At 65.2% G+C, this 56,431-nt stretch carries 54 protein-coding genes (2 of these 54 cut by a window edge); 15 read left to right on the top strand and 39 right to left on the bottom strand.

Features of this window, described 5'->3' with window-relative positions:
* From QA642_RS37350 to glpD, 7 genes are all read right to left on the bottom strand, one after another.
* Positions 1-1,647 carry the 5' portion of an ABC transporter substrate-binding protein gene (locus QA642_RS37350; RefSeq protein ID WP_283087060.1) on the bottom strand. The gene continues 96 nt to the left of window position 1, outside the view, so the window shows 1,647 of its 1,743 coding nt (coding positions 1-1,647); its start codon is at positions 1,645-1,647; the stop codon falls past the left edge of the window.
* A gap of 129 nt (positions 1,648-1,776) precedes the next feature.
* On the bottom strand, positions 1,777-2,106 hold the full coding sequence (locus tag QA642_RS37355) for a DUF2160 domain-containing protein (RefSeq protein WP_283081368.1): 330 nt from the start codon (positions 2,104-2,106) through the stop codon (positions 1,777-1,779).
* A gap of 10 nt (positions 2,107-2,116) precedes the next feature.
* Entirely contained in the window at positions 2,117-2,923 is an 807-nt protein-coding gene (locus tag QA642_RS37360) for a carbohydrate ABC transporter permease (RefSeq protein WP_027564313.1), read from the bottom strand.
* Positions 2,923-3,897, bottom strand: coding sequence for a sugar ABC transporter permease (locus tag QA642_RS37365; RefSeq protein ID WP_283081369.1), 975 nt, complete (start codon positions 3,895-3,897; stop codon positions 2,923-2,925). The genes QA642_RS37360 and QA642_RS37365 overlap by 1 nt, the downstream gene beginning before the upstream one ends.
* Positions 3,897-4,982 (bottom strand): ABC transporter ATP-binding protein, encoded by a 1,086-nt coding sequence (locus QA642_RS37370; RefSeq protein WP_283081370.1) that lies wholly within the window; start codon positions 4,980-4,982, stop codon positions 3,897-3,899. Before QA642_RS37370 ends, QA642_RS37365 begins: the two co-directional genes overlap by 1 nt.
* 12 nt (positions 4,983-4,994) lie before the next feature.
* Positions 4,995-6,071 (bottom strand): ABC transporter ATP-binding protein, encoded by a 1,077-nt coding sequence (locus tag QA642_RS37375; RefSeq protein WP_283081371.1) that lies wholly within the window; start codon positions 6,069-6,071, stop codon positions 4,995-4,997.
* Positions 6,068-7,618, bottom strand: a complete 1,551-nt coding sequence (glpD, locus tag QA642_RS37380) for a glycerol-3-phosphate dehydrogenase (RefSeq protein WP_283081372.1) — start codon at positions 7,616-7,618, stop codon at positions 6,068-6,070. The genes QA642_RS37375 and glpD overlap by 4 nt, the downstream gene beginning before the upstream one ends.
* A 232-nt stretch (positions 7,619-7,850) precedes the next feature.
* Here glpD and QA642_RS37385 point away from each other — a divergent pair, with 232 nt between their 5' ends.
* The gene (locus tag QA642_RS37385; protein ID WP_283081373.1) at positions 7,851-8,135 is read left to right on the top strand and encodes a type II toxin-antitoxin system Phd/YefM family antitoxin; all 285 of its coding nucleotides are present in this window, start codon (positions 7,851-7,853) and stop codon (positions 8,133-8,135) included.
* A complete protein-coding gene (locus QA642_RS37390; protein ID WP_283081374.1) occupies positions 8,132-8,554 on the top strand; it encodes a type II toxin-antitoxin system VapC family toxin in 423 nt (140 codons plus the stop codon). The genes QA642_RS37385 and QA642_RS37390 overlap by 4 nt, the downstream gene beginning before the upstream one ends.
* Positions 8,555-8,558: 4 nt before the next feature.
* On the opposite strand, the gene QA642_RS37395 is transcribed toward QA642_RS37390, so the two are convergent.
* The gene (locus tag QA642_RS37395; protein ID WP_235539959.1) at positions 8,559-9,404 is read right to left on the bottom strand and encodes a DeoR/GlpR family DNA-binding transcription regulator; all 846 of its coding nucleotides are present in this window, start codon (positions 9,402-9,404) and stop codon (positions 8,559-8,561) included.
* Between the two features lie 88 nt (positions 9,405-9,492).
* Positions 9,493-10,179 carry an HAD-IA family hydrolase gene (locus tag QA642_RS37400; protein ID WP_283081375.1) on the bottom strand — a complete coding sequence of 229 codons (687 nt, stop codon included), beginning with the start codon at positions 10,177-10,179 and terminating at the stop codon, positions 9,493-9,495.
* Positions 10,180-10,333: 154 nt separating this feature from the next.
* Between QA642_RS37400 and QA642_RS37405 the strand changes: the two genes are divergently transcribed.
* Complete coding sequence (locus QA642_RS37405) at positions 10,334-10,786, top strand: nuclear transport factor 2 family protein (protein WP_283081376.1); 453 nt, start codon at positions 10,334-10,336, stop codon at positions 10,784-10,786.
* Positions 10,787-11,011: 225 nt separating this feature from the next.
* Here QA642_RS37405 and QA642_RS37410 read toward each other — a convergent pair whose 3' ends face one another.
* From QA642_RS37410 to QA642_RS37455, 10 genes are all read right to left on the bottom strand, one after another.
* Positions 11,012-11,203 carry a hypothetical protein gene (locus QA642_RS37410; protein ID WP_195799755.1) on the bottom strand — a complete coding sequence of 64 codons (192 nt, stop codon included), beginning with the start codon at positions 11,201-11,203 and terminating at the stop codon, positions 11,012-11,014.
* Positions 11,204-11,393: 190 nt separating this feature from the next.
* Positions 11,394-11,804, bottom strand: coding sequence for an acyl-CoA thioesterase (locus tag QA642_RS37415; protein WP_283081377.1), 411 nt, complete (start codon positions 11,802-11,804; stop codon positions 11,394-11,396).
* Positions 11,805-11,811: 7 nt separating this feature from the next.
* On the bottom strand, positions 11,812-13,908 hold the full coding sequence (locus QA642_RS37420; RefSeq protein ID WP_283081378.1) for a 3-hydroxyacyl-CoA dehydrogenase NAD-binding domain-containing protein: 2,097 nt from the start codon (positions 13,906-13,908) through the stop codon (positions 11,812-11,814).
* Between the two features lie 2 nt (positions 13,909-13,910).
* The gene (locus QA642_RS37425; protein WP_283081379.1) at positions 13,911-15,194 is read right to left on the bottom strand and encodes an acetyl-CoA C-acetyltransferase; all 1,284 of its coding nucleotides are present in this window, start codon (positions 15,192-15,194) and stop codon (positions 13,911-13,913) included.
* On the bottom strand, positions 15,194-17,461 hold the full coding sequence (locus QA642_RS37430) for an acyl-CoA dehydrogenase (RefSeq protein ID WP_283081380.1): 2,268 nt from the start codon (positions 17,459-17,461) through the stop codon (positions 15,194-15,196). The genes QA642_RS37425 and QA642_RS37430 overlap by 1 nt, the downstream gene beginning before the upstream one ends.
* 300 nt (positions 17,462-17,761) lie before the next feature.
* The gene (locus QA642_RS37435) at positions 17,762-18,385 is read right to left on the bottom strand and encodes a flavin reductase family protein (RefSeq protein ID WP_283081381.1); all 624 of its coding nucleotides are present in this window, start codon (positions 18,383-18,385) and stop codon (positions 17,762-17,764) included.
* A gap of 172 nt (positions 18,386-18,557) precedes the next feature.
* On the bottom strand, positions 18,558-19,157 hold the full coding sequence (locus QA642_RS37440; RefSeq protein ID WP_283081382.1) for a TetR family transcriptional regulator: 600 nt from the start codon (positions 19,155-19,157) through the stop codon (positions 18,558-18,560).
* A 35-nt stretch (positions 19,158-19,192) separates the two neighbouring features.
* Positions 19,193-22,330 (bottom strand): efflux RND transporter permease subunit, encoded by a 3,138-nt coding sequence (locus tag QA642_RS37445; RefSeq protein ID WP_283081383.1) that lies wholly within the window; start codon positions 22,328-22,330, stop codon positions 19,193-19,195.
* Between the two features lie 220 nt (positions 22,331-22,550).
* Positions 22,551-23,657: an efflux RND transporter periplasmic adaptor subunit gene (locus QA642_RS37450; protein ID WP_283081384.1), complete on the bottom strand. Its 1,107-nt coding sequence runs from the start codon at positions 23,655-23,657 to the stop codon at positions 22,551-22,553.
* A 236-nt stretch (positions 23,658-23,893) separates the two neighbouring features.
* Positions 23,894-25,225 (bottom strand): MFS transporter, encoded by a 1,332-nt coding sequence (locus tag QA642_RS37455; protein WP_283081385.1) that lies wholly within the window; start codon positions 25,223-25,225, stop codon positions 23,894-23,896.
* 169 nt (positions 25,226-25,394) lie between these two features.
* Between QA642_RS37455 and QA642_RS37460 the strand changes: the two genes are divergently transcribed.
* A complete protein-coding gene (locus QA642_RS37460) occupies positions 25,395-25,874 on the top strand; it encodes a DUF2809 domain-containing protein (protein WP_283087061.1) in 480 nt (159 codons plus the stop codon).
* A 37-nt stretch (positions 25,875-25,911) separates the two neighbouring features.
* Here the strand turns inward: QA642_RS37460 and QA642_RS37465 are convergent, their stop codons facing one another.
* The 3 genes from QA642_RS37465 to QA642_RS37475 all read right to left on the bottom strand — a co-directional run bounded on the left by QA642_RS37465 (position 25,912) and on the right by QA642_RS37475 (position 27,803).
* Positions 25,912-27,078 (bottom strand): crosslink repair DNA glycosylase YcaQ family protein, encoded by a 1,167-nt coding sequence (locus QA642_RS37465; protein ID WP_283081386.1) that lies wholly within the window; start codon positions 27,076-27,078, stop codon positions 25,912-25,914.
* A gap of 103 nt (positions 27,079-27,181) precedes the next feature.
* Positions 27,182-27,436: a hypothetical protein gene (locus tag QA642_RS37470; RefSeq protein WP_283081387.1), complete on the bottom strand. Its 255-nt coding sequence runs from the start codon at positions 27,434-27,436 to the stop codon at positions 27,182-27,184.
* A gap of 121 nt (positions 27,437-27,557) precedes the next feature.
* Complete coding sequence (locus QA642_RS37475; RefSeq protein ID WP_283081388.1) at positions 27,558-27,803, bottom strand: hypothetical protein; 246 nt, start codon at positions 27,801-27,803, stop codon at positions 27,558-27,560.
* Between the two features lie 540 nt (positions 27,804-28,343).
* On the opposite strand from QA642_RS37475, the gene QA642_RS37480 reads away from it, so the two are divergent.
* Complete coding sequence (locus QA642_RS37480; RefSeq protein WP_283081389.1) at positions 28,344-28,985, top strand: OmpA family protein; 642 nt, start codon at positions 28,344-28,346, stop codon at positions 28,983-28,985.
* A gap of 53 nt (positions 28,986-29,038) precedes the next feature.
* Here the strand turns inward: QA642_RS37480 and QA642_RS37485 are convergent, their stop codons facing one another.
* On the bottom strand, positions 29,039-30,469 hold the full coding sequence (locus QA642_RS37485) for a phospholipid carrier-dependent glycosyltransferase (protein WP_283081390.1): 1,431 nt from the start codon (positions 30,467-30,469) through the stop codon (positions 29,039-29,041).
* A gap of 51 nt (positions 30,470-30,520) precedes the next feature.
* On the opposite strand from QA642_RS37485, the gene QA642_RS37490 reads away from it, so the two are divergent.
* Entirely contained in the window at positions 30,521-31,222 is a 702-nt protein-coding gene (locus QA642_RS37490; protein ID WP_283081391.1) for a FecR family protein, read from the top strand.
* Between the two features lie 2 nt (positions 31,223-31,224).
* Complete coding sequence (locus QA642_RS37495) at positions 31,225-32,385, top strand: hypothetical protein (protein ID WP_283087062.1); 1,161 nt, start codon at positions 31,225-31,227, stop codon at positions 32,383-32,385.
* A 131-nt stretch (positions 32,386-32,516) separates the two neighbouring features.
* Here the strand turns inward: QA642_RS37495 and QA642_RS37500 are convergent, their stop codons facing one another.
* From QA642_RS37500 to QA642_RS37510, 3 genes are all read right to left on the bottom strand, one after another.
* Positions 32,517-33,005 carry a VOC family protein gene (locus QA642_RS37500; protein WP_283081392.1) on the bottom strand — a complete coding sequence of 163 codons (489 nt, stop codon included), beginning with the start codon at positions 33,003-33,005 and terminating at the stop codon, positions 32,517-32,519.
* Between the two features lie 43 nt (positions 33,006-33,048).
* Positions 33,049-33,477 carry a VOC family protein gene (locus QA642_RS37505; protein ID WP_283081393.1) on the bottom strand — a complete coding sequence of 143 codons (429 nt, stop codon included), beginning with the start codon at positions 33,475-33,477 and terminating at the stop codon, positions 33,049-33,051.
* Between the two features lie 121 nt (positions 33,478-33,598).
* On the bottom strand, positions 33,599-34,111 hold the full coding sequence (locus tag QA642_RS37510; protein ID WP_283081394.1) for a cupin domain-containing protein: 513 nt from the start codon (positions 34,109-34,111) through the stop codon (positions 33,599-33,601).
* A gap of 127 nt (positions 34,112-34,238) precedes the next feature.
* Here QA642_RS37510 and QA642_RS37515 point away from each other — a divergent pair, with 127 nt between their 5' ends.
* On the top strand, positions 34,239-34,457 hold the full coding sequence (locus QA642_RS37515; protein WP_283081395.1) for a CsbD family protein: 219 nt from the start codon (positions 34,239-34,241) through the stop codon (positions 34,455-34,457).
* Positions 34,458-34,627: 170 nt separating this feature from the next.
* Here QA642_RS37515 and QA642_RS37520 read toward each other — a convergent pair whose 3' ends face one another.
* The 5 genes from QA642_RS37520 to ggt form a co-directional block, all read right to left on the bottom strand.
* Complete coding sequence (locus tag QA642_RS37520; RefSeq protein WP_235539987.1) at positions 34,628-35,092, bottom strand: FKBP-type peptidyl-prolyl cis-trans isomerase; 465 nt, start codon at positions 35,090-35,092, stop codon at positions 34,628-34,630.
* A 61-nt stretch (positions 35,093-35,153) separates the two neighbouring features.
* Positions 35,154-37,445, bottom strand: coding sequence for a xanthine dehydrogenase family protein molybdopterin-binding subunit (locus QA642_RS37525; protein ID WP_283081396.1), 2,292 nt, complete (start codon positions 37,443-37,445; stop codon positions 35,154-35,156).
* A 2-nt stretch (positions 37,446-37,447) separates the two neighbouring features.
* Positions 37,448-38,464, bottom strand: a complete 1,017-nt coding sequence (locus QA642_RS37530; protein WP_283081397.1) for a xanthine dehydrogenase family protein subunit M — start codon at positions 38,462-38,464, stop codon at positions 37,448-37,450.
* 4 nt (positions 38,465-38,468) lie between these two features.
* Positions 38,469-39,083, bottom strand: coding sequence for a (2Fe-2S)-binding protein (locus QA642_RS37535; RefSeq protein WP_283081398.1), 615 nt, complete (start codon positions 39,081-39,083; stop codon positions 38,469-38,471).
* 165 nt (positions 39,084-39,248) lie between these two features.
* Complete coding sequence (ggt, locus tag QA642_RS37540) at positions 39,249-40,835, bottom strand: gamma-glutamyltransferase (protein ID WP_283081399.1); 1,587 nt, start codon at positions 40,833-40,835, stop codon at positions 39,249-39,251.
* Between the two features lie 197 nt (positions 40,836-41,032).
* On the opposite strand from ggt, the gene QA642_RS37545 reads away from it, so the two are divergent.
* Entirely contained in the window at positions 41,033-41,800 is a 768-nt protein-coding gene (locus QA642_RS37545) for a rhodanese-related sulfurtransferase (protein ID WP_283081400.1), read from the top strand.
* Positions 41,790-42,008 (top strand): SlyX family protein, encoded by a 219-nt coding sequence (locus tag QA642_RS37550; RefSeq protein ID WP_283081401.1) that lies wholly within the window; start codon positions 41,790-41,792, stop codon positions 42,006-42,008. Before QA642_RS37545 ends, QA642_RS37550 begins: the two co-directional genes overlap by 11 nt.
* A 6-nt stretch (positions 42,009-42,014) precedes the next feature.
* Here the strand turns inward: QA642_RS37550 and QA642_RS37555 are convergent, their stop codons facing one another.
* Positions 42,015-43,916, bottom strand: a complete 1,902-nt coding sequence (locus QA642_RS37555; RefSeq protein WP_283081402.1) for a diguanylate cyclase — start codon at positions 43,914-43,916, stop codon at positions 42,015-42,017.
* A 173-nt stretch (positions 43,917-44,089) separates the two neighbouring features.
* Complete coding sequence (locus tag QA642_RS37560) at positions 44,090-44,305, bottom strand: hypothetical protein (RefSeq protein WP_283081403.1); 216 nt, start codon at positions 44,303-44,305, stop codon at positions 44,090-44,092.
* A 106-nt stretch (positions 44,306-44,411) separates the two neighbouring features.
* Between QA642_RS37560 and hemE the strand changes: the two genes are divergently transcribed.
* On the top strand, positions 44,412-45,446 hold the full coding sequence (hemE, locus tag QA642_RS37565; RefSeq protein ID WP_283081404.1) for a uroporphyrinogen decarboxylase: 1,035 nt from the start codon (positions 44,412-44,414) through the stop codon (positions 45,444-45,446).
* A 277-nt stretch (positions 45,447-45,723) separates the two neighbouring features.
* Here the strand turns inward: hemE and hemC are convergent, their stop codons facing one another.
* Positions 45,724-46,704 carry a hydroxymethylbilane synthase gene (gene hemC / locus QA642_RS37570; protein WP_283081405.1) on the bottom strand — a complete coding sequence of 327 codons (981 nt, stop codon included), beginning with the start codon at positions 46,702-46,704 and terminating at the stop codon, positions 45,724-45,726.
* 111 nt (positions 46,705-46,815) lie between these two features.
* Positions 46,816-47,406: a TetR/AcrR family transcriptional regulator gene (locus QA642_RS37575; protein WP_283081406.1), complete on the bottom strand. Its 591-nt coding sequence runs from the start codon at positions 47,404-47,406 to the stop codon at positions 46,816-46,818.
* Between the two features lie 351 nt (positions 47,407-47,757).
* Between QA642_RS37575 and QA642_RS37580 the strand changes: the two genes are divergently transcribed.
* The 3 genes from QA642_RS37580 (at position 47,758) to QA642_RS37590 (ending at position 50,608) form a co-directional block, all read left to right on the top strand.
* Positions 47,758-48,123 carry a nuclear transport factor 2 family protein gene (locus QA642_RS37580; protein ID WP_283081407.1) on the top strand — a complete coding sequence of 122 codons (366 nt, stop codon included), beginning with the start codon at positions 47,758-47,760 and terminating at the stop codon, positions 48,121-48,123.
* Positions 48,124-48,217: 94 nt separating this feature from the next.
* Positions 48,218-48,367: a hypothetical protein gene (locus QA642_RS37585; protein ID WP_283081408.1), complete on the top strand. Its 150-nt coding sequence runs from the start codon at positions 48,218-48,220 to the stop codon at positions 48,365-48,367.
* 279 nt (positions 48,368-48,646) lie between these two features.
* Positions 48,647-50,608, top strand: coding sequence for an EAL domain-containing protein (locus QA642_RS37590; protein ID WP_283081409.1), 1,962 nt, complete (start codon positions 48,647-48,649; stop codon positions 50,606-50,608).
* Positions 50,609-50,789: 181 nt separating this feature from the next.
* Here the strand turns inward: QA642_RS37590 and QA642_RS37595 are convergent, their stop codons facing one another.
* The 4 genes from QA642_RS37595 to pgm all read right to left on the bottom strand — a co-directional run bounded on the left by QA642_RS37595 (position 50,790) and on the right by pgm (position 55,530).
* Positions 50,790-51,770 carry a PDR/VanB family oxidoreductase gene (locus QA642_RS37595; RefSeq protein WP_283081410.1) on the bottom strand — a complete coding sequence of 327 codons (981 nt, stop codon included), beginning with the start codon at positions 51,768-51,770 and terminating at the stop codon, positions 50,790-50,792.
* An 11-nt stretch (positions 51,771-51,781) separates the two neighbouring features.
* Positions 51,782-52,543 carry a GntR family transcriptional regulator gene (locus QA642_RS37600; RefSeq protein ID WP_283081411.1) on the bottom strand — a complete coding sequence of 254 codons (762 nt, stop codon included), beginning with the start codon at positions 52,541-52,543 and terminating at the stop codon, positions 51,782-51,784.
* A gap of 5 nt (positions 52,544-52,548) precedes the next feature.
* Positions 52,549-53,598 (bottom strand): aromatic ring-hydroxylating dioxygenase subunit alpha, encoded by a 1,050-nt coding sequence (locus QA642_RS37605; RefSeq protein WP_283081412.1) that lies wholly within the window; start codon positions 53,596-53,598, stop codon positions 52,549-52,551.
* Between the two features lie 285 nt (positions 53,599-53,883).
* Entirely contained in the window at positions 53,884-55,530 is a 1,647-nt protein-coding gene (gene pgm, locus QA642_RS37610) for a phosphoglucomutase (alpha-D-glucose-1,6-bisphosphate-dependent) (RefSeq protein ID WP_283081413.1), read from the bottom strand.
* A 240-nt stretch (positions 55,531-55,770) separates the two neighbouring features.
* On the opposite strand from pgm, the gene QA642_RS37615 reads away from it, so the two are divergent.
* A protein-coding gene (locus tag QA642_RS37615) for an alpha/beta hydrolase (RefSeq protein WP_283081414.1) crosses the window boundary here: on the top strand, positions 55,771-56,431 show its 5' portion. 458 nt of this gene lie beyond the right edge of the window; only the first 661 of its 1,119 coding nucleotides appear in the window; the start codon lies at positions 55,771-55,773; its stop codon lies beyond the right edge, outside the window.

Here is a 56,431-nt window from a genome sequence, read left to right on the forward strand (position 1 = left end):
CTTGCGCTGCGGAGCAATCGTGCCGTCCTTCTGGGCCTTGGCGAACCAGTACTCGGCCGACTCCTTCTTGTGCAGCTTCGGGCCGCAGGCGCCCTGCACGCCGGACTTCTCCAGGCGCTCCATCACGGAGTCCTGGGCCGCCGCGAGTGCATCCATGGCCTGCTGCGGCGTCTTCGTACCGGACGACGCATCGCCGATATTCTGCCACCAGAGCTGCGCGAGCTTCGGATAGTCAGGCACGTTGTTGCCGGTCGGGGTCCACTGCACGCGTGCGGGCGAACGGTAGAACTCGATCAGGCCGCCGAGCTTCGGCGCACGCTCGGTGAACGACTTGTCCCAGATGTCGGATTCACGGATGAAGGTGAGACCGACATGGCTCTTCTTCAGCGACACCGTCTTCGAGACGATGAACTGCAGGTAGAGCCAGGCCGCCTTGCGGCGGTCAGCCGGAGTCGACTTCAACAGCGTGAGCGAGCCGGCGTCCTGGTAGCCGAGCTTCATGCCTTCCTTCCAGTACGAGCCGTGCGGCGACGGAGCCATACGCCATTTCGGCGTACCGTCCGCGTTCATCACGGCGATGCCGGGCTTCACCATGTCGGCGGTGAAGGCGGTGTACCAGAACATCTGCTGGGCGATGTTGCCCTGCGCCGGCACCGGACCCGACTCGGAGAAGGTCATGCCCTGCGCCTGCGGCGGGGCATACTTCTTCATCCACTCGAGGTACTTGGTGATCGAGTAGACCGCAGCCGGACCGTTGGTGTCGCCGCCGCGCTCGACCGACGAGCCGACCGGACGGCAGCCTTCCATGCGGATGCCCCATTCGTCGACCGGCAGGCCGTTCGGGATGCCCTTGTCACCGTTACCGGCCATCGACAGCCAGGCGTCGGTGAAACGCCAGCCGAGCGAGGGATCCTTCTTGCCATAGTCCATATGGCCGTAGACCTTGACGCCGTTGATCTCCTTGATGTCGTTCGTGAAGAACTCGGCGATGTCCTCATAGGCCGACCAGTTCACGGGAACGCCGAGCTCGTAGCCGTACTTGGCCTTGAACTTCGCCTTGTAGTCGGGGTTGGTGAACCAGTCGTAGCGGAACCAATAGAGGTTGGCGAACTGCTGGTCGGGCAGCTGATAGAGCTTGCCGTCCGGCGCGGTCCCGAACGACTTGCCGATGAAGTCGTTGACGTCGAGCATCGGGTCGGTGACGTCCTTGCCCTCGCCGGTCATGTAGTCCGACAGCGCGATGGTCTGGCCGTAGCGGAAATGCGTGCCGATCAAGTCGGAGTCGTTGATCCAGCCGTCATAGACGTTCTTGCCCGACTGCATCTGGGTCTGCAGCTTCTCGACAACGTCACCTTCTTGAATGATGTCGTGCTTGAGCTTGATGCCGGTGAGCTCGGAGAACGCCTTGGCGAGCGTCTGCGATTCGTATTCGTGGGTGGTGATGGTCTCGGAGACGACGTTGATCTCCATGCCCTTGAACGGTTCGGCCGCCTTCGCGAACCACTCCAGCTCCTTCTTCTGGTCTTCCTTCGACAGCGTCGAGGGCTGGAATTCCGCGATCCACTTCTGGATCGCGGCATCGTCGGCGGCGCGCACCGGCGCCGAGACGGCGAACGACACCGCGACGATCGCGGCGGCGCTGGACATGGTCAGAAAGCTGCTCTTGGTCAATGGACCTTTCCTTCTCCTAAACTGTCGCATGTTGTTCCTCCGTTGCAGCGACAAACTTTTATACAGACCCGGTTGCCCCCGGATCTGGCCGTCCCTTCGCGAGCGTCAGACCGTGCGGAAAATGAGCACGGCCGTGGCCAGCGAAATTCCACTTGCGAGCCAGAGGCTCGAAATCTCAAAGCCATCCTCGCCGATCGGCAGCGTCGCGATCGCGTCGGTGCCGACGAGGCCGATCCACAAGAGGTGGATGACGGCCGCCGATATCAGCGAGATGAACAGGCGATCGCCGCGCGTGGTCGGGATGCGCAGCACGCCGACGCGCTCGGCTTCGGGATAGACCGCGGCAAGGCAAGTCATGACCGCGAGCGTGCAGGCGAGTGCGGCGAAGAAGATCGCCGTCGGCAGCGTCCAGGCCATCCATGCGATGGATTCCATTGATGCCTCCTCAGACGCGGCCGAGCGCGAAACCGCTCGCGATGTAATTGCGGACAAACCAGATCACGAGCGCGCCCGGAATGATGGTGAGCACGCCGGCAGCCGCAAGCAAGCCCCAGTCCATGCCGGCGGCCGACACGGTGCGCGTCATGATCGCGGCGATCGGCTTTGCGTGCACCGAGGTCAGCGTGCGCGCGAGCAGCAGCTCGACCCAGGAGAACATGAAGCAGAAGAAGGCGGCGACGCCGATGCCGCTCGCGATCAGCGGCACCAGGATCTTGATGAAGAAGCGCGGGAAGGAATAGCCGTCGAGGAAGGCGGTCTCGTCGATCTCGCGCGGCACGCCGGAGACGAAGCCTTCGAGAATCCACACCGCGAGCGGAACGTTGAAGATGCAGTGCGCGAGCGCCACCGCCCAGGGCGTATCGAACAGGCCGATCGCCGAATAGAGGTTGAAGAACGGCAGCGCATAGACCGCCGCCGGCGCCATGCGATTGGACAGCAGCCAGAAGAACAGATGCTTGTCGCCGAGGAAGCGGTAGCGCGAGAAGGCGTAGGCCGCCGGCAGCGCCACCGAGATCGAGATGATGGTGTTGAGGACGACGTATTCCAGCGAATTGATGTAGCCGGAATACCAGCTCTCATCGGTGAAGATGCGCTTGTAGTGCTGCAAGGTCGGCGTGTGCGGCCACAGCGTCATCGTCGAGACGATCTCGCTGTTGGTCTTGAAGCTCATGTTGATGAGCCAGTAGATCGGCAGCAGCAGGAAGACCAGGAACAGCCCCATGATGAGGCGGCGGCCGGGGATCGAATGCATCAGGCCACTCCTTCCTTTGGCTTGAGCGCAGGCACGGGCTTGAGCGCGGCCGAAGGCTTGGGCTCCAGCGCCGGTTCACTCTCCGCCTGGACCTTTCGTTCGACGCCGGCATTGGTCATGACGGTGTAGAAGATCCAGCACACGATCAGGATGATCAGATTGTAGACCAGCGAGAGCGCGGCGGCCTTGCCGAGGTCGAACTGGCCGAGCGCGATCTTGACCAGCTCGATCGACACGAAGGTGGTGGAGTTGCCGGGCCCGCCGCCGGTGACGACGAAGGGCTCGGTGTAGATCATGAAGCTGTCCATGAAGCGCAGCAGCACAGCGATCAGCAGCACGCGGTTCATCTTCGGCAGCTGGATCGCCCTGAACACGGCCCAGCGCGAGGCGCCATCGATCTGCGCCGCCTGGTAATAGGCATCCGGGATCGACTTCAGACCGGCATAGCAGAGCAGCGCAACGAGGCTGGTCCAGTGCCACACGTCCATCACGATGACAGTGATCCAGGCGTCGACGGCGTTGGACACGTAGTTGTAGTCGATGCCCATCGCATTGAGCGAATAGCCCATCAGTCCGATGTCGGGCCGGCCAAAGATCTGCCAGATCGTGCCGACCACGTTCCACGGAATCAGCAGAGGCAGCGCGAGAATGATGAGGCAGGCCGCGACGGTCCAGCCCTGGCGCGGCATCGACAGCGCGACGACGATGCCGAGCGGCACCTCGATCGCGAGGATCACCATCGAGAAGAACAGGTTTCGCCCGAGGGAAGCGAGAAAGCGGCCGCCGAGATCGGTCGAAGGATCGAGCAGCTCCTTGAACCAGCCGACACCGTTCCAGAAGAACTGGTTGTTGCCGAAGGTATCCTGCATCGAATAGTTCACCACCGTCATCAGCGGCAGCACCGCCGAGAACGCGACCACCAGGAACACCGGCAGCACCAGGAACCAGGCTTTTTGGTTGACGGTCTTGTCCATCAGGCGGCTCCCTCCACCAGAAGGCTGTCGGCATAGACGTGGACATGCGACGGATCGAACTTCAGCCCGGCCGTGCCGTCGGATGACGTGAAGCCCGCCGGCGCGCGCGCCGCGAGCTTGGCGTCGCCAACACGCACGCGCGCAAAGCGGATGCGGCCGAGATCGTCGATGCGTTCGATCTTCGCACCGAGCAGCCCGGGCGCGGGCGCCACGGCCTCGACGAATTCAGGCCGAACGCCGATCTCGATCTTGGCGCCTGCCGGAAGATTGTCGTAAGCGCGGTTGAGCGCGATGACATGGCCGTCGACCCTGGCCTCGCGCCCCCTCACCTCCGCCGGCAGGATGTTCATGCCGGGCGAGCCGATGAAGTAACCGACGAAGGTGTGCGCCGGCTTGTCGAACAGCTCGGCCGGCGTGCCGCTCTGCACCACGCGGCCGTCATGCATGACGACGACGGTGTCGGCGAAGGTCAGCGCCTCGGTCTGGTCGTGGGTAACGTAGATCATCGTGAGGTCGAGCTCGCGATGCAGCGCCTTCAGCTTGGAACGAAGCTGCCATTTCAGCTCGGGGTCGATCACCGTCAGCGGCTCGTCGAACAGCACGGCAGCGACATCGGAACGGACCAGGCCGCGGCCGAGCGAGATCTTCTGCTTGGCATCGGCGGTGAGGCGCGTGGCCTTCCGGTTCAGATAGGGCTCGAGGTCGAGCAGGCGGCCGATCTCGGCGACGCGCTTGTCGATCTCGGCCTTGGGCACGCCGCGGTTCTTCAGCGGAAACGCCAGGTTCTCCCCGACGGTCATGGTGTCGTAGATCACCGGAAACTGGAACACCTGGGCGATGTTGCGCTTCTGCGTCGACAGCGGCGTGATGTCCTTGCCGTCGAACAGGATTTTCCCGCGCGAGGGCGTGATGATGCCGGAGATGACGTTGAGCAGCGTGGTCTTGCCGCAGCCGCTCGGGCCGAGCAGCGCATAGGCGCCGCCCTGCCGCCAGGTCATGGTGACCGGCTTCAGCGCAAAGCTTTCCTGCGGCGCATCATTGCCGCCGTAGGAATGGGCGAGATCGACGAGGTCAATGCGAGCCATGGCGCATCTCCCTCACGAGCTCGGCGCCGCGACCAGACGGTCGGCGGCATCGAACACAAAGACATCATTCGGATCAAGCACCGCATCGATGGTCTGGCCGGGCTCGAACTCATGCACGCCGTGCAGCACCGCCACCCAGTTCGATCCGTCGCGGGTCAGATGCACGAAACTCTCCGAACCGGTGATCTCGGTCACCGTGACAGTGGCATGGAAGGCATGGCGGTCGGCCTCGCCATTGGCAAGCCCGAGCTGATGCGCGCGGAAGCCGACGCGATAGGCGCCGTCGGCCAGCGAGGAATAGAGGCCCGAGGCCGGCGAGGCCGTGCCGCCGGCATATTGCACGGAGCCGTTCCTCTTCTCGATGGCGACGAGATTGAGCGGCGGATCGGAGAAGACCTGCGCGACGCGCAAGGTCTGCGGCCGGCGGTAGACATTGGCGGTCTCGCCCATCTGCAGCGCCTGGCCTTCCCACATGCACACCGTGTTGCCGCCGAGCAGCAGCGCCTCGGTCGGCTCGGTGGTGGCATAGACGAAGATCGCGCCCGAGGCCTCGAAGATGCGCGGCAGCTCGGCGCGCAGCTCCTCGCGCAGCTTGTAGTCGAGATTGGCGAGCGGCTCGTCGAGCAGCACGAGATCGGCGCCCTTGACCAGAGCCCGCGCGATCGCGGTGCGCTGCTGCTGGCCGCCGGAGAGCTGGAGCGGCGTGCGCTTGAGGAACGGCTCGAGCCGCAGCAGCTTTGCCGCCTCCGCCACGCGCTTCTCGATCTCATCGCGCGGCTTGCCCTGCACGCGCAAGGGCGAGGCGATGTTCTCGTAGACCGTCAGCGAGGGGTAGTTGATGAACTGCTGATAGACCATCGCGACGGAACGTTGGCGCACGTCGGCGCCGGTGACGTCCTTGCCGCCAACCAGCACCTTGCCCGTCGTCGGCTTGTCGAGGCCGGCGAGCAGCCGCATGATCGAGGTTTTGCCCGACAGTGTCGGCCCGAGCAGCACGTTGAGCGTGCCGCTCTCGAGCGTCAGCGAGACGTCGCGGATGTGCGCGATGCCGTCGACGGTCCTGGTCACGTGATCGAGTGTCACGCTCATGAGCGTCCTCCTGCTTCCAGCAGTGGACTTTGCTGCACAGCGTGGGTCCTGATCCAGTCGTCAAGCGCGGCGATCTCGTCGGCACTTAGTCGCAGGCCGAGCTTGGAACGGCGCCAGACGATGTCCTCGGCGGTGACCGCCCATTCATTGGCCATGAGATAGCGCACCTCGCGCTCGGTCAGTGTCGCACCGAAGGCCTGGCCGAGATCGGCGGCCGATTTGGCATCGCCGAGCAACTTGATTGCCCTGGTGCCGTAGGCGCGCGCAAGGCGGCGTGCGTGCTCATGGCTGAGGAAGGGATAGCCGCGCTGAAGCTCGGCGACCAGGCCGTCGACATCGGACACATCCATGTCGCCACCGGGCAGCGGCCATTTGCCGGTCCAGCCCTCGCGCGCTTTCGCACTGCGAAGATAGGGCGCGAGCCGCTCCAGCGCCTCTTCGGCGAGGCGGCGATAGGTGGTGATCTTGCCGCCATAGATCGACAGCAGCGGCACACCGCCGGGGGTGTCGAGCTCGAACACGTAATCGCGCGTCGCGGCCTTGGCCTCGTTGGCGCCGTCGTCATAGAGCGGCCGCACACCGGAATAGGTCCAGACCACGTCCTCGGGCTTGACGGGTTTCGCCAGATACTCGCTCGCCGCCGCGCAGAGATACTGAATCTCCTCCGGCGTCGCCTTCACCTTGGCGGGGTCGCCGTCATAGTCCCGGTCCGTCGTGCCTATCAGCGTAAAATCGTCCTGATAGGGAATCACGAAGATGATGCGGCCGTCGGCGTTCTGGAACATGTAGGCGCGGTCGTGATCGTAGAGCTTCTTGACCACGATATGCGAACCCTGCACCAGGCGCACCTTGGCTTTGGCATTGACGCCGGCGCCGCGGCCGAGAACGTCCTCGACCCAGGGACCGCCAGCATTGACCAGGGCCTTCGCCCGAATCGACGAGCGCACGCCGGTCAGCGTGTTGACCATGCTGACGGTCCAGATGCCGTCGGACTGGTGGATCTCGGTGGCGCGGGTGCGGGTGCGGATCTCGGCCCCCTTGTCGGCGGCATCGCGCGCGTTGAGCACGACGAGGCGGGCGTCATCGACGAAGCAGTCGGAATATTCGAATGCGCGGCTGTAGCGGTTCGGGATCAGCGGCTTGCCGACCTCGTCACGCCTGAGATCGACCGAGCGGGTCGCCGGCAGCAGGTGGCGGCCGCCGATGTGGTCATAGAGGAAGAGGCCGAGGCGCAGCAGCCAAGCCGGACGCAGGCCGGCGTGATGCGGCAAAACGAAACGCAAGGGGCGGATGATGTGAGGCGCGATGCCCCAGAGGATTTCGCGCTCGATCAGCGCCTCGCGGACCAGCCGAAACTCGTAATATTCGAGATAGCGCAGGCCGCCATGCACCAGCTTGGTCGACCAGGACGACGTCCCACTCGCCAGATCGTTCATTTCGCATAGGAAAACCGTGTTGCCGCGGCCCACCGCGTCGCGCGCGATGCCGCAGCCGTTAACACCGCCTCCAATGATGGCGAGGTCGAAAATACGCTCCAACAGACGCATCCCCCGGCGACGCTCGTTCCTTCGAGCGGCTACTTTCGTTTTTGATTAGATCACACCGAAAAACGAAAGCAAGATGAAAGAGAGGCGAAAGGAAGTGAAAGAGGAACTTTTTTAGTGGGCAGATGGACGCGCAAATAAGCAGCACGGACGACAATTGAAGGAGCTGCAGCTCACTTGATATAGGAGGCCTCCAGAAATATAGTCACATTAGTCATAATGGTTTTCAACTCGCATGGCTGACCATAACACTGCGCCCGACACGCCTCCGATCAATGACACCTGGACCCTTGCGAATGCCAAGGCACGGCTGTCCGAACTGGTAGACCGCGCCCAAACGGGCCCGCAGGTCATCACCCGTCACGGCAAGCCGAATGCCGTAGTCGTTTCCGCCCAGGAATGGGCGCGCAAGACAGCACGCAAGGGCACTCTGGCCGAATTCCTGCTGGCCTCGCCGCTGCGTGGCGCCGACCTTGAACTCGATCGCGTGCACGACACGCCACGCGACGAAATGCCGTGAACCTGCTGCTCGACACCAACGTGCTGTCGGAGGTTCGGCGGCCTGCGCCTTCGCTGAAAGTCCTGGCGTGGCTCGATACGATCGACGAGGACCGTGCGTTCATCAGCGTCGCATCAATCGCTGAGCTTCGCCGCGGCATCGCATTGCTGAAGGACGGCCGCCGGCGCACAGCGTTAGCCGCCTGGCTTGCCCACGACCTGCCGGCGCGGTTTGCCGAGCGAGTCCTGCCGATCGATCACGCCGTGGCGGATCGCTGGGGCGACCTGATGGCGGAGAGCCGCAGAACAGGAGTTGCGCTGTCTGTCATGGACGGCTTCTTTGCGGCGACCGCGCTTGCGAACAGCCTCACGCTCGTCACGCGCAACGTGAAGGATTTCGCGGCCTTGGGCGTCCCGCTGCTCAATCCGTGGGACGCCTAATACGCTATCTCAACCGCACCACCGGCGCGGCTTCGGGCGCCGCGTCCTGCGCATCGGCCTGGGTGTCGTCGATATCCGCCCCCTTCGGCATCGCTTCCACCACCTCGATGCCCTTGCTGTGGCAGATGGTGGCGAGGCGCTCGGGGAGCTCCTGGTCGGTGACAAAGGTCTGGATCTGGGTGATGTGGGCGATGCGCACCGGCGCGCTGCGACGCAGCTTTGTCGAATCGGCGACCAGCATGACGCTGCGGGCGTTGGCGATGATGGCCTGCGCCACCTGCACCTCGCGATAATCGAAGTCGAGCAGCGCGCCCTCCTCGTCGATCGCGGATGCGCCGATGATGGCGTAGTCGACCTTGAACTGGCCGATCAGCTGCGTCGCGGTCGAGCCAACCACGGCGCCGTCGGCGCGCCGCACCGTACCGCCGGCCACCACCACCTCGATGCGGGGATGGCGGTAGAGCAGCATGGCGACGTTGAGATTGTTGGTGATGACGAGCAGGTCCTCGTGCGAGGTCAGCGCGCTCGCGACCTCCTCCGTGGTGGTGCCGATATTGATGAACAGCGAGCAGCCGTTCGGGATCAGCGATGCGGCCGCGGCGCCGATGGCCTTCTTCTCATCGGCGGCGACGAAGCGGCGCGCCTCATAGGCGAGGTTTTCCACGCCGGAGGCGATGATGGCGCCGCCGTGGATGCGGGTCAGCGATCTCCGTTCGCAGAGATCGTTGAGATCCTTGCGGATGGTCTGCGCCGAGACCTCGAACTTGCGCGCGAGCTCTTCGACCATGACACGGCCGGAAGCGCGCGCGATGTTGAGGATCTCGGCTTGGCGGTGGGTCAGTCCGGTCACGGCAACGGCCTCAAATCAGGAGGATGCATGGTGCGGCGGTTCGCGGCTTCGGTCAATGCGCGCGCCGATCACGGTTAACGGATGGCCCTCACCACGCCATCGCGGCGGCAAGACGCGCAAGCAGCTGCGGATCGTCGAAGGCACTGGCGGAGGCGACCGCGCCTGATGCAACCAGGTCAGCATGGCTGAGGCTGGTGCGGATGCCGATGGTCGGAATGCCGGCCGCTGTGGCGGATTGCACGCCGGTGCGGGAGTCCTCGAATGCGATCGAAGCCTCCGGCCTCGCCCCGACGAAACGCAGACCTTCCTGATAGGGCAGCGGATGCGGCTTGCCATGCGGCAGCTCGGCGCCGATCACGAGCGCCTTGAAGCGGTGCGTGATGCCGAGGCCTGACAGCAGCAGCTCGGCGTTGAGACGCGGCGCGTTGGTCACGGCGACCATGGGAATGCCAGCGCCATCCGCACGGTCGAGGAGCGCCATCAGGCCCGGCAGCGGCGCGATCTGCCCGGCCACCAGCCTGCGGAAGACCTCCTCCTTCTCATCGAGGATCAAGGCGCGCCGCTCCGGCGCTTCGTGGGGCAGAAAGCGCTCGCCAATTGCGACATTGGCGAAGCCTTGCAGCTCCCTGGAGAAGCGCGCGTGGTCGAAGACATGGCCATGCGGACCGAGCACCTGGTTGAAGGCCTTCAAGTGCAACGGGTCGGTGTCGGCGAGCGTGCCGTCGATGTCGAACAGCAACGCCTTGCCCATCGTACCCTGTCTGGCCTCGATCATTTCCGTACTTTCCAAAATGCGCGACGCATCGATGCGTGAGACGTATCAATACGACCTCGATCGCGCAATGACGCATCCACATGACGACAATGCGGCACTCGACAAAGTCGCGCGCGGCTGCAACACTCCATGCAAGATCAAAAAGGAGGAAACGATGACGATCAACCGACGCGATCTGGCTCTCTCGACTCTCGCCGTCTCCGCGCTTGCGCTCACATCACCGGCGCTCGCCGCATCGGCGGACGAGGAAGCCGTGGCGAAGAAGGTCGAGGCCTTCCGCCTCGCCCAGATCGCGGCCGACCCGAAGGCGCTTGGCGCGCTGTGCTGGGATGATCTCAGCTACAGCCATTCCAACGGCAAGGTCGAGGACAAGGCGACCTTCATCGCCAACGCCACCGACGGCAAATCGAAATTCCTGTCGATCGAATACAAGGACCCCACCATCAAGGTGGTTGGCCCCGCCGCGATCGTCCGCTTTCACTGGCTGGGCGAGCAGGAGATGGCGGCCGATGGGAAAAAAGTGTCGACCAACCTTCACATCCTGATGAACTGGCAGAAGCAGGGCGACGAGTGGAAGCTCTTGTCGCGGGCTGCAACGAAGTTGTGATGATGGTCTTGCCCTCTCCCCTTGTGGGAGAGGGTGGCTCGCCGCGAAGGCGGCGAGACGGGTGAGGGGTATCTCTCTTCACGAACGATCTTGCGGAGAGATACCCCTCATCCGGCGCTTCGCGCCACCTTCTCCCACAAGGGGAGAAGGAAAAAGGCAGCAGCACCAAGGGCTGCAAAAAATTCCGACCACGCTTCGCGCGCCCCGGAATGACTGGTGCGACGCTTACGCAGCCTCCTTCACATCGCCGTTAACCAGCTTGCGCGCCGCGCGCTCGGCTTCGCGTGCGTTGCGAAAGAGTTGGCCTTCGAGGCGGTTGAATTGGTGGGAGGAGGCGAAGAAGCAGTAGCCTCCCTGGCCGCGGACCACGATACCCGCAGTCTGCGAATTCACTTCGATGATGTAGCTGTCCGGCATGGTCCGTGTAGTCCTCAGTGCGCGCAGACAACGGCATCCAGGCCCAAAGGTTCCTGGGCGTTTGAGGCCGTTTCCACCCCGAATCGACACGCAATTGGGTACGCCGGGACCTCATCCGTTTTATGACTTGTTCTTGGCGAAGCCTTGACGGTTGCTGACGCGACGCCGCGCGGTCATCCGCCGCGCGCGCTTACGTCGCGATCGACGTATCGGTGGAGCGCACCTCCTGAGGTCGGCCATGCTCGTCGATCGAGACATAGGTGAAGTTGCCGTCGGTGACGAGGAACGGATGCTCCTCGCCGCGACGCAGCGCCCACGCTTCGAGATGCACGGTCATCGACGTGCGCCCGACGCGCACGAGATTGGCATAGACCGAGACGAGATCACCGACATAGACGGCTTTGCGAAAATTCATCGCTTCGATCGCGACCGTCACGGTGCGCGACTTCGCGACTTTTGAAGCAAACACGCCGCCGCCGACATCCATCTGGCTGAGCAGCCAGCCGCCGAAGATGTCGCCGTTCGCATTGGTGTCGGCGGGCATCGCTAGCGTGCGGATGCAGAGATCGCCGCGCGGCGCGGTATCGGACTTTTCGCTCATATCGCTCTCACTTGAAACTATCCCAGCCCGGATCGGGCGCGAAGCGTCCGCCGAATCGTTCGGCCAGCGCGCGCAGCGTGGATACAATATTTTCCACGCCGCGCGTGCGCGCATAGTTCAGCGGACCACCGCGGAATGGCGCATAGCCGGTGCCGAAGATCATGGCGCCGTCGACCGTATCAGGGTCATCGACGATGCCTTCGCGAAGCGCCGCGACGCAGACGTTGGACATCGGCAGCACCAGGCGGTCGATCATCTGGTCGGTGACGCGCGGGCCGGTCTCGGGCAGCGGTGCCTTCTCGGCCTTGCCGTTCTTCCAGGTGTAAAAGCCCTTGCCGGTCTTGCGGCCGAGCTCGCCCTTTGCGACCTTCTCGCGCAGCCAGGCCGGCGTTGGCGGCAAGAGGTCGCCGAACTTGGTGCGCAGCATGTCGCCGACATCGAGACAGATGTCGAGGCCGACCTGGTCGGCGAGCTCGATCGGTCCCATCGGCATGCCGAATTGTTCAGCGGCGGCATCGATCAGGCGTTGGTCGATCTTCTCGTCCAGCATCACCATCGCTTCCAGCATGTAGGGCGTCAGTGCCCGGTTGACGAGGAAGCCGGGCGAGCTCTTCACCGGCAGCGGCAGGCGGTCGATCGCGCCGACAAAGGCGAGCGCCTCCTTCAGCACTTGCGCGTCGTTACCGTCATGGCTGACCACTTCGACCAGTTGCAGGCGCGACACTGGATTGAAGAAATGCAGGCCGACCAGCCGCTCCGGCCGGGCCAGCGTCGTTCGCAGATCCTGAAGCGGAATGCTGGACGTGTTGGTCGCCAGGATCGCGCCCGGCTTCATCCTGGGCTCGAGGCCCGCATAGACCTTCTGCTTGAGCTCGAGCTTTTCCGGCACCGCCTCGATGATGAGATCGGCGTTGCGGACGCCCTCGCCGTCCATGTCAGGGATCAGGCGGTCGAGCGCGTCGCGCACCTCGGTGGCTTTTCGGATGATCTTGCCGTAAAGCTCGGCGGCGCGCTTCACCGCCCCCGCGATCGGCTCCGCCTTCATGTCGGCCAGCGAGACGCGCAGCCCCTGCCCCGCACACCAGGCCGCGATATCGCCGCCCATGGCGCCGGCGCCGATGACGTGGACGTGCTTGATGGTGTTGCCGGGGCCGGCCGCTTTCTTCATCTGCTCGCGCAGGAAGAAGACACGGATCAGATTCTGCGCGGTCGGCGTCACCATCAGTTTGGCAAAGGACGCCTGCTCGGCCTTCAGCATCGCGGACTTGCTGCCGCCATGGGTCTCCCAGAGATCGATCAGCGCGTAGGGCGCGGGGTAATGCTCGCGGGACGCGGCCTTCGCCGCCTCCGAGCGCATGCGTTTTGCAAGCAGCCCGCGCACGGGGCCGAAATTGGCCGCGCGTGTCAGCAGGCCCGGACGCGCACGCTTCAGGCGGCCGAACAGCGCGTCCTTCACGGCGCCGCGGACGTGGCGCTCCTGCGTCACGGTGTCAACGAGGCCGAGCGACTTGGCGCGGCGCGCATCGATGGTGCGACCCGTGAGCATCAAGGCCATCGATTGGGTCGGGTTGACCAGCGCGGTAAACCGCGCGGTGCCGCCGAGGCCGGGATGCAGGCCCAGCATCACCTCCGGGAAGCCGAAGCGCGCGCCGTCGATGGCGATGCGCGATTGGCAGGCCAGCGCGACCTCGAGCCCGCCGCCGAGGCAGAAGCCGTGGACGACCGCGACCGTCGGCAGCTTGAGCGCTTCCAGATGATCCACAACGGCATGCGCGGCGCGGATGCGTGTCTCCACCATCTCGGCATCGCTGGCGCCGCGGAATTCGTTGACGTCGGCGCCGGCAATGAAGCCGGACGGTTTTGCCGAGCGGATGACGAGGCCGGCCGGGCGCTCGGTCTCGATCGCCGCGAGCACGGCGTCGAACTCTTCCATCACGTCGGACGAGAGCGTGTTGGCGCTTGTCTCGGCACGGTCGAACAGCAGCCAGGCGACGCCATCGGCATCGCGCGTCAGCTTGAAGTGCTTGTAGCGGCCGTCAGCCGCGGGCTGCGGCCCGAGCTCCAGCACACGGTCGCCGAGCGCGGTCATGATCTTCGAATCCATGGTCACACCGCCTCGATCAACATGGCGCCGCCGAGCCCGCCGCCGATGCATTCGGTGGCGACTCCGCGCCGCGTGCCGAGCCGCTTCATCGCATTGACGAGATGCAGCACGATGCGGTTGCCGGAGGTGCCGACGGGATGGCCGAGCGAGATCGCGCCGCCATCGACATTCAGTCGCTCGCGATCGATCTCGCCGGCGGCGCCGTCGAGGCCGAGGATCTCGCGGCAGAATTTGTCGTCGTTCCAGGCGGCGAGACAGCCAAGGACCTGCGTCGCAAACGCCTCGTTCAGCTCCCAGGTCTCGACGTCCTTGATGGTGAGGTCGTTGCGCTGAAGCAGCGGCGTTGCCGACATCACCGGGCCGAGCCCCATGATGCTGGGGTCGAGCGCGGCCCAATGGCTGTCGACGATCGCGGCCTTCGGCGTCAGTCCATGCTTTGCCACCGCCGCGTCGGAAGCCAGGATCACCCAGGACGCGCCATCGGTGATCTGCGACGAGTTGCCGGCGGTGACCTGTCCCCAGGGACGCTCGAACACCGGCCGGAGTTTTGCCAGCGTCTCGGCGGTGGAGTCGGGGCGCACGCCGTCATCGTGGTCGAAGAACTTGCCGTCGCGGGAGAACGCTGTCTCGACCTCGCCCTGCAAATAGCCTTCGGCCTGCGCGTGGGCGAGCCGGCGATGGCTCTCGGCGGCATAGGCATCCGACTGGGCGCGGGTGATGCCGAAGAGATGGCCGACGACCTCGGCGGTCTGGCCCATGTTCAACTCGGTAATGGGGTCGGTCAGCCCGCGCTCGAGGCCGATGATCGGCTTGAGATAGCGCGGGCGCAGCTTGAACGCGGCGGCGAGCTTGACGGCCACGCCCTTGGCAGTGGCAAGGCCGGCGAACCAGCGCACGCCGGAATTGGGCCAGACCAGCGGCGCGTGGCTCAAGGCTTCAGTGCCGCCCGCCAAAATCATGTCGGCATGGCCCTCGCGGATGTAGCGGTAGGCGGTGTCGATCGACTGCATGCCCGAGCCGCAATTGATCTGCACCGTGAAGGCGACCATGTCCTCGCCCATGCCGAGCCGGAGCGCGGCAACGCGGGCCGGGTTCATCTCGTCGGCGATGACGTTGGCGCAGCCGAGGATGACCTGGTCGAAATCGTCAGGCGAAAACGGCTGGCGCGCCAGCAGCGGCCGTCCGCACTGCACGGCGAGATCGACCGGCGTGAACGGCCCCGGCCCGGAACGTGCTTTCAGAAACGGCGTCCGGCTGCCGTCGACGATGAAAACCGGTCGTGCCATCAGCTCGCCGCCCTCTGTTCACCGAGTTCCTGGAAGAACTGATGCACGTCGCCGGATTTCTTGTAAATCGGCGATAGCGCCTCCGGCGCGAAATCGTCGACCTCGATGACTTTTGTGACGGCTTCGTGAGCGGCCGCGAGCTGCTCGCCTTCGGCCTGCGTGATCACGCCTTTGGCGATGGCGTCCTTCCAGTCACGGATATGCGCGGCGCGCATGCGCTTGGCGATCGCATCGGTGCTCGCGACCAGCTTGAACGCGCGCTCCAGCCGGGCAAAGCCGCTGTCGTCGTCGACATGGGCAAGATCCGGCGTGAGGCGCTCGCGCGCGGCCGACGGCTCCAGCACGATGCCAGCGCATTGGTGCACGACGCGGTCGGACGGACCGAGCACGCGGGCACCGAACGGCTGGACCACGAGCTTGAGGAAGCCGGCAACGAAACGGTTGGGCAGATTGGCGAGAATTTCGGCAAGCCGGTTCTCGATCGTCTTGAAGCCCGTCGCCATGCACCATTCCAGTGCAGCAAAATCCTCCTTCTGCCGACCCTCGTCCTGCCACCGCTTGAGCGCGGCCGAGAGCAGGTAAAGCTCGGAGAGGATATCGCCGAAGCGCGCCGACAGCATCTCCTTGCGCTTGAGCGCGCCGCCGAGCGTCAGCAGCGCCATGTCGGCACAGAGCGCGAACGCTGCGGAGTAGCGCGAGAGCTGGCGATAGAACGGCGTGGCATCGCCCGCATCCGGCGCCATCGCGAAGGCGCCAAAGGTCCAGCTCTGGCCAAAGGCACGGAACAGTGTCCGGAAACTATGGCCGACGTGTTTCCAGATCGCGGTGTCGAACGCGGTGAGCCCGCGTTCGCGATCGGTGTCGGCGAGCGCGTTCATCTCGTCGAGCAGATAGGGATGCGCGCGGATCGCGCCCTGCCCGAACACGATGAGATTGCGGGTAAGGATATTGGCGCCCTCGACGGTGATGCCCACAGGCACGGCACGGTGCAGGTTGCCGATATAGTTCTGCGGGCCGTCGATCACGGCCTTGCCGCCATGGATGTCCATGGCGTCATCGACCGCGGTGCGCATCCGCTCGGTCGCGTGAAGCTTCATGATGCCTGAGATGACGGCGGGATGAACGCCGGCGTTCAGCGCCGCGCAGGTCAGCCGGCGCGCCGCGTCGAGCTGATAGGCGGTGGCGACGATGCGCGCGAGCGGCTCCTCGACGCCCTCGAACTTGGAGATGGAGATGCCGAACTGCTCGCGGATGCGTGCGTAGGCGCCGGTGGTGCGCGCGGCATAGGCTGCGCCCGCAGCAGAGAGCGACGGCAGCGAGATGCCGCGGCCGGCGGCGAGCGCCGTCATCAGCATCTTCCAGCCCTGCCCGAGCCGCTCCTTGCCGCCGATGACATAGTCGAGCGGAATGAAGACGTCGCGGCCGCGGTTCGGACCGTTCTGGAACACCTGCATCGAGGGCAGATGGCGATGGCCTATCTCGACGCCGGGGAGATTGGTCGGGATCAGCGCGACGGTGATGCCGAGCTCCTCCTGCTGGCCCACCAGATGGTCGGGATCGTAGGCCTTGAAGGCGAGGCCGAGGAGTGTCGCCACGGGGCCGAGCGTGATGTAGCGCTTGTGCCAGTTGAGGCGGAGGCCTGTGACCTCGCGACCTTCGAAGTTGCCCTTGCAGATGATGCCGGTGTCGATCATCGAGGCGGCATCTGAGCCGGCCTCAGGGCTGGTGAGGCCGAAGCAGGGAATGTCGCGGCCGTCGGCAAGCCGCGGCAGCCAGCGCTCCTGCTGCTCTTTGGTGCCGAAGCGCATCAGGAGCTCGCCGGGGCCGAGCGAGTTCGGCACCATCACGGTGACGGCAGCCGCGATCGAGCGGGTCGAGATCTTGCGAACGACTTCCGAATGCGCATAAGGCGAGAAGCCGAGCCCTCCAAACTCCTTCGGAATGATCATGCCGAAGAATTTCTCGCGCTTGACGAAATGCCAGACGTCCGGCGGCAGGTCGCGCCATTCCCAGAAGATCTTCCACTCGTCGAGCATGGCGCAGAGCTCGTCGACGGGACCGCTGAGGAAGGCCTTCTCCTCGTCGGTGAGCCGCGCCTGCGGCACCTTCAGGAGCTTGGTCCAGTCGGGATTGCCGGTGAAGAGATCGGCGTCCCACCAGACGTCACCGGCCTCCAGCGCCTCGCGCTCGGTGTCGGACATCGCCGGCAGCACGCCGCGCGCCCAGGAGAAGATCGGCTTTGTGATTTTGTCGCGGCGGAAGCTCATGGCGGACCTCATGGATCGGCGCGGGTGTCGGACATTTTAGCGGAAAGTGGCCGGGGTGCGTGAACACTTCGCCTGCAAAAAGACGCGAATTGACGCGGCCGGGCGGCCGCCCCCGGGGACCATAACGGCCGGGGCGTGGAGGCAGTTCCGGGAGGGGGAAGTGAGATGCCTCCACACCGTCATTCCGGGGCGACGCGCAAGCGTCGAGCCCGGAATCCATAACCACAATCGGGAGTATGGATTCCGGGCTCGCGCCTTACGGCGCGCCCCGGAATGACGGTGGAGAGAGCGGAGGCCGGCCTAATCCGGCCGGACCATCTCGAACATGTTTTCCGGCTTGATCTCGAAATAGTCGCCGCGGCGGCCGGCGCGGACGATGGGGCGGGCCGCGGCGGTCTGGTAGACGCCGTCCTTGATCATGGCCTTGTCGATATGGACGGCGACGACCTCGCCGAGCGTCAGCCAGGCGTCGGCCTCCTTGCCGTCGGCGCCCTTGAGGCGGACGATGTCGGAGACCTTGCACTCGAAGGCGACCGGACTCTCGCCGACGCGCGGCACGTTGACGAGCTTGCCGGGCACGGCGGTCAGGCCCGCGATCTCGAACTCGTCGACCTCAGGGGCGACATGCGCGGCGGTCGCGTTCATGTGCTTGGCGAGATCCATCGTGGCGAGATTCCAGACGAACTCGCCGGTCTGCTGGATGTTCTCGACCGAGTCCTTCCAGTTGGTGGAGGAGAAGCCGATGATCGGCGGCACGTAAGCGAACGCGTTGAAGAAGCTGTAGGGCGCGAGATTAACGTGGCCCTTGGTGTCGCGCGAGGAGATCCAGCCGATGGGCCGCGGCGCGATGATGGCGTTGAAGGGATCGTGCTTGAGGCCGTGGCCCTTGGAAGGCTCGTAGAAGTGCAGGTCTTTGTCGGTCACGCTGGCTTTCCCCTGATCGTCATTGCGAGCGCAGCGAAGCAATCCAGAATCCCTCCGCGGAGACAGTCTGGATTGCTTCGCTGCGCTCGCAATGACGGAATTTGTTGATCCGTCCTTGCCCGCCATCCTCTGCCGGGCGGCAGATCAACTTATAGGGTAAATTCCAGCCCCGTCAGTGGCGGGGGGACAGACCCGCGATGACGAAATCGATCATCTGGTCGATGGTCGGGCCCGGCTTGGTGGCGCACTGGGCGATCATCTGGGGGTGGAAGAAGCGCATCATCGCGGTGCAGGCGCACAGCGAGGCCAGTGGCAGGTCGGGCGCCTCGAACTCGCCGGACGCCACCCCTTGCGCGATCATCTGGCCGATGACACCGGCAATGCACTCCATATGGGCGACGCAGACGTCCCAGTCCTCCTCCATCGCGATCGCGACCATCTCGTGCAGCTTGTTATCGCCGACATAGCGCTCGGTGTTCATGCGGTGGATGGTGGTGAGCAGCTCGCGGAAGCGCGGCAGCACGGGACCGGGACGGGTCACGATCCGCTGCGCCTCGAGCTCGACCTCGCCCATCAGGCCCCGCGCCACCGACTGGTGGATCGCCTTCTTCGATTCGAAGAAGCGATAGACGTTGGCGGGGCTCATCCTGAGCTCCTTGGCGATGTCCCCGACCGTGGTCTTCTGATAGCCGATCTGGCGGAACAGCCGCTCGGCCACCTCGAGGATACGATCCCGGGTGTCGCCTTCGATATGTTCCGCAACCAGTGTCATTTTGTCAGGACTCGTTCGTCAGTACTTCATCTCACTTATTCAGCCGCTTCAGCAAGCGGAATAGCGGGATGGTTATCGCTCCCATGCTGCGATGCGGTAGGCTGTTCGGCCGAACCGGCCTCGTCCAGGCTCTTCCTGAACCACAGGGCATAGAGGCCCGGCAGGTACAGAAGCGTCAGGAAGGTCGCGACGAACAGGCCTCCCATGATCGTGATCGCCATCGGGCCCCAGAAGGCCGAGCGCGACAGCGGGATCATGGCGAGGATGGCGGCGAGCGCCGTCAGCACCACCGGACGGGCGCGGCGGACGGTCGCCTCCACGATCGCCTCGCGGCGGGTCAGGCCGTGGCTGACGTCGGTCTCGATCTGATCCACCAGGATGACCGCATTGCGCATGATCATGCCGGCGAGCGCGATCAGGCCGAGCAGCGCCACGAAGCCGAACGGAGCGTTGGCGACGTTGAGCCCGAGCGAGGCGCCGACGATGCCGAGCGGCGCGGTCAGGAACACCAAGATCAGGCGCGAGAAGCTCTGCAGCTGGATCATCAGCAGCGTCAGCATCACCATGACCATCACGGGGAAGAGGATGAAGATCGAGGCGTTGCCCTTGGCGGATTCCTCGAACGCGCCGCCCGCTTCGATGCGGTAGGCCGGCTCGAGGTGATCCTTGATCGCCTTCAGCTTCGGCGTGATCTGGTTGGTGATGTCGGGCGCCTGCACGCCGTCGACGACGTCGGAGCGCACGGTGATTGCCATGTCGCGGTTGCGCCGCCACATGATCGGCTCCTCGTGGGAGTACTCGATCTTGGCGATCTGCTGCAGCGGCACGGCGACGCCATTGCGCGAGGTGATGGTGAGATCGCCGACACCGCCGAGATCGAGACGTTCGGACGGGATCGCGCGGGCGACCACGCCGACCTTCTCGATGCCGTCGCGCACGGTCGTGACCTGCGAGCCCGAGATCAGCATCGCGAGCGCCTGCGAGACCTCCTGCGGGGTCAGGCCCATGGCACGGGCGCGATCCTGGTCGACGACGAGCTTCAGGTAAGGCGATTGCTCGTTCCAGTCGAGCTGGACGTCCTTGACGCTCTTGTTCTGCCGCATGACGTCGCGGACCTGGTAGGCGATCTCGCGCACCTTGTTGGCGTCCGGGCCGATCACGCGGAACTGGACGGGGAAGCCGACCGGCGGGCCGAAATTGAAGCGATCGACGCGCACACGTGCCTCGGTCAGCATGCCGTCGGCGACAGCGTTCTCGATCTTGGCCTTGACGCGCTCGCGTGCCTCGACGCCCTTGGCGACGATGACGATCTCGGCAAAGGCCTCGTTCGGAAGCTGCGGATTGAGGCCGAGCCAGAAGCGCGGCGAGCCCTGGCCGACATAGGCGGTATAGGTCTCGATGTCCTTGTCGTCCTTCAGCAGCGTCTCGGCCTGCTTCACGGCCTTCTCGGTGACGTTGAAGGCGGTGCCCTCGGGCAGGCGCAGCTGCAGGAACAGCTCGGGCCGCTCCGACAGCGGGAAGAACTGCTGCTGGACATGGCCGAAACCGACGATCGAGGCGACGAAGACGCCGACGGTCGCGACGACCACGGTGATGCGGTGATTGACGCACCATTGCACGATGGCGCGCAGGCCGCGATACATGCGGGTCTCGTAGACCGCGTGCGGGTCGTGATTGTGGTGCGCCTTCATCTCCGGCAGCAGCTTGACGCCGATATAGGGCGTGAAGATCACCGCCACGAACCAGGAGGCGACCAGCGCGATCGCCACGATCCAGAAGATGCTGCCGGCATATTCGCCGACGGCCGAATTGGCAAAGCCGATGGGGAGGAAGCCAGCGGCCGTGACCAGCGTTCCCGTGAGCATCGGAAACGCGGTGGATTCCCAGGCAAAGGACGCCGCGCGCATGCGGTCCCAACCCTGCTCCATCTTCACCACCATCATCTCGACCGCGATGATGGCGTCGTCGACGAGCAGGCCGAGCGCGATGATCAGCGCGCCGAGCGTGATGCGGTGCAGGTCGAGCGACATCGTGTTCATGACGACGAAGACGATGCCGAGCACCAAGGGCACCGACAGCGCGACCACGATGCCGGTGCGCCAGCCGAGTGCCAGGAACGAGACGAACAGCACGATGACGAGCGCCTCCATGAAGGAGTGCACGAACTCGCCGACGGCGTGCTCGACCACCTTGGGCTGGTCGGCAATGAGCTTGACGTCGACGCCCTGCGGCACGGCCTTCATGAACTCGGCGGTCGCCTTCTCGACCTCCTTGCCGAGCTCGAGGATGTTGGCGCCCTTGGCGGTGACGACACCGATGCCGATCGCGGCCTTGCCTTCCTGGCGGACGACGAAGCTCGGCGGATCGACATAGCCATGGGTGACGGTGGCGATGTCGCCGAGACGGAACACGCGGCCGTTGCTCTCGACCGGGGTCTCCGCCACAGCCTTCGCGCCGTCGAGCGCGCCGGTGACGCGCAGCGGTACGCGCTGGGACGAGGTCTCGACCGTGCCGGCTGGGGTCACGTTGTTCTGCTTGGCGAGCGAATCGAACAGCGCCTGCGGCGTGATGCCGAGGGTGGCGAGCTTGGCGTGGCTGAACTCGACGAAGATACGCTCGTCCTGGTTCCCGTAGACGTCGACCTTGGTCACACCAGGCACCTTCAGCAGGCGCTGGCGGAAACCTTCGGAGACCTTCTTGAGCTGGGCATAGTCGGCGCCGTCGCCGGTCAACATGTAGAGGATGGAATCGACGTCGGAGAACTCGTCATTGACGACCGGCCCGAGAATGCCGGACGGCAGCTGACCCTGCACGTCGACCAGTTTCTTGCGCAGCAGATAGAAGAGATAGGGGACGTCCTTCGGCGGCGTGGAGTCACGGAAGGTGACCTGGAGCGCGGTGAAGCCCGGCTTGGAATAGGTCTGCACCTTCTCGAAATAGGGCAGCTCCTGGATCTTCTTCTCGATGGGATCGGCGACCTGGGTCTGCATCTCCTGCGCGGTCGCGCCCGGCCAGAGCACGGAGACGTTGACCACCTTGACCGTGAAGAACGGATCCTCGGCGCGGCCGAGCTTCTGATAGGAGAAGTAGCCGGCGACGCCGAGCACGAGCATCAGGAAGAGGACCAGCGTCGGATGACTGACGGCCCAGGCCGAAAGATTGAAGCGCTTCATCGCTCTCTCCGAAAGACGATCCAGTTGCACAAACGACAGCCGCTCTGTTCAAACCGTCGTCGCGAGGCAGCGAAGCAATCCAGGGGGCTGGGCAGGTTCTGGATCGCTTCGCCGCTTCAGCCCCGGCATTTGCGCTTGCGCCGAAACTCGCCTTGCACGACGTAATTCGCTTCTCGTGTCATTCCGGGTTCACGCTGCGCGTGCCCCGGAATGACAGTAGTTAGAAGGACAGGGACGAGACGACCCGCACCTTCTGGCTCGGATCGAGCTTCTGCACACCGAGCGCGACGATCTTGGCGCCTTCCGGCACACCGCCAGTGATGACGACGTCGTTGCTCTCATAAGACTTCACCGTGACCGGCTGCAGCGTGACCGCGCCGTTGTCGTCGACGACGTAGAACGAGGGCTTGCCGCCTTCGTTGAACAGCGCCGACAGCGGCAGACGCGCGACGCGCTCGGTGGCGGCGTCCGACAGCGTCAGCGTCGCGGTCATGCCGAGCGCGACCTTGTCGTCGGCCTCGGGCAGCGAGAACTTTGCGAGATAGGTGCGCGTGGCGGGATCCGCCGCCGGCGCGATCTCGCGCAGCTTCGCCGTGTATTTCTTGTTCGGCTCGGACCAAAGAGTGACGCTGGCGGCGCCCGATTTGGCACGTCCGACCAGCGTCTCAGGGATCGCGACGACCGCTTCCTTCTCGGCAAAGCGGGCGACACGGATCGAGGCCTGGCCTGCGGCAACCACCTGGCCGGGCTCGATCAGCGTTGCGGTGACGACGCCACGGGCGTCGGCGTTGAGCGTCGCGTAGGAAAGGGAATTCTTGGTCAGCTCGACCGAGCGGACGGCGCGGTCGAGCCGCGCGCGGGCCTCGTCGGCAGATGCACGGCTCGAATCGAGCTGCGCATCCGTGGTCCAGCCCTTGGCCTTCAGATCCTTGGCGCGCTGCTCGGCGGCGGCGGCCTGGGCCAGCACGCCGGTCGCAGCGGTCTGCTCGGCGACGGCCTGCTCGGCCTGGAGCTTCAGATCGACCTCGTCGAGGGTGGCGAGCGGCTGGCCGATCTCGACGGTCTGTCCGACCTCGACCAGGCGTTTTGCAACTTTACCGGCGACGCGGAAGCCGAGGTCGCTCTCGATCCGGGGCCTGATGGTGCCGACGAAGCTCCGCTCCGGCGTCTCGGCGTCATAATGGGCGGTCGCGACCAGGACCGGCCGGGACGGCTCGGCGTTCTCGGCGACGGTGTCATTGCACCCGGCCAGCGAGGCGGCCATCAGGGCCAGCGACACACCCGCCAAAAGCCTGGAATAGCTGGACAAAACCGACCGGACAAACATCGGAGGACACTCCCCTATCTCGAATGAGAGGAATGTCGACTAATCACTGATAAAAGTCAATAATCGTCAGTCATCAGGAAAGCGTGATCGTTAAGAGGTGGTAAGGATTGGGATAAGCCCCGCCGCGGAGGTGCTATCGTAGGGTGGGCAAAGCGAAGCGTGCCCACCGCGCCGGCCACAAGAGATGGTGGGCACGGCGCAGAGCGCGCCTTTGCCTACCCTACGAAGTTATGTCCTCACCGCCCCTGCCCGGCGAACTCGTGCTTGCTCTCGTGGCCCCCGACGAAGACCAGAATGCCGGCAATCAGCGGGAGCACGGCGAGCACCAAGAGGCCGGTCGAGGTCTGCCCCGTCGCTTCCTTGACCCAGCCGATCAGATAGGGGCCACCAAAGCCTGCGAGGTTACCGATCGAGTTGATCAGGGCGATGGCGCCGGCCGCGGCCGTGCCGGAAAGCCAGGCGGTCGGCAGGGTCCAGAACACGCCGAAGACGCAGAACACGCCGATCGCGGCGAAGGTCAGCGCCACCATGGTCAGCGTGGGGTCGGTGAGATAGGAGGAGACCCCGAGCGCGATGGCGATCAGGATCATGGGCGCGCCGACATGCATCACGCGCTCGCGCGTGGCGTCCGAGTGCCGCGCCCACAGGATCATCGCGATCGTGCCGAACAGATAGGGGATCGCGGTCACGAAGCCGGTCTGCGCGTTGGTGAGACCGAACGCCTTGACGATCTGCGGCAGCCAGAACTGCATGCCGTAGAGCGCGCCGACGAAGCCGAAATAGATCAGGCTCAGCGTGATCACCTTGGGCGAGGACAGCGCCTCGCCGAGCGTCAGATGTTTTACGGCCTGCTTGGCCGCGATCTCGGCGTCGAGCTTCGCCTTGAGCCAGGCCTTCTGCTCGGCCGAGAGCCAGTCCGCCTTCTCCGGCCTGTCGGTGAGATAGAACCAGGTGACGATGCCCAGCAGCACGGAAGGAATGCCTTCGAGAATGAACAGCCACTGCCAGCCCTTCAGGCCCATCATGCCGTCGAGGCCGAGCAGCAGGCCTGAGATCGGTGCGCCGATCACGGTCGAGATCGGGACGGCGATGGCGAAGGCGGCGAGGAAGCGCGCGCGGTATTCGGCGGGATACCAGTAGGTCAGATAGAGGATGATGCCGGGGAAGAAGCCGGCTTCGGCAACGCCGAGCAGGAAACGCAGGACGTAGAAGCTGGTGACGCCGCTGACCGTCGCCATCAGCGCCGAGATGATGCCCCAGGTCACCATGATGCGGGCGATCCAGCGGCTGGCGCCGAACTTCTCCAGCGCCAGATTGCTCGGCACCTCGAAGATGAAATAACCGATGAAGAAGATGCCGGCACCCCAGGAGAAGATCAGCGGCGTGAACTTCAGCTCGGCGTTCATGGTCAGCGCGGCGAAGCCGAGATTGACGCGGTCGAGATAGGAGAAGAAGTAGGCCAGCACCAGGAACGGAATCAGGCGCCAGGAGATGGCGCGGATCGTCGAGGTCTCGACTTCGCTCTTGGCAGTGCCGGTGGAACCGGCATAGGTCGTGGTCTGGCTCATGGCTTCCCCCCGGGGTTGTTGCTTTTATGGGCTAAAGCCGTTTCGAATCGAAACGGCTTTAGATTCACGTTTTGACGCGTTTTCTTGACGCGAACCGGTATCCACTTCGCTCGAAAACGCTCTGTTCGCGGTTTTGAGCATCGCCGCGAAAGAGTCAATGGAGCAAGCAATGCACGGGGCGCAGCCAAATCATTCTGCTGCGCTGCGACGGACATCGCTGACCCGGGCCGCCCTCGCGCTGGTTGTGATCGCCTGCGGCCTGTCCCTGCGCTGGTACGGCTTTCCGCTCGGCCTGCCCGCCTTCGTCGTGAAGTACGGCGGGTCGCTGCTCTGGGCGACGATGGTGTTTCTGCTCGTCGGGGTTTTGCTGCCGCGGCTGTCGCGGGCGCAGATCGCGGCGATTGCGGTGGTGATCGCGGTCGTCATCGAGTTCTCCCGGCTGGTGCATACGCCTTGGCTCGACGGATTCCGGATCACCACCGCCGGAGCGCTGCTGCTCGGCCGCATCTTCTCGCTGTGGAATCTGGTGGCTTATGCAATTGGGATTGCGGTCGGCGTCTGGATCGATCGGCTCGCCACGACGCGCGGTCTCGTAGGGTGGGCAAAGCGAAGCGTGCCTACCACAAGCAGATGGTGGGCACGGCGCTAACGCGCCTTTGCCCACCCTACGAGACCGACGCCTGGTCTCACTCCTCCAGCTGAAACCGCTCGAAGCGATCGAGCTCGTCCTCGATCTTCCGCTTGAGCTCCTTGCGCCCCACCGTCTTCTTGCCCTGCCCGACCCAGGTCCATTTCTGCATCAGGAGCTTCTTGGCCTGCCGGTCGGCCTTCAGATCGAGCGCGGCGACGATCTCGTCGCCGACCAGCACGGGCAGGGCGAAATAGCCGAGCTTGCGCTTGGCCTTCGGCACATAGGCTTCGAACAGATGGTTGTAGCCGAAGATCAGATTGGTGCGCTTGCGCTGGATGATCAGGGGATCGAACGGCGAGAGGATGTGGACGAGATCGGGCGATAGCCCCTCGCCACCGTCCTCCAGCACCGAGGGCTGCACCCAATGCTCCTGCTTGCCGGCGCCGTCGATCGCAACGGGGACGAGATCGCCGCGGCGGACGCGCGCGGCGATCAGGCTGGCGACCGCCTTCTTGCGCGGCGCGTCGAGATGGCAGATCGAATCGAGGCTGACGACGCCCTGCGAGCGCAGCGCGCGGTCGAGTAGATACGCCGTGATCTCCTTCGCGGAGGCCGGCTTCGGCAGCTTGTCCCAGCCGAAATGCCGCGTCATCATATCATAGGTCTTGAGCATGCCCAGGCGTGCGCTGATGGTCGCGACACCGGTGTAGAAAGCAAGCTGGAGCGCCCGCTTCGAAGGTTTTCGGCTCTGCCACAAATGCTCCTTCTCGGTGAGCACGTCGTCCTCGATGTCGCGGATCGTGAGCGGGCCGGCGCGCAGCAGCCGCATCACCTTGCGCGTGTCGGCCGGCTTCACCGAGGCGTACCATTTGTGGCCCTCGCGCTTGTGCTCGCGCATCGCCGGCAGGAAAAAGCGGAAGTCGGCGGACGGCACGTAGGAGAGCGCGTGGGTCCAGTATTCGAACACGCTCCTGTCGACGCTCTGGGCCTGGCGCAGATCGGCGCGGCGATAGGACGGAATGCGGCTGAACAGGATGTGGTGGTGGCTGCGCTCGATGACGTTGATGGTGTCGATCTGGACATAGCCGAGATGAGTGACCGCATCCGCCACCGCCTGTGCGCCGTCGCCGAACGGCGCGCGCTCGTCCAGCCGCTGGGCATGCAGCCAGATCTGCCGGGCCTGTGTCGTGGTGAGCGGGAGGGGTTTCGGCGCGCGTGACATTGCAGGGAGCAATGTAGCGGGATTCGCGCCAAGAGAAAGAAGGCAGCGGACAAGGAAAAGCCGCGCTGCCATCTGCTGACAGCGCGGCCAACCGAGGCGCGCCTTACTTCATCGACATCGCCTTCTGCGACTTCATGTAGTGCATGCAGGCGCTCTTCATCTTGCCATTGCTCATGTCCGTGTTGGCCATGGCCATTTCCTTGTTCGCCGCCATCTTCGCCGGCGTGTCGGGGGTGCTGCCCATCATGGCGGCGGTCTTCATCATGTTGTCCGTGGTGCACGCCATCATCGCGGCGGAGGCGGGGGACAGCGAAAGAGCAAACGCGACAAAGGCTGTGGCCGTGAGCAAGGTCTTCATCAAAAAGTCTCCTCGAGCAAAACGAAACCGGCGTCATGCCGGCCTTCGCAATTACGTATTCTCTCGCGCAGACGTTTCGTGGAGAAGACAATTTTCTTGCTGCGGTGCGATGGCAGAGGGCTCAACGGCCCTCCTTCCGCGTCCCGGACCGACCGCCGATGCTGCCTGTGGCGGCATCGGGCTCACAAGACGCCTTGCCGCGCCCTTCCGCCTGGCAACGATAGACGCTGCCGGTGAGACGGTCGACCAGCCACATGTTCTCGTCGGTCGGTGCCTCGAGGCCGACATAGCGGGAGGTCAGCCCCGTGATCAGCGTCGACAGCAGGATCGCCACCGCGATCATCGCCGCGCCGATATAGATGGGCATGGAATTCAGGGAGACGGTCCGATCCGGCGGGCCACTGCGATAGAATTGGGAGTCACGCTGATAGTCAGTTGGCCTCGGCACAGGATGAAACTCGGCTCCCTTCGTATGTGAGTGGCTCTCGAAGGGGTGCTAGGCGCGCATCTGGCCGATTTCTTGTCCGCGGGCGGGCCATGCCGCGACGGCTTTGCGACCATCGATGTCCGCAGGCTTCCGCAAAGCCCGTGGCCACCAGGAACCGGCAGCCGGCCGCAGCCGGCAGGCCTGCCTTCCGCAATGTGAGTTCAATCATACCTGGGCCGCAGCCACTTGAACCGGCGCCCTGGTGAGCGCGACCACCGCCGTTCGCGAGCTCACGCCTGTGCTCCGGAGCGGACGTCAAGCAGGGCGGTTGGCGGTTGCGCCCCAAACCGCCGGGAAATGGGCCAGGGTAACCCCAAAAGCCCCTCTGGCCACCGTGACCAGGATCACATCGGGGTCTTTGAACCTGTCCTAGGCTCTCAGCATCAAATCGCTATCAGGCGTCACACCGAGGATACGACAATGACCCGTTTCGATAAGTTTTTTGCACTGAAGGCGATTACCCTGACGGCCGCGCTGTCGATGACGGCCGGCCTGGCTTTCGCCGGCGACAACACCTTCTCCGCCGACCAGATCGTGAATGCGTTGAAGCCGAAGCCGGCGACCCGCGGCCTGTCCGTCGGGCCGCAAGCCGATCCGACCGCGCAGGCCAAGGAAGCGACATTCCTGAACACGGTGCGCAACCGCTCGACCCGGTCGCTCTCGATGGGCGAGCGCGAGCAGATCGCCGAGTTAGCTGCGACCAAGCCGAAGATCGATCTGGAGATCCAGTTCGACTACAACTCGGCCGACATCGCCAAGACCTCCGTGTCGTCGGTGCAGGCGCTCGGCAAGGCCCTCTCCGACCCGGCGCTAAAGGGATCGACCTTCGTGGTCGCCGGCCATACCGACGCGATCGGCGGCGAAGAGTACAATCTGGGTCTCTCCGAACGTCGCGCCGACACCATCAAGAAGTACCTGGTGCAGAACTACGGCCTCAACGGCACCGATCTCGTCACCGTCGGCTACGGCAAGACCAAGCTGAAGGACACCGCCAACGGCGCCGACCCGATCAACCGCCGCGTCCAGGTCGTGAACATGGACACCAAGACCGCGTCGAAATAGCCGCGGCGACCGATGAGCCGCCTGCCGCATCCACGGCAGGCGGCTTTCTGCTGTCAGATCCAGCTCTGGAACAGCATCAGGCGGTTGAAATTCTGCATCGTCGTGCCGATGAATGCGGCCGAGATCGGCAGCATCACGGCAAAGCCGATGGCGGCGATGCCGACATAGGCCCATAGCAGCCAGCGCGGCAGCCCCTCTCTTCGCAGCACATGGACCAGCGCGAGCGACGCAATGGTTGCGGCCGGCATATAGTAGTAGATGAAGCCGAGCGTGCGGGGCAGCAGCGCCCAGGCGAGCCAGCAGCCAAAATAGAACGCCGCGATCAGGAACGCATCCCAGCGGCGCGCGACGATGAAGTCGCGCAGCACCATTGCGAGTGCGAGCAGCGCCGGCCACAGCACCAGGGGATTGCCGAGGAAGACGATCGCGGAAACGCTATTCTCCGAAGTCTTGTCGAACAGGAACCACACCGGACGCGCCAGCAGCGGCCAGGACGGCCACGCGCTCATATAGGTGTGACCGGCGATGGCGGTCGTGGTGTTGTCGGCAAAAATTCGGCGCTGCGCCTCGAGCAAATCCGATGGCGAGAAGCCGTAAAGCGGAACGAACGCTGCCAGATACGTGATCGCCGGCAAGGCCGCGAAGCAGAGCGCGACGTGAGGCACGCGAAAGTCGGGCCAGAGGTCGGGCCGGTACCAGTCCCCCGGCTTGGCGTCGGCGAACAGCGCGCGCCAGCCCTGCATCAGGCGGATCACCGCGACGATCACGATGCAGACCCCGAGCGGAAACAGGCCGCTCCATTTGCAGGCTGCAGCAAAGCCGAACAGAGCGCCCGCGAGCGCGAACAGCGCATGCGGGCGCTCTCGTCGAAACCCATGCATGAAGGCGGCGATCGCGAGCAGACCGAACCCTAACGCGAAGATGTCGAGCATCGCGATGCGGGCCTGCACGTACAGCATCTGGTTGAACGTCGCGATCAGGGCGGCGGCGATCGCAGGCGCTTGCGCCGAGAACAGCGCAAGCCCGCACAGATAGATCGCGACGATCGCGAGCGCGCCGAACAATGTCGCGAGATAGCGCCAGCCGAACGCGTTGTCGCCGAACGCCGCGATCGAGGCCGCGATCAGCTCCTTGGCCAGCGGCGGGTGCATCGGATTGAGCAGCGGCTGTGACATCGCGGGCGCCAGCATCTGCCGCGCGGCCGGCACGTAATGCACCTCGTCGAAGACGAATTTTTCCGGCGTCGCCAGGCCAATCAGCAGCGCCAGATGCGCGACCAGGAAAATCGCGACAGCAATCACTGCACTCTGCGACAGCTTCGGAACCGCTGACACTTCGATCGGCTGTTGTGAGGATGTCTTGCGTGGCAAATCTGCTTCACCGGGGAGAAAAATCTGGATGACCGTTTTCATTGAACGCATTCCGTCGCAACTGTCACTAAGCATAGCGCAGGTCCCGTGCCGCTTGTGATAATTTCGCCACATCAGAAGCGCGCGCGACCCGGTACGATCAGGGACACATCGATCGGTTGCGAAATGAATTTGCGTTTCTCGTTTTTTCCCACACTGCTGACGGCCGTTCTGTGCGCGGCGTCTGGCGCACAGGCGCAGACGCGCGTCGGCGAAGCCGTCGTGATCCAGAACGAGGTGGTGCGCGTCGCCGCGACCACGACGCCGATCAATGTCGGCGACAGCATGCTGCGCGACGAGACCGTGCGTACCGGCGCCGACAGCGCCGCGCGCTTCGTCATGGCCGACAGCACCAATCTGTCGCTCGGCCCTAGCGCCACGCTCAAGCTCGACCGCACCGTCTTCAACGACGAGCACAGCTATCGCGATGTCGCGATCCGCATGACCACAGGCGCGTTCCGCTTCGTCACCGGCCATTCCGAGAAAACCGCCTACAAGATCACGACGCCGCTCGCGACCATCGGCGTGCGCGGCACCACGCTCGACATCCTGTCGCAACGTGGCCGCTCCGTCGTCGTGCTTCAGCATGGTGCCGCCAGCGTCTGCACGCTGAGCTTCCAATGCGTGCAGCTCACCCAGCCGGGCGACACCGCGATCATCACCTCGACCGGCGGCAAGGTCAGCATCGCCAAGACCAATACGCCGCCATGGACCTTCGCCGCGACCTGCGCCGCCAATGGCGGGCTGTGCGCGGTCAACCAGTATGCCGACGCCTCGCCGACCATCACGCCCGCCGTCCATGACGACGGCATGCTGTGCGGGCGCTGATGATGGCGAGACTTTTCGGGCGCCTCATCCTCGCCGCTGCAATGACCGCTGCTGCTGCGGTCTCGCTTGTCGCATTCAATGCACGGCCGGCAGCTGCCCAGGCAGCTGAGTGCGAATCGGAGTGCGGCGAGCCGAGGCCCTACCCGTCGCCGACCTACTCGCCGTCCCCGACGCCAACACCTACGTCCACGCCGACACCTTCTTCCTCGCCTTCACCGAACCCCTATCCATCGCCCTCGCCAGGCCCATCTCCACTGCCGGGTCCGACCGGCGCGGATTCCAGCGGCAATTCGATCGGCGGGCTCGCAGGCCAGCGCTTCAACCAGATGATCACCAACCGCGTGCTGGGCACGGTGCTGCTCGGCGTCAACGAGCAGGTCAATTGCAGCAATTGCATCAGCGCGTTCGGCTCGGCCGGCTCGTTCTCCGCCGGCATCCACGGCCGCAAGGAGCTCACCAACAACCTGTCGCTTCTCGCCGGCATCGCCTACACGCAATACAACGAGGGCGGTTACAAGATCACCAGCGCGCCGATCGGCGCCTTCGCGCTGCGCTATGACTTCACCGACTGGGGCTCGTCGCGCCCGTTCTTCGACGTCGGCACCATCCTGACGCCGTGGGAGAAGGCGCGCTACACCCGCAGCTACGACACCAGCCTCGGCCCCGTCAGCGTGACGAGCTCGACCAATGCGGCGAACTATGCCGTCTATGGCCGCGCCGGATGGATAAGCCGGGTGTCACCGCGCGACGAGGTCGCTGCCTCCATCGAGGTGTGGCAGCTCTGGCAGCGAGTCTCCGGCTATAGCGACGGCGCAGTCGCGTTCAATCCGTTCGACACCACCATCGCGAGCGGCACCGACCGCACCAGCCTCGTCAAGATCGGCGGCCAGTGGACGCATCTGTTCGGCAGCAACATCGAGACCAACATCAACGGCGGCTGGGTGCAGTCGTTCGCCGGCCATAGCGGCATCGTCGCCACTGTCACCGGCAACGGCACGGTGGTGCCGACGATGGGCAACCAGGGCTGGTTCGAATATGGCGGCCGGCTCGGCTTCCGGGTGCAGAAGGGCTGGATCGTGGACCTGTTCGCGAACGGCACGCTGGGTCCGCAGCCGGTCGGCAACACCATCCATGGCGGCGTGGGGCTGCGGATCAATTACTGAGGCGCCGCGACGAGGGCACGGTTTCGTAGGGTGGGCAAAGCGAAGCGTACCCACCACTCCTCTCAACGGAGACGGATGGTGGGCACGGCGCAAGCGCGCCTTTTGCCCACCCCACGGCACCTGTGCTGACGTCACGCCGCCGACTTGCCCTCGAACGCGCGGCGCAAAGCCTCCACGTCCAGCTTCACCATCTTCATCATGGCCTGCATCGCGCGCGCGGCCGCGGCCTTGTCGGAGCTCGACAGGAATTCGAACATCACCTTCGGCACCACCTGCCAGGCCACGCCCCAGCGGTCCCTTAGCCAGCCGCACTGCTCTTCCCTGCCGCCATGCGCCAGGAACGCATTCCAGACGCTGTCGACCTGAGCCTGGTCGTCGCAATGGATCATCAGCGAGATCGCGTGGGTGTATTCCATCGTCATGCCGCCGTTGAGCGCGACCAGCGGCTGTCCGGCCACCGTGAACTCGACGACCAGCACCGAGCCCGTCTTGCCGGACGGGCCGTCCGAAACGTTATGCTGAACGTGCGTGATCTCCGAATTCGGCACGAGCGAGGTGTAGAACGTCGCGGCTTCCTCGGCGTCACCGTTGAACCACATGCAGGGCACGAGCTTGGACATCGTGAATGCTCCTCTCGAAATTCTCTGAGTTCGCAGGCTTCGATCAGGCGCTCGCCATCTCGGACTGTGCGGCGAAGGCTGTCATGTCGATCCAGTTCACCCCCCACATATGGCCATCCGGATCCTCGAAGCTGCGGCCGTGCATGAAGCTGTACTCGTCCTTCGGGCTGGGATCGGCCACCCCGCCTGCAGCCGCGGCCCTGGCGACGATCTCGTCGACCTCATTCCGGCTGTCGGCGGACAGGCAGAACAGCGCCTGGTTCGAGATCTTCGCATCCGCGATCGGCTTCGGCGTGAACTGGCGGAATTTGTCGTGGGTCGTCAGCATCGCGTAGATGGTCTCGGAAAAGACCATGCAGCTCGCGGTGTCGTCGCTGAATTGCGGGTTCCTGGTCGCGCCGACGGCCTCGTAAAAGGCCGTAGCGCGCTTGAGGTCGGTCACCGGCAGACTGATGAAAATCATCTTGGGCATCGGAAGCTCCTTGGGCGGGGTTCTGCTCAAGGACGGACGGCCCGACGGCCATCCGACATCGCTTCCGGAATTTTTTTGCCGCCGCGTTGGAGGCGACCGCACCGCCCCAGGCGGCCGGTCCTTACTTCTTCTCGTTGGGATCCCGGTGCACCGGGTCGATCCACAGCACGGTCTCGGGCTTCTCGACCGGCTCGATGTCGAGGTTGATCGCGACCGCCTCGCCGTCGCTGCGCACCAGCACGCATTCCAGAACTTCGTCCGGGCTGGCGTTGATCTCCTGGTGCGGCACGTAGGGCGGCACGAAAATGAAATCGCCGGGGCCGGCCTCGGCGGTGAATTGCAGCGTCTCGCCCCAGCGCATCCGCGCCTTGCCCTTCACCACATAGATGACGCTTTCGAGATGGCCGTGGTGATGCGCGCCGGTCTTTGCATCGGGCTTGATGCTGACGGTGCCCGCCCACAATTTCTGCGCGCCGACGCGCGCGAAATTGATCGCGGCGGCGCGGTCCATGCCGACCGTTGACGGCACGTTGGTGTCGAGCTGGTTACCGGGAATGACGCGCACGCCGTCATGTTTCCAGCGATCGTCGTGATCGTGGTCATGGTGGGAATGCGAATGATCATGGCCGGTCATGGGACGTGCTCTCTGTTGGTTCCGTGCGCGGCAAACTACCTAAAGCCGCATCAGCAAGCCATACCAAAATTGGAACTCTCGTAGCTGCGGGACGTTGCCCTCACGAGCAAATCGGAAGGAGAGTTTCATGGGTAGCACCACGGACAAGATCAAGGGCACTGCCAACGAGACGATCGGCAAGGCCAAGCAGGGCATCGGGGAAGCCACCGGTTCCGATCGCCTGCAGGGCGAAGGCGCGGTCCAGGAAGTGAAGGGCAAGGGCCAGAAAGCCATGGGCGATGCCAAGGACGCGGCAAAGGACGCGATGGATCGCGCCGCTGCGGCGGCACGTCGCGCGGCGGAATAGCGCGACCAGCGTTGAAAGCGAAAAGACCGGCCGCAAGGCCGGTCTTTTTGTTTGTGCTCGTCTCTATCCGTCATGGCCGGGCTTGACCCGGCCATCCACGTCTTGATCACGCGGCACGAAGATCGTGGATGCCCGGGACGAGCCCGGGCATGACGACGTGGAGACGTCGGTTATTTCACCGCGAGCAATTCCACGTCGAACATCAGCGTCGCGTTCGGCGGGATCACGCCGCCGGCGCCGCGGGCGCCGTAGCCGAGCTGCGGCGGGATGATCAGCGTGCGCTTGCCGCCGACCTTCATGGTGGCAACGCCCTCATCCCAGCCGGCGATGACGCGGCCCTTGCCGATCGGGAATTCGAACGGCTCGTTGCGGTCGACGGACGAGTCGAATTTCTTGCCCTTCTGGCCGTTTTCATAGAGCCAGCCGGTGTAATGCATCACGCAGATCTGGCCGGGTTTTGGCGAAGCGCCGGTGCCAACGACGCTGTCGGTGACTTGCAAACCTGAAGCTGTGGTCATGGTCTTTCCTGCGGTCTGGGCCGAGGCCGTGGTGGAAACGAATGTCGACACGCCGCCGATCACAGTGATCGCGAGTGCCGACATGATGGCGAGAAGCGCGCGCTGAAAACGCTGCATAAGACACCTTCCGTGTGAGGCGGAAGGTGTCTAGCGCAAGGCGCGCGGGGTTTCCACCCCTTTAGACCTCGATATTTTCCAGCCGCACCGGCAGCTTGCGGATGCGCTGGCCGGTCGCGTGATAGATCGCGTTGCAGATCGCGGCGTTGGTGCCGACATTGGCGAGCTCGCCGAGGCCCTTTGCGCCCGCGGGATTGATGTGATCGTCCTGCTCGGAGAGCAGGATCACCTCGACGCTTGGTGTGTCCGCATTCACCGGCACGAGATAATCGGCGAGATTGTCGTTGACATAGCGCGCATAGCGCTCGTCGATCTCGGTCGCCTCCAGCAGCGCCGAGGACATGCCCCAGATCAGGCCGCCCATCAGCTGGCTGCGAGCCGTGCGCGGATTCATGATGCGGCCGGCCGCGAAGGCGCCGACCAGACGGGGGCAGCGGATCTCGTGCGTGAAGCGGTTGACACGGACCTCGACGAACTCCGCACCGAAGGCGTAGGCAATCTTGTCCTTCATCTGATGGCCGCCGACGAGCCGCGCGTGCCCGCTGTGCATGGCCTTGAAGGAATCCAGCGGCGCGCCTTCCGGCTTCCACTCGCCATATTCCTCGACGACACCGACACCGAGCGCGTCGAATGCCTTGTCCAGATCGAGCGGACGATCGCTCCTTGCGGCTTGCGTCGTCGGCGTCTGTCCCATGCCGATGGTTTCCTTGGCTCTGTCGGTCAGGCTCGCATTCGGCATCACCGCCTTGAACAGCCGCTGACGGATCTGGTCGCACACCATCATCACCGCCGAGCAGGTGCTGGCGGTCGAGTTCGAGCCGCCGGCCACCGGCGACGGCGGCAGATCGCTATCGCCGATGAAGACGGCGACCTTCTCCAAGGGCACGCCGAGCCGCTCGGACGCGGTTTGGGCGATGATCGTGTAAGCGCCGGTGCCGATCTCGTGGCCGGCAATCTCCACCCTGGTACGGCCGTCGCGCTGGAGGCGTACGCGCGCGGCCGACGGCGCCATCTGCGTCGGATAGCAGGTGGCGGCGCAGCCATAACCGATCAGCCAGTCGCCCTCCGCCATCGACTTCGGCTCCGGCGATCGCCGCGGCCAGCCGAACGCCTTGCCGGCCTCGTCGAAGCACGCCATCAGCGAGCGCGACGTGTAGGGCTTGCCCTCGATCGGCTCGTTGGTGGTGTCGTTGATCCGGCGAAGCTCGACCGGATCCATGTTGAGTTTGACCGCGAGCTCGTCCATCGCGCTCTCCAGCGCGAACAGATACGGCACCTCCGGCGGCGAGCGCATGAAGCCGGGCGTGTTGCGATCGGCGCGCACGATCGACACCAGGCTGTCAATGTTCGGACAGGCATAGAGCCGCGTCGTGGTCTTGGTGCCGCCGACGCAATAGGGATCGGGACGCGAGGACACCTCGGCGCCCTCGTGCCTGAGCGCGGTCAGCTTGCCGTCGCGGCTGGCGCCAAGCTTGATCTCATGGCGCGTCTCGGCGCGATAGGTCGCGATGGTAAAACCCTGGTCGCGGGTGGCAACGAGCTTGATCGGCCGGTTCAGGCGCTTCGCAATGCTGGCGATGATTGCGGTGCGCGGCGTCATCGAGCCGCGCGAGCCGAAGCCGCCGCCGACATAGGGATTGACCACGCGCACCTTGTCGGCGTCGATGCCGAGCTGCTCGGCGACGCCGTTCTTCAGGCCGTAGACATACTGGCTGCCTTCATAGATGACGAGGTCGTCGCCCATCCAGGCGCAGCTGGTCGTGAACAGCTCCATCGGATTGTGGTGCTGGGTCGGCGTGTCGTAGGACGCGGCGAGCTTGACCTCGGCCGCATCGAACGCCTTGGCAAAGTCGCCGACCTTCGGGTCTTCCTTGAACTGCGAGTTCTGTCCCTTCGCGGCGGCTGTCGTCGTGCCCGGGGAATCGAAGGTCGCGCTGGGTGCAGCGGCCGTGTAGCTGACCTTGACGCGGTTGGCCGCCTCGCGCGCGGCTTCATAGGTGTCCGCGATCACGACAGCGATGATCTGGCCGTCATGCGCGATCTCGGCCGATTTCAGCGGCTGGATCGTCGTGCCGGCATAGCCGCCATTGCTGAAAAGTTTCGGCTCCTTCAGGTTCGGAGCATTCTCGTGCGTGACGATGTCGATCACGCCGCGGACGCGCCTGGCATCGTCGAGGTCGAAGCCGTCGATGCGGCCTTTGGCAATGGCGCTGGTGACCAGGAAAGCATGGGCCGGATTGTCCAGCGGCATGTCGGACGCATAGGTCGCGCGCCCCGTGACTTTTGCGGCCGCATCATAGCGCGGCACGGGCTGGCCCATATTCGCCTTCGGCTCGGGAGCAGCAGCGGTCATGGTCAGATCTCCATCGTTACGGCCTGCTGGAGCGCACGCGCCACCACGCGCTTGCCGAGCGCGATCTTGAAATTATTGTGTTGGCGCCCTCTGGCGTCGGCAAAAGCGGCATCCGCGACACGCTGCGCCAGCCCATCGTCGAACTTCTGGCCCTTGAGCAGCGCCTCGGCCTCGCGCGCCCGCCAGGGCACGGTCGCGACGCCGCCGAGCGCAATGCGCGCGTCACGGATCGTGCCGCCCTGCACGTCGAGCGCGACTGCCGCCGAGGATAGCGCGAATTCATAGGACTGCCGGTCGCGCGCCTTGAGGTACACCGAACGCGGCCAGCGGCCGGGGATGACAAAGGCCGAGATCAGCTCTCCAGGCTGAAGCGTGGTCTCGATGTCAGGCGTGTTGCCGGGCGCCTTGTGCAACTCCGCGAACGGCATGTTGCGCGTGCCAGACCGGCCGGTGATCTCGACCGTGGCATCCAGCGCGATCAGCGCCTGGGCGAAATCGCCGGGATAGGTGGCGATACAATGGTCGGAGGTGCCGAGCACGGCATGCATGCGGTTGACGCCGTCCATCGCGGCGCAGCCGGAGCCGGGGTTTCGCTTGTTGCAATTCTCATAGGAGACATCGCGGAAATAGCTGCAGCGCGTCCGCTGCATCACGTTGCCGCCGAGCGTTGCCATGTTGCGCAACTGGGCACTGGCGGCGAGCTTCAGGGAATCGGCGATCACCGGATAATCGCGCTGGATCCCGTCATGCGCGGCGACATCAGACATCTTCGCGAGCGCGCCGAGCCGCAACTTGTCGCCGCCCGGCTCGATCGCCGACCAGCCGCGCGCGAGCGGATTGATGTCGACGATCGCGGCGGGCCGCATCACGTCGAGCTTCATCAGATCGATCAGCGTGGTACCGCCGGCGAGCGGCTGCGCCATGGCCTGGGTCAGCGGATTGTTGGCAGCCGCGGCGGCGCCGAGCACCTGCACGGCCATGTCGGGGTCGCTTGCCCTCTGATACGAGAAAGGTCGCATGTGCCTAGCCTTTCATGATTTCGGGCGCGGCCTGCTTCACCGCCGCGACGATGTTGGGATAGGCGGCGCAGCGGCAGATGTTGCCGCTCATATATTCGCGAATGTCGGCTTCGCTTCCGGCATGTCCCTCCTTCACGCAGGCGATCGCCGACATGATCTGCCCCGGCGTGCAGTAGCCGCACTGGAAGGCGTCGTTGTCGACGAAGGCCTGCTGCATCGGATGCAGGTGGTCGTCGGTGGCGAGGCCCTCGATCGTGGTGATCTCCTGTCCCTCGGCCGCGAGCGCGAGCGTCAGGCACGACACCACGCGGCGGTCGTTGATCAGCACGGTGCAGGCGCCGCACTGACCGTGATCGCAGCCCTTCTTGCTGCCGGTGAGCTTGAGATGTTCGCGCAGCGCATCGAGCACCGTGGTGCGGGCGTCGATGCGAAGGCGCTTGTCCTTGCCGTTGACGTGCAGCGTGACATCGACGGGAAGCGCCGGATCCTGCGCAGACGGTGCGCCTGCATCCTGCGCAGCCGCGCGCGCGGTAATCGGAATGAGGGCGCTGCCGGCAGCGCCCGCCATGAAGGCGCGGCGATCGAATCCGGATGATCGGGAACCTGAATTGTCGGGCATTGACGGCCTCCGCCGCTTCAAAACAAAGCAGCGCACGCCTGCACCGCTCACCGCCAACCAACTTGGGGCCATGAGCTCCGTTCCGAATGGGAAAGGGCGGCACAGCCAATGCCGTGCCGCCCTTCGTCAACTTTTTCTGATGTCTTCGCGAGGAACCGCGCGCGATCAATAGCCGAGCGCGCAGCCGTCCTTGCGCGGATCGGAACCGCCGGTGAGCGTTCCCTTCTCCCAATCGATCCAGATCGCTTGCGCCCCGCCGAGCGGGCCGACCACGCTGGTGGTCTTGTGGCCGAGCTTCTTCAGGCCCTCGACGATATCGGCCGGCACGCTGTCCTCGAGCTGATACTGGCCCTCGTAATGCAGGCCGCGCGGCATGTCGATCGCCTCCTGCACGTCGCAGCCGTAGTCGAGGACGTTGGTCAGCAGATGAGTCTGGCCGGTCGGCTGGTACTGGCCGCCCATCACTGCGAACGACATCGTGGAGCGGCCGCCCTTGGTCAGCAGCCCCGGCATGATCGTGTGCAGCGGGCGCTTGCCGCCTTCGATGCAGTTGGGGTGGCCCGGCTGGATGCGGAAGCCGCCGGCGCGGTTCTGGAACAAGACGCCGGTCTTGTTGGAGACGATGGCCGAACCGAACGAATGCGCGACCGAGTTGATGAACGAGCAGACGTTGCGGTCCTTGTCCACCACGGTGATGTAGATGGTCGAGGGATTCATCGGCGGCGCGACGTTCGGCAGGTCGAGCATGCCGTCCATGCGGATCTTGCTGATATACTCGTCGGCAAAGCCCTTCTCGAGCATCTCGGCGACGTTGATCTTCATGTGCTCGGGAGAGGCGACATGCATCTCGCGGTTCATGTAGGCGATGCGCGCGGCTTCCGCCTCGAGATGGAAGCGCTCGACGCTGACGGGGGCGTATTTGGTCAGGTCGAAGCGCGACAGGATGTTGAGCATCAACAGCGCCGTGACGCCCGGACCGTTCGGCGGGCACTGCCAGACGTCGTGGCCCTTGTACGTAGTGCCGATCGGCGTCGTGGTCTCGGTGGTGTGCGCGGCGAAATCCTCGAGCGTGTGGAGGCCCCCGATCGAACGCAGGGTCTCGACCATGTCTTCGGCGACCTCGCCCTTGTAGAAGGCGTCGCGGCCGTCCTTGGCGATCGCGCGCAGCGTCTTGCCGAGCTCGGCCTGGCGGATGACGTCGCCGGCCACCGGCGGCTTGCCGCCCGGCAGCAGGTAGCGCACGGTGTTGGTGCCGGCCTTGAGCTTCTCGAACTGGTTCTTCCAGTCAAAGGCAATGCGGGGGGCAACGACGTAACCTTCCTCAGCCGCCTTGATCGCGGGCTGGAGCAGGCGGTCGAAGCCGAACTTGCCATGGTCGCGCAGCACGGTCGCGAAGCAGTCGATCACGCCGGGGATCGAGACCGCATGCGCCGAGGTCAACGGCACGGAATTGATCTTGCGCTCGAGATACCAGTCGGCGTTGGCCGCCTTCGGGGCACGGCCGGAGCCGTTATAGGCGATGATCTTGCCCTCGCCGCGCGGCTGGATCAGCGCAAAGCAGTCGCCGCCGATACCGGTCGATTGCGGCTCGATCACGGCGAGAATGGCTGAGCCCGCGACCGCAGCGTCCACCGCCGTGCCGCCCTCGCGCAGCACCTCGATCGCAGCCAGCGAGGCCTGCGGATGCGAGGTCGCCACCATCGCGTTGGTGGCGTGGACCGTGGACCTGCCCGGGAAGTGGAAGTTTCTCATCGAATTCTTGCTCTCTTAAGGCGGTTGGCGCCGGTAGCGCCGTATCGGAAAAACCGGGCCTACATGACACATTCCGGCCCATCCGGGCAATCCTGGCATACCACGGAAATGGCAGCCATCCGCTGGGCGTATAGACCTTCTGCCGCCCGCAGCCATGCGGGTTTTCTGGGCGGCGGCCGCCTGCTAAACGAGCCGCCATGATCCACAAGGTCGCCGCCTTCTACCAATTCGTCGCCCTGCCCGATTACCGCGAGCTGCGAGAGCCGCTGCGCGCGTTCTGCACCGGCCTTGCGCTGAAGGGCAGCGTGCTGCTGGCGGAGGAAGGCATCAACGGCACGATTGCCGGCGCGCCCGAGGCGATCGACGCCTTCGTCCATGAGCTCGCCCACGGCGCCATGTTCGGCGGCCGGCTGGACGATCTCGAACTGAAATTCTCGACTGCGGACGCAATGCCGTTCGGCCGGCTCAAGGTGCGGCTGAAGAAGGAGATCGTCACGCTTGGCGATGCGGCCGCCGATCCGACCCGGCAGGTCGGCATCTATGTCGATGCGAACGAATGGAACGCGCTGATCGCGGCGCCCGACACGTTGGTGCTCGACACCCGCAATGCGTTCGAGGTGGCGATGGGGACGTTCGAGGGCGCGGTCGATCCTGATATCAAGAGTTTTGGCCAGTTCAAGGATTTTGCCGCGCAAAAACTCGATCCCGCAAAGCACCGGCGCATCGCGATGTTCTGCACTGGCGGCATCCGCTGTGAGAAGGCGAGCGCGCATCTGCTCGCGCGCGGCTTTGCCGAGGTCTATCACCTCAAGGGCGGCATCTTGAAATACCTGGAAGAGGTGCCGGAGGCGCAGAGCCGCTGGCGCGGCGAGTGCTTCGTGTTCGACGAGCGCGTCGCGCTCGGCCATGGCTTGAAAGAATTGGGTCTGCGCCAACGGGACAAGGACGTCACACGTGACGAATGAGATCAAAAATCTGGGCGAGCGCATCGACGCGCTGGAGATGCGCATCGCCTATCAGGACGACACCATCGAGACGCTGAACCAGACCATCACCGCGCAGTGGAAGCAGATCGACGCGCTGACGCGGAAGGTCGCAGAGCTCGGCGAGCGGCTTCAGGAGGCCGAAGCCAACGCGCCCGGCCCCGCCAACGAGCGCCCGCCGCATTATTGAGCGATCCTACTCGCCGGCGGCCTTGGGCAGGTTCGCCACCTCGACCGACATCATCAACCGGTCGCGCCCGGCTTCCTTCGCCGCATAGAGCGCCTGATCGGCCGCCTCGACGAGGGTGCCGACGCCGGCCGTGCGCTCCAGCGCCGGACGGCAGGCGGCGCCGCCGAGCGAAGCGGTGACGCGACCAGAGCTGCGATTGGCGCTGTGGACGAGGCCCGCCTCGCGGATGGCTTTCCTGATCCGCTCGCCGATGCGGGCGCAGCCGGCGGCATCGGTGTTCGGCAGCAACATGGCGAATTCCTCGCCGCCGTAGCGCGCAGCGAGATCGCCGGAGCGCTTCATTTCGGCGGCGATGAGCTGCGCCACCACGCGCAGGCAGGCGTCCCCGGCGGGATGGCCGTATTCGTCGTTGTAGGCCTTGAAGTGATCGACGTCGATCATCAGCAGCGCGAGGCTGGAGCGGTCGCGATAGGCGCGCGCCCATTCGTCGCTGAGCCGCTCGTCGAAACGGCGGCGATTGGCGAGCCCGGTGAGGCTGTCCTCGATCGCGAGGGTCTCGAGCCGGGTCTCCAGCTTCTTCTGCTCGGTGATGTCGCGCGATATCGCGACCACGCCGTCGACGCGGCCGTTGTCCCTGCGCGTCACCCGCATGGTCGATTCGAGCCAGACCTCGCCTGTCTTGCGGTGCGAGTTGCGATAGGTGACCCGCGCCTCCTCCTTCTCGCCGCGCTTCATGGCATCGACGAGGGCCTGAACCTGCGCCAGGTCGTCCGCATGGATGCCCGCGAGCGCCGGCGTTCCGATCAGCTGGTTGGCGCGCCAGCCGACGACACGGATCGAGGACGGAGAGACGTAGCGCAGCCGCTCGTCGAGCCCGATGCTGGTGACCATGTCGCTGGAGCCTTCGGCGAGCAGACGGAAATGGGCTTCCTTCTCGACCAGGGCGGCAGCCATGCTCTGGCCCCGCTGCAACTGCCGCACCAGCACCGCGCCGATGATCGCGATCAGGATGACCAGCGCGAGCACGTAGAGCATGCGGGAGATCGCCGCCGCGCGCCAGGGCGCCAGCAGCTCGTCCTTGTCGACCGTCGCGAGCAGGACGAGCGGGTAGCGCCCGCTGCGCTTGAAGAAGCTGACGCGGTCGGCGCCGTCCAGCGGCGATTTGAAATGATAGGCGCCGGCCGGCCGTTGCAGACTGGCGTCGCGGAACAGCGGGGTGTCACCGACGCTGCGGCCGACGAACTTTTCGTTGTGCGGGTTGCGCGCGATGATCGTGCCGTCGCCATGCATCAAGGCCACGGAGCTGTTGCGACCGATCTCGAACTGCTCGTAGAAGTGCGACAGATAGCGCGAGCTGATGGTCGCGAGCACGACGCCACCGAAGCTGCCGTCCGTGTTGTTGAAGCGGCGCGACACGGTCACGACCCATTCGCCGTCGAGCTGGCTCTTCACGGGATGGCCGACAAAGGGCTCACGCTTCGGCGAGAGCTGATGATGACGGAAGAACGCATCGTCGCTGAGCGTCGAGGAGATCGTGCCGGGCGAAGTCAGCCAGTTGCCCTGGTCGTCGCTGATGGCGAGGCTGTGGACGCGCTCCATCGCCTTCTTGCGCGCCTCCAGCAGGCTTCTGAGCTTGGCGATCGTGGCCGGCTCGGTGCCGTCCATCTCCAGTCGGCTGACGACGCCGACGACGCCGGAATCCAGGAGATCGAGACTGTCCTCGGCATGCTGGGTCAGCGAGCGCGCGACATTCGCCATCTCGGTCTCGGCGCCCTTGAGCACCGCATCGCGCGCGGCCCATTCGCGCCAGCCGCTGACGCCGAGGATGGTCGCGCAAGTGAGCACGACGAAAGCCGCCGCGCGCAGTGGCAGGCGGCTCCATCCGGCTCTTTGGGCAACGGCGTTCATGCGGCAGAGATCTCCGATCGCCGGGAACCTCTGCCGCTTCTGTTATTGAACTCTGAAACGATTGGCGGAATACGCCGCCATACCCCCGGTTTCCCGTAGTCGTACGGACACCGGGATCGATGCATCGCTAACAAGACATTAGCGAACCTATCGGAATCCGGCGCCCCTCCCCGCTAGCTGAAGATCGCCTTAACCTTGTCCCAGAGCGAGGGATTGTCGGCGTCCGCGTCGGCCTTCGAAGGCGTCGGCTGGGCGGCGCTGACGGGATCGGATGCCGGGAAGGTATCCTCGAGCCCGGTGTCGAGCTTGGCGTGACGGTCGGCGACGAGCGCCTCGCGCAGATCGTCGGCGTGCTTGTCGTGCGGCGCGGGATTGAATGTCTCAGCCATGATCTCCTCCGTTGGCTGGTCAACGCGGCCCGATTGCGCTGGTTCCCCTGTTCCGCTGGGGGCCGCGGCGGTGTATCAGGGGCGATAACCTGCTTCAGGACCATTCGTGCCCCAGTCTGCGACGAAACCTTTCATCGACGTCCTCTCCGGCCACCGCCAAGCCATCCCACCCATGTGGATGATGCGGCAGGCCGGCCGTTACTTGCCGGAATACCGCGAGGTGCGCGCCAAGGCCGGCGGCTTCCTCGATCTCTGCTTCAACCCTGAGCTTGCCGCCGAAGTGACGCTGCAACCGATCCGCAGGTTCGGCTTCGATGCGGCGATCATCTTCTCGGACATCCTCGTCATCCCCTACGCGCTCGGCCGCTCGGTGCGTTTCGAGGTCGGCGAAGGTCCGCGGCTCGAGCCGCTGGATGATCCGGCGAAAGTCGCAACGCTCGCCGCGCACGCGGACCTCGGCAAGCTCACGCCGGTGTTCGAGGCGCTCAAGCTCGTGCGCGGCGCGCTCGATGCGAAGACCGCGCTGATCGGCTTCTGCGGCGCGCCGTGGACGGTTGCGACCTACATGGTCGCGGGCCACGGCACGCCCGACCAGGCGCCGGCCCGGATGATGGCCTACCGGCATCCGGAAGCGTTTGCGAAGATCATCGACGTGCTGGTCGAGAGTTCGATCGCATATCTGCTGAAGCAGCTCGAAGCCGGCGCCGACGCGTTGCAGATCTTCGACACCTGGGCCGGCGTGCTGCCGCCGGCCGAGTTCGCGCGCTGGTCGACCGAGCCGACGCGGCGCATCGTCGCGGGCGTGCGCGCAAAGGTGCCGGATGCGAAGATCATCGGCTTTCCCCGCGGCGCTGCTGCGCAATTGCCTAGTTACGTCGAGGCGACCGGCGTCAACGCCGTCAGCATCGATTGGACCGCGGAGCCGGTCTTCATCCGCGAGCGCGTGCAGAGCCGTGTCGCTGTCCAGGGCAATCTCGACCCGCTGGTGCTGATCTCAGGCGGGGCCGCGCTCGACCGCGCCGTCGACAACGTGCTGGCGAACTTTGCGCAAGGGCGGCTGATCTTCAATCTCGGCCACGGCATCCAGCCGGAGACGCCGATCGCCCATGTCGAGCAGATGATCAGGCGGGTGCGGGGGTAAATGGCGGGTGCTTAGGGCGCCGACCCTTCCACGTCGTCATGGCCGGGCCTGTCCCAGCCATCCACGCCTAACCACTCGGTACCAAGAACGTGGATGCCCGGGACAAGCCCGGGCATGACGGCCTCTTGTGGGCGGCTCAAACGAGAATCGTGAAAACAACCCCATGCACAGTAGGGAAGCAGTTGGACTTCCTTGCGAATTCCTATAATCCGAAATCCTGCTTGACCCGTCGGGCAAAACAGGTGCATGATGGCATCATCACAGCGCTGCCCCCTCGTCATTGCGGCCGGCTGCGCTCGATGATCTCCGCCGCACCCTTCCCCAGGAGATCCAGTCCCACCGTACGGCCGAGCTCACGCGGACGATTGGCGGGCCCTGTGTGTGAGGCTTCGATGATGGTGTTGCCGGAGAGGTCGAGCACGGAGGCGGTGAGCGACATCTGATCGCCTGCGATGGTCGAGAAGCCCGCGACCGGCGAATTGCAGTGGCCGTTGAGGACCCACAGCACCTCGCGCTCGGCGTCGGCAGAGGCGTGCGCAGCGGGATCGTCGATCGATGAAAGAATTTGCCTCGTCTGCCAGTCCTGCGCGGCGCATTCGACCGCGACGATGCCCTGCCCCGCCGCGGGCAGCATCTCCGCCGCGGTGAACTCGTAGGCGATGCGATGCGCAAGACCGACGCGGTCGAGACCCGAGCGCGCCATGATCAGCGCGTCCGCGGGTCCAACGGCACCGCCATCCGGCAGGCGCTGTTTCTCGCCATTGTCGAGCTTTCGCACGCGCGTATCGGCGGCGCCGCGGAAGTGGATCACCTCGACATCGGGAAACAACCGTCGCGCATAGGCTGCGCGCCGGACGGCGTTGGTGCCAATTTTAAAGCCCTTGCCGCGGGACTGGCGCAGTGCGTCCAGCGTCACGCCCTCGCGCACCACCAGCGCATCGGCGGGCTGATCCCGCGACAGCGTGGCGCCGATGACGAGGCCCGGCGTGTCTTCATTGCCCGGCATGTCCTTCAGCGAATGCATCGCGGCCTGGAGTTCCCCTGACAGCACGGCGGCGCGGATCTGCGCCACGAAAGCACCGCCCTTGCCGCCATGCGGCAGCAGCTTGCTGGTCTGGTCGAGATCACCCGTGGTGTCGAACTTGACGATCTCGACATCGAGATCGGGCATGGCGGCGGTCAGGCGGCGCGCAATCTCTTCCGTCTGCGCCAGCGCCATCGCGCTCTTGCGGGTACCGATCCGTAGTCGAATAGCCAAGCCGTTCTCCATCCAGGACGCGTGTCGCGTGCGCGAGCGCGTCATTGCCCATACGACAGGTTCAGGCCGGATGGTAGATGGCTGCTGCGCTCGCGGCGAACATTAGCACAATCATGCGGAGAGACGCAGCGCCTCGACCAGCGATCGGAACGCACGGGCATATTCCGCGCCCGCCCTTGCGATGTCGGCGCGCCCGGCGCAGGCGACCGCGGCCTCCGTCACCGCGCCGAGCAGCAGGCGCGCCAGCGGCTCGACCGGCTGGCGTGCGATCAGGCCGGCCTCCATCGCAGCGGAGAGCGCGCGCGGCATCTTGCCGCCAAAATGCTGCGCGTCGATTTCGCGCCAGCGCTCCCAGCCGAGCACGGCCGGGCCGTCGCGCAAGATGATCTGGCCGGTCGGCCCCTTGGCGGTCGCGGCAAAATAATGCTGGGTGCCGGCCACCATCGCGGCGAGCACGTCCTTCTCGGCGCGCGCGGCGCTGTCGATCTCGGCGACGAGATCACGCGAGACCAGATCGAACACCGCCTCGAACACCGCCTCCTTGGTCCTGAAGTGATGATAGACCGCGCCCTTGGCGATGCCGGCGCCCTCCGCAATCTCGTCCATGGTGGTGGCGGCAAAGCCGTGCGTTCCGAACAGCCGGCGCGCCACCGCCAGGATCGCCTCCGTCGTCGCCGCCCGCCGCTCCGCCTGTTTTGCCATGGGTCTCGTCTATTGCGTGATGGGTTGAAGTCGAAGTGAGTCCGGCTGCGAGCGACAGTTTTCCATTCCCTCCCCCCTTGCGGGGGAGGGGCAGGGAGAGGGGTACCACACGAGGACTCCATCAAGGGCGCACCCGCCTGAGTGCATCATCACCAACAACTGGCGCTCTTTGCTGGGCTACCCCTCTCCCTAGCCCTCCCCCGCAAGGGGGAGGGAACGCACCGTCGCTGGAGCGCCAGCTGCGTCTCACTCATCTGGCTGTAATCGAATTCTCCGCGGGTCACCAGTTGACTTTTCGACTGTCGGTCGGTATTTACCGACCATCAGTCGGTTTTAGTCGTGAGGTGTGCCATGCCGAGCCGTGACGTCGTCGAAGCCTTTGCGCAGCGGCTGGAGAATGGGGATTTCGTCGGGGCGATCGAGCAATTCTACACGCCCGATGCCGCCACTTACGAGAACAACGCGGCCCCGACGGTCGGGCGGGACAAGCTGGCAGCGAAGGAGCGCGGCGTGCTGGCCGCTTTCAAGGAGGTCAAGGCCATCCGGGTCGGGCCGAGCCTGATCCAGGGCGACATTGTCGCCTCGCGCTGGATCTTCAGCTTCACCAATGCCGAAGGCATCACGCGCACGCTGGAAGAGATCGCCTGGCAGACCTGGCGCGGCGATGAGCTGATCGAGGAGCGGTTCTATTACGACCCGAAGCAGCTGGGGCGGTGACGGGCCTCGGCTCTCGTGCATCGGCCCGGATGCAGAGCTCATCGACGGAAGCGAGCACCTCCGCAGCGCATACGCCGTGTCATCAGGAGATTGGGTGCCGGTGCGGCCCGACGGTTACATTGGCGCCTTCGTGGGCTCGCAGCAGAGCGATGCGCTCGCGCATTTCCTGGCCGAACAGGGTCTCCCGGACACCGGTGTCATCGCCCGCGAAGGCGGGCGATCCAGTATTCCGAAACAGATGTGATTGGTCCGATGGGCGGCGGCGTACTGGATACCCCGCCCCCGTGCGCAATTGCGCACTAGGCGGGGCATGACAGCGGAGATGGTTGCGATCCTTCCCAGCGTTACAGCCGTAACGCGCGGGCGCCGCATTTGTATCGATTTGTTATCGATACGCGATCTTTGCCACCTAGAAGTGATCACGCCGGCCGCAGCAAGCGTGGATAATTCATAGTTCGTCAAATCTTTATGGCGAATTCTCCGGATCGAGCCGGACAAAGGGCTCATGCTGCTAGGCTCTGGAATGCGGACTCAAACGACCAGCTATTTCGCGCGGCTGTTTGCCGGCGATCTGTCGGCCTTTGGCGGTCCTGCAACCGACGAAGCCGTGGCCGGCCATATCCGCGCGGAACAAATGTCGCTGGTGCTCGGCTATTCCGTCGGCATCATGCTCGCGAATGCCTGCAACGCCGTCGTGCTGGCGATCGCGCTGTGGCAGTCGCCGGACCGTATCCCTGCCCTGATCTGGGCCGTCGTTGTCGCCGGCGCCGCGATCGCATTCGGCCTGCAATCCCGCGCCGCGCGCCGTATCACGAAACCGCAATTCGTCTCGCGCCGGGCGATCCACCGCCTGGTGCGCAACGCCTTCGTGCTCGGCACCGCCTGGGGCATCGTCCCGGTCGCCTTCTTCGCCAACGCCTCGACCGGCGGCCAGCTCGTCATCACCTGTCTTTGCTCGGGCATGCTGGCCGGCGGCGCGCTGGCCTTCGCCACCATTCCGATCGCGGCCATCGCTTTCACCGCGCCAATCTTCGTCGGAATCGCCATTTGCCTCGGGCGGAACGGCGACCTCGCCTTCCTGCTGATCGCCTTTCTCGTCGTTGTCTATGGCAGCGTGCTGCTGCGCGGCGTGTTCGTGAATTCGTTCGCCTTTGCGCGGCGCGTGATGCGGCAGATCGAGGCCGAGCGCACGGTGCGGCAGGACCCGCTGACCCAGCTGCCCAACCGCGTCGCCTTCAGCGAGACGCTCGATGCCGCGCTGAAGCGCCTCGCTCTGTCCGGCGAGGAGTTCGCGGTGCTGCTGCTCGACCTCGACCGCTTCAAGGAGGTCAACGACCAGTTCGGCCATCCCGCCGGCGACGAATTCCTGGTCCAGGTCGCAAGCCGCTTGCAGCGCTGCACACGCGCCGCCGAGCACGTCGCGCGCATCGGCGGCGACGAGTTCGCGCTGCTGATGGCCAATCTGGCGCGCCCCGAGGACGCGCTCGAGATCGCCGAGCGCTTCGTCGCCGCCTTCACCAAGCCCTTCCAGATCGAGGGCCGCCAGTTCGTCGGCGCGACCAGCGTCGGCATCGTGCTGGCGCCGCGCGATGGCGGTGCGGCGCTCGACATCATGAAGAATGCCGACACCGCGCTCTACCGCGCCAAGAAGGCCGGCCCCGGTACGGTCTGCTTCTTCGAGGCCAGCGACGACCGCTCATCGCGCGAGCGCAAGGCTCTGCAATCGGACCTCGCAGGCGCCGTCGGGCGAAACGAGCTGTTCCTCGCCTTCCAGCCGTTCCTCGATCTCGATGCGAACCGCATCACCGGCTTCGAGGCGCTGCTGCGCTGGCAGCATCCCTCGCGTGGCCTCGTGCCGCCGAGCGAGTTCATCCCGATCGCCGAGGAGACCGGGCTGATCCACGAGATCGGCGAATGGGTGATCCGCCGCGCCTGCGCGACGCTGGCGGACTGGCCCGAGGACATCCGCGTCGCCGTGAATTTTTCGGCGGCGCAGTTTCACAACACGAGCATTCTCCAGACCATCGTGCAGGCGCTGGCGGATGCCAAGGTCGCCCCGCACCGGCTGGAGATCGAGATCACGGAATCGATGCTGCTGTCGAAATACGGCTCGGCCGCGTCGATCCTGAACGCGCTGCTCGAGCTCGGCATCACCGTGGCGCTGGACGATTTCGGCACCGGCTTCTCCTCGCTCACCTATTTGCGCAAGCTGCCGTTCAGCCGGATCAAGATCGACCAGTCGTTCATCCGCGACGTGCTGGTGCAGCCCGACTGCGCCGCGATCGTGAAATCCGTGGTCTCGCTCGCGCGGGACTTGCGCATCGGCGTGGTCGCGGAGGGCGTCGAGACCGCGGACCAGCTCGAATATCTCAGGCAGATCGGCTGCGACGAGGTCCAGGGCTATCTGATCAGCCGGCCGGTGCCGGCCGACGGGGTGATGGCGCTGCTGGAGACGAAGAAGCTTCGGGCGACGTTTGCGGCGTGAGACGAGGGAGGTGCGCTCCCTCCCCCGCAAGCGGGGGAGGGCTGGGGAGAGGGTGTCTCCTCAATCGAACCCCCAGAGGAGAGAGCCCTCACCCGGCGCTGCGCGCCGACCTCTCCCGCAAGCGGGAGAGGTGGAGTCCGCGGCCCTACCTTTCATCCAAATAGATCCCGCAGCAGCCACCTCAGACCGCATCCGCCCGCAGCAGCGTGTCCACCGTGATCGTACCCCTCGCCCGCGAGACGCAGGCGCAGATCTTCTGGTTGCTTTGCTTCTGGTGATCGCTGAAGAAGACGTCGCGGTGGTCGATCTCACCGTCGACGGCGACGACGTCGATGGCGCAGAGGCCGCATTCGCCGCGCTTGCAGTCGTACATGACGTCGTGGCCGCTGGCGTTGAGCACGTCGAGCATCGATCGCTCGCGCGGAATCTCAAGCTCGACATCGGTGCCCTTCAGGCGCACGCGGAAAGTTTCGGTCGGCAGCGTGCCGCTGGAGCCGAAGGTCTCGTAGCGGAGATCGGGCAGCGGGTGGCAGGCGCCGATCCAGGCATGGCGCGCGGCATCCAGCATCCGCATCGGGCCGCAGAACAGCGCGAGCGCGCCTTGCGGCAATGAGGCGAACAGCGCGTCGAGATCGAGCCGCTTGCCTTCGTCGCTCGCATGCACGACCAGGCGATCGCCGAGCATCGCGGCGAGATCGTCGAGATAGGCGGCCTCGCCGCGCGAACGCACGGCGTAGTGCAGCGCGACATCGGCCCCGCGCCGCGCCAGTGCCTGCGCGGCGCCGAGGATCGGGGTGATGCCGATGCCGCCGGCGATCAGGCAATAATTTTGTCGCGCCCAGTCGACCGCGAGCAGCGAGGCGGGCTGCGTGATGTCGAGCCGCGCGCCCGGCGCCAGCTGCCACATGTAGCGCGAGCCGCCGCGGGAATCCTCGGCGCGGCGCACCGCGATCCGCAGGCCGCGCGCGGTGGCTTCGCCGACCAGCGAATAGGACCGTGTCTCCGGCAGGCCGTCGATGGTGACGCTGACATTGATGTGGCTGCCGACCGGATAGGCGCTGCCATCAAACTGATCGGGGCGGATCAGAAATTCGCGGATGCCGGGGGCGAGATCGCGCGTCTCAACGAGCGTTGCCGGAAGCCAGGTTTCGATGAAGCGCATGGTGACTGCCCTCAGTCGGTTGCGGTCTTGATCAGCGCGAGCGCCGGCAAGAGGTCGAGATGGGTGCGGTTGCGCAGCGCGAGCCGCAGATTGCGCACCGCGAGCCGAGCGTGCTCGCGCATCACGGCTTCGGCGCGCGCGCCCTCGCGGTTCTCGATGGCGTCGATCACGACGCGGTGGTGCTCCTGTGCGATGATCAGGATCTGCTGCGCTTCGGCCAATGCCGATTGCGCCATCACGAACCCGCTTGGCGAAGCAAACGGCAGCGCCGAGGCGCGGTCGATCTGGCGGATCAGCGGCGGGCTGCGCGACAATTCGGTGAGCAGCGCGTGGAAGCGCGCGTTCAGCGTGACGTAGGACGAAAAGGCTTCGATCGAGATCGGCACCTGGCGCAGCAATTCGTCGATCGCGGCCAGGCATTCCTTCAGCGGCTCGAGCTCGCGCGCGGAAACGCCGCGCTCGGCAGCGAAGCGTGCGGCGAGGCCTTCCAGCGTGCCGCGCAGCTCGATGGAGTCGGAAATGTCGCGCTCCGAAAACGCCTTCACCATGAAGCCGCCGGACGGGATCGCTTCCAGCAGCCCCTCCTCCTCCAGCCGCACCAGCGCCATGCGCACCGGGGTGCGCGAGGCGCCGGTCGTCTCCACCGCCTGAAGCTCGGAGATGCGCTCGCCGGGGCGCAAGGCCCCTGACAGGATCTGGTCGCGCAGCGCGAGCTGCGCCTTCACGGTCTGCGAGACGGAACGGTCGACCTCGCGCTCGGGAGCTGCCTTCACCTGGCCTACTCCGCGGCCTGGAGGTGCGTCGGCGCGTTTTCCTTCGCCACCATCTTGTCGATCAGCTTGCGCGACCACATCGCGCCGGCGTCGATGTTGAGGTTGTAGAAGATGCGATCGGGATTCTCGTCCATCGCACGCTGCTGCGCCTCGAGGATCAGCTCGTCCTCGCGGAAGATGCCGGAGACGCCTTCACGGATCTCGGTGGTGATGCGCTGCTCATCGAGACGATAGTTGCGCACGAAGGCCCAGAAGTAGTGACAGGTCTTCTCGGTCTCGGGCGTGATGGTGTTGAGCACGAAACCGTTGACGCCCTGCGAACGGTCGCCCTCCGGCGCGCCGGTGCCTGTCGGCGCCACGCCGACGTCGATCGCGATAGTGCATGGTGCCTCGAAACGGATGATCTGCCAGCGGTCGACGAGGCCGGGCTTGCCGAGCTGCTTGGCCCAGAACGGCGGCGCCTCGATGCCGCGCATCCAGCGCGTCACCGTGACCGTCTTCTCGCCATGGGTGACGTCGAACGGCGCTTCCGCCACCGCGTCGTTCCCGATCGAAGAGCCGTGCACGAAAGTCTCGTGGGTGAGGTCCATGAGATTGTCGAGCACGAGGCGGTAGTCGCAGTTGACACGGATGGTCTTGCCGTCGCCGGCCCAGGCCGGATCGTGGTTCCAGTGCATGTCGGGGACGAGCGCAGGATCGGCCAGCGCCGGGTCGCCCATCCAGAGCCAGATGTAGCGATGACGCTCGACCACGGGATAGGCGCGCACGCAGGCCGACGGGTTGATGGTTTCCTGCGAGGGCATGAAGGTGCAGCGGCCCTGCGCGTTGTATTTCAGGCCGTGATAGCCGCAGACGACGGTGTCGCCTTCGAGCCGCCCCTTGGACAGCGGCACCAGGCGGTGCCAGCAGGCATCCTCCAGCGCGGCCACCGAGCCGTCGGCCTTGCGGTACATCACGACATGCTTGCCGCAGATCGTCCGCGGCAGCAGCGCCGGCTTCACCTCCGCGTCCCAGGCCGCGGCGTACCAGGCGTTCATGGGGAAGGGTTTTGTCATGGGCGTGGGCTCCCGTGGCTTATGTATGCGTTATGTATACAATAGCGGGGACGAGGAATCGTTCAAGGCTAAATTTTGCTTATCTAAATACCTCTACGGGCACTTGTGTATACATCATAGCGATAACAGCAGATGTGGGAGGGTGTCCCCGCTCTAACAGCGTCATGGCCGGGCCTGTCCCGGCCATCCACGCATCGCCGCGCGGCGCCAAGAAAGTGGATGCCCGGGACAAGCCCGGGCATGACGACCTCTCGTGAATTCTTCAGACGATGCCCTCAGGGGCCGCTACGCCCCGAACACCCTCTTCAGCCCAGCCTGGGCTTCCTCCTGAATCCGCTTCAGGTGCTCGGTGCTCCTAAAGCTCTCCGCGTAGATCTTGTAGACGTCCTCGGTGCCGGACGGCCTTGCGGCGAACCAGCCGAAATCGGTCTCGACCTTGATGCCGCCGAAGGGCTGGCCGTTGCCGGGCGCCTTGCTCAGCGTCGAGCGGACCGGATCGCCGGCGAGATCCTTCAGGCCGAGCTGCTCGGGCGTCACGGATTTCAGGATGTTCTTCTGCGGCACGGTGGCGGCGACGTCGATGCGCGCATAGTGCGGAACGCCGAGCTCGGCGGTGAGGTCGCCGAACAGCTGGCTCGGGTCGCGGCCGGTCTTGGCCATGATCTCCGCGGCGAGCAGTCCGAGGATGACGCCGTCCTTGTCGGTGGTCCACACCGTGCCGTCGCGGCGCAGGAACGAGGCCCCTGCGCTCTCCTCGCCGCCGAAGCCGAAGCTGCCGCTGACGAGGCCGTCGACGAACCATTTGAAGCCGACCGGCGTCTCCACCAGCTTGCGGCCGAGCTTCTTGGCGACACGGTCGATGATCGAGCTCGACACCACGGTCTTGCCGATCGCGGCATCCTTGCCCCAGTTCGGCCGGTGTGCGAACAGGTAGGAGATCGCGGTCGCGAGATAATGGTTCGGGTTCATCAACCCGCCGCTGCGCGTGACGATGCCGTGACGGTCGGCGTCGGTGTCGTTGGCAAACGCGACGTCGAAGCGGTCGCGCATCGCGATCAGGCTCGCCATCGCGTAAGGCGAGGAGCAGTCCATGCGGATCTTGCCGTCCCAGTCCACCGTCATGAAGCGGAAGGTCGGATCGATCGCCTCGTTCACGACCGTCGCCTTCAGGCCGTAGCGCTCGATGATCGGATGCCAGTAATGCACGGCGGCGCCGCCGAGCGGATCGATGCCGATATTGATGCCGGCGGATTTCACGAGATCGAGATCGACGACATTGCCGAGATCGGCAACGTAAGGCGTGATGAAGTCGTAGGCGTGCACGTTCGCCGACCTCTTCGCCTTGGCGTAGTCGATGCGCTTCACGCCCTTGAGGCCATCGGCGAGATAGGCATTGGCGCGCTTCTCGATCACGGAGGTCGCGTCCGTATCGGCCGGGCCGCCATGCGGCGGATTGTATTTGTAGCCGCCGTCTTCGGGCGGATTGTGCGAGGGCGTGACGACGACGCCGTCGGCAAGGCCGCTAGTGCGGCCCTTGTTGTAAGTGAGGATCGCGTGCGAGATGACGGGCGTCGGCGTATAGCCGCCGTCCTTGTCGATCATGATGTCGACGCCGTTGGCCGCAAACACCTCCACCGCGCTTGCGAGCGCCGGCTCGGCCAGCGCGTGGGTGTCGATGCCGATGAAGAGCGGGCCGGTCAGCCCCTTTTCGTTCCTGTAGTCGCAGATGGCCTGCGTGGTCGCGAGGATATGGCCCTCGTTGAAGCTGTTCTTGAACGAGGTGCCGCGATGACCGGAGGTGCCGAACGCCACCCGCTGCGCCGGATCGGCGGCATCGGGCTTGCCGGCGAAATAGGCCGTCACCAGCCGCGGAATGTTAGTGAGCGCGTCCGGCGAGACCAGCTTGCCCGCCGCGGGATTGACATCAGCCACTGAAATATCCTCGTCCTGTCGTCACAGAGATTGCGGGATACCATAGCATCGGCCCGGTGTCCGCCAAACCACAACACACGCGACGGGTGAGGCGTTCCTGAGGCGGGCATCAGCCGTTATTCCTTCATCCGTCAATCCGGGGCGCGCGAAGCGCGAGCCCGGAATGACGGGCGGAGGGCTGCCTGCGCGTCCCCTGGATCATGCTATGGTCCACCCCATCGCGACCGTTCGAATCGTCCCATGGCTGTTTTTCGCAAGGCGCTCCTGCTGATCACCGGCCTCCTCCTGGCCGGCGCGCCGGCGCACGCCGCGGAGTTTTATACGGAAGACCTGCGCATCCCCATGGCCGAGACCGGATCGCAAGGGCTGGAGGCCTTCCTGGTCCGCCCGGCGGGGACGAAGCGCTATCCGCTCGCGCTGCTCAGTCACGGCTCGCCGCGCAGCTTCGACGACCGCGCCACGATGTCGGCGCACAAATATTACGGCATCGCGCTCGAATATGCCCGGCGCGGCTATGCCGCGCTGATCGTGATGCGGCGCGGCTACGGCACCTCGCCCGGCGGGCGCGTCGACAGCGTCGGCGGTTGCGCCAACGCGGCCTATCTGCCGGCGGCGGCGGTCGCGGTGGCGGATTTGCGTGCCGCGATCGATGCGATGGCGCGCAGGAGCGACGTCACGACGTCAGGCATGATCGCGGCCGGTCATTCCGCCGGCGGGCTCGCCACCGTCGCGCTGACCGCGCAGGCGCCGCCCGGCCTCGTCGCCGCGATCAGCTTTGCCGGCGGCCGCGGCTCGCGCGACGACGACGAGGTCTGCAATCCCGATGGGCTGGTGCAGGCTTTTGCCACGTTCGGCAAAACCTCGCGCGTGCCGATGCTGTGGGTTTACGCGACCAACGATT

Source organism: Bradyrhizobium sp. CB2312, from assembly GCF_029714425.1.
In the GTDB taxonomy this organism is placed as follows: Bacteria; Pseudomonadota; Alphaproteobacteria; order Rhizobiales; family Xanthobacteraceae; genus Bradyrhizobium.

Excerpts from the sequence above, each read along its gene's own strand:
- QA642_RS37355 (WP_283081368.1), bottom strand. The coding sequence starts at position 2,106 with ATGGAATCCATCGCATGGATGGCCTGGACGCTGCCGACGGCGATCTTC.
- QA642_RS37360 (WP_027564313.1), bottom strand. The coding sequence starts at position 2,923 with ATGCATTCGATCCCCGGCCGCCGCCTCATCATGGGGCTGTTCCTGGTC.
- QA642_RS37365 (WP_283081369.1), bottom strand. The coding sequence starts at position 3,897 with ATGGACAAGACCGTCAACCAAAAAGCCTGGTTCCTGGTGCTGCCGGTG.
- QA642_RS37370 (WP_283081370.1), bottom strand. The coding sequence starts at position 4,982 with ATGGCTCGCATTGACCTCGTCGATCTCGCCCATTCCTACGGCGGCAAT.
- QA642_RS37375 (WP_283081371.1), bottom strand. The coding sequence starts at position 6,071 with ATGAGCGTGACACTCGATCACGTGACCAGGACCGTCGACGGCATCGCG.
- glpD (WP_283081372.1), bottom strand. The coding sequence starts at position 7,618 with ATGCGTCTGTTGGAGCGTATTTTCGACCTCGCCATCATTGGAGGCGGT.
- QA642_RS37385 (WP_283081373.1), top strand. The coding sequence starts at position 7,851 with ATGGCTGACCATAACACTGCGCCCGACACGCCTCCGATCAATGACACC.
- QA642_RS37400 (WP_283081375.1), bottom strand. The coding sequence starts at position 10,179 with ATGATCGAGGCCAGACAGGGTACGATGGGCAAGGCGTTGCTGTTCGAC.
- QA642_RS37405 (WP_283081376.1), top strand. The coding sequence starts at position 10,334 with ATGACGATCAACCGACGCGATCTGGCTCTCTCGACTCTCGCCGTCTCC.
- QA642_RS37410 (WP_195799755.1), bottom strand. The coding sequence starts at position 11,203 with ATGCCGGACAGCTACATCATCGAAGTGAATTCGCAGACTGCGGGTATC.
- QA642_RS37415 (WP_283081377.1), bottom strand. The coding sequence starts at position 11,804 with ATGAGCGAAAAGTCCGATACCGCGCCGCGCGGCGATCTCTGCATCCGC.
- QA642_RS37420 (WP_283081378.1), bottom strand. The coding sequence starts at position 13,908 with ATGGATTCGAAGATCATGACCGCGCTCGGCGACCGTGTGCTGGAGCTC.
- QA642_RS37425 (WP_283081379.1), bottom strand. The coding sequence starts at position 15,194 with ATGGCACGACCGGTTTTCATCGTCGACGGCAGCCGGACGCCGTTTCTG.
- QA642_RS37430 (WP_283081380.1), bottom strand. The coding sequence starts at position 17,461 with ATGAGCTTCCGCCGCGACAAAATCACAAAGCCGATCTTCTCCTGGGCG.
- QA642_RS37440 (WP_283081382.1), bottom strand. The coding sequence starts at position 19,157 with ATGACACTGGTTGCGGAACATATCGAAGGCGACACCCGGGATCGTATC.
- QA642_RS37445 (WP_283081383.1), bottom strand. The coding sequence starts at position 22,330 with ATGAAGCGCTTCAATCTTTCGGCCTGGGCCGTCAGTCATCCGACGCTG.
- QA642_RS37450 (WP_283081384.1), bottom strand. The coding sequence starts at position 23,657 with ATGTTTGTCCGGTCGGTTTTGTCCAGCTATTCCAGGCTTTTGGCGGGT.
- QA642_RS37455 (WP_283081385.1), bottom strand. The coding sequence starts at position 25,225 with ATGAGCCAGACCACGACCTATGCCGGTTCCACCGGCACTGCCAAGAGC.
- QA642_RS37460 (WP_283087061.1), top strand. The coding sequence starts at position 25,395 with ATGCACGGGGCGCAGCCAAATCATTCTGCTGCGCTGCGACGGACATCG.
- QA642_RS37465 (WP_283081386.1), bottom strand. The coding sequence starts at position 27,078 with ATGTCACGCGCGCCGAAACCCCTCCCGCTCACCACGACACAGGCCCGG.
- QA642_RS37470 (WP_283081387.1), bottom strand. The coding sequence starts at position 27,436 with ATGAAGACCTTGCTCACGGCCACAGCCTTTGTCGCGTTTGCTCTTTCG.
- QA642_RS37475 (WP_283081388.1), bottom strand. The coding sequence starts at position 27,803 with ATGCCCATCTATATCGGCGCGGCGATGATCGCGGTGGCGATCCTGCTG.
- QA642_RS37480 (WP_283081389.1), top strand. The coding sequence starts at position 28,344 with ATGACCCGTTTCGATAAGTTTTTTGCACTGAAGGCGATTACCCTGACG.
- QA642_RS37485 (WP_283081390.1), bottom strand. The coding sequence starts at position 30,469 with ATGTGGCGAAATTATCACAAGCGGCACGGGACCTGCGCTATGCTTAGT.
- QA642_RS37490 (WP_283081391.1), top strand. The coding sequence starts at position 30,521 with ATGAATTTGCGTTTCTCGTTTTTTCCCACACTGCTGACGGCCGTTCTG.
- QA642_RS37495 (WP_283087062.1), top strand. The coding sequence starts at position 31,225 with ATGGCGAGACTTTTCGGGCGCCTCATCCTCGCCGCTGCAATGACCGCT.
- QA642_RS37500 (WP_283081392.1), bottom strand. The coding sequence starts at position 33,005 with ATGTCCAAGCTCGTGCCCTGCATGTGGTTCAACGGTGACGCCGAGGAA.
- QA642_RS37505 (WP_283081393.1), bottom strand. The coding sequence starts at position 33,477 with ATGCCCAAGATGATTTTCATCAGTCTGCCGGTGACCGACCTCAAGCGC.
- QA642_RS37510 (WP_283081394.1), bottom strand. The coding sequence starts at position 34,111 with ATGACCGGCCATGATCATTCGCATTCCCACCATGACCACGATCACGAC.
- QA642_RS37515 (WP_283081395.1), top strand. The coding sequence starts at position 34,239 with ATGGGTAGCACCACGGACAAGATCAAGGGCACTGCCAACGAGACGATC.
- QA642_RS37520 (WP_235539987.1), bottom strand. The coding sequence starts at position 35,092 with ATGCAGCGTTTTCAGCGCGCGCTTCTCGCCATCATGTCGGCACTCGCG.
- QA642_RS37525 (WP_283081396.1), bottom strand. The coding sequence starts at position 37,445 with ATGACCGCTGCTGCTCCCGAGCCGAAGGCGAATATGGGCCAGCCCGTG.
- QA642_RS37530 (WP_283081397.1), bottom strand. The coding sequence starts at position 38,464 with ATGCGACCTTTCTCGTATCAGAGGGCAAGCGACCCCGACATGGCCGTG.
- QA642_RS37535 (WP_283081398.1), bottom strand. The coding sequence starts at position 39,083 with ATGCCCGACAATTCAGGTTCCCGATCATCCGGATTCGATCGCCGCGCC.
- ggt (WP_283081399.1), bottom strand. The coding sequence starts at position 40,835 with ATGAGAAACTTCCACTTCCCGGGCAGGTCCACGGTCCACGCCACCAAC.
- QA642_RS37545 (WP_283081400.1), top strand. The coding sequence starts at position 41,033 with ATGATCCACAAGGTCGCCGCCTTCTACCAATTCGTCGCCCTGCCCGAT.
- QA642_RS37555 (WP_283081402.1), bottom strand. The coding sequence starts at position 43,916 with ATGAACGCCGTTGCCCAAAGAGCCGGATGGAGCCGCCTGCCACTGCGC.
- QA642_RS37560 (WP_283081403.1), bottom strand. The coding sequence starts at position 44,305 with ATGGCTGAGACATTCAATCCCGCGCCGCACGACAAGCACGCCGACGAT.
- QA642_RS37575 (WP_283081406.1), bottom strand. The coding sequence starts at position 47,406 with ATGGCAAAACAGGCGGAGCGGCGGGCGGCGACGACGGAGGCGATCCTG.
- QA642_RS37580 (WP_283081407.1), top strand. The coding sequence starts at position 47,758 with ATGCCGAGCCGTGACGTCGTCGAAGCCTTTGCGCAGCGGCTGGAGAAT.
- QA642_RS37590 (WP_283081409.1), top strand. The coding sequence starts at position 48,647 with ATGCGGACTCAAACGACCAGCTATTTCGCGCGGCTGTTTGCCGGCGAT.
- QA642_RS37595 (WP_283081410.1), bottom strand. The coding sequence starts at position 51,770 with ATGCGCTTCATCGAAACCTGGCTTCCGGCAACGCTCGTTGAGACGCGC.
- QA642_RS37605 (WP_283081412.1), bottom strand. The coding sequence starts at position 53,598 with ATGACAAAACCCTTCCCCATGAACGCCTGGTACGCCGCGGCCTGGGAC.